This window comes from Micromonospora sp. DT15 (genome assembly GCF_049841475.1).
Classification (GTDB): Bacteria; Actinomycetota; Actinomycetes; order Mycobacteriales; family Micromonosporaceae; genus Micromonospora.
On record NZ_JBNCKJ010000013.1, the window covers coordinates 105042 to 162712 of the forward strand.

The following is a 57671-nucleotide window of genomic DNA, read 5'->3' on the forward strand; positions in this document are numbered from 1 at the left end:
GACAGCAGCGCCGCTGTGATCAGCCCTCCGAGGGCCAGCAGCCCGGCGACGAGGACCAGCGGGTCGGGCAGCCGCAGGCAGGCCAGGTCGACCCGCGCCAGCACCAGACCGACCGCCGCGACCGCGAGGAAGACCGGCAGCGCCGGGTCGTCACCCACGGCGACGGCAAGGCCGGCGAAGACGCCGGCCGCCACCACCGGGCCGACCCAGGGCCGCCGGACCGGCTGCGGCAGTGAAAACGCCGGTGGCCGGGCGTCCGCGGTGGCGAAGCACCGCGACACCAGGGGTACGACGAGGCCGACCAACGCGCCGAGCAGCGCGATCGACACCAGCGCGGCGGCCGACATGGGCCGGACGTTACTGGCGGTCGCGCACCGGTGTGTCCCCCGATCGTGATGCCGGCGTATCCCCTGATCCTGATGCCGGTGTGTCCCCCGATCGTGATCTCGTGCCCGCCCGACGCGGCCGTTCGGTGGTCACCACCACGGCGACCCCGGCGACGATGACGGCACCGCCGAGCAGCACCTGCGGGGTGATCGGCTCGGCCACCAGCAGCGCGCCGAGCGCCACCGCAACCGCCGGGTTCACGTAGGCGTACGTCGACACCAGCGAGATCGGCGCGTTGTGCAGCAGCCAGACGTACGCGGTGAAAGCCACCAGCGAGCCGGCCACCATGAGGTAGCCCAACGCCAACCAGGACCGGGTGCTCACCGCCGCCGGGTGGAAGTCGGCCAGTTCGCCCCGACCGGCGGCGAGGGCCACCAGCACCAGCGCGCCGGCCATCATCTCGTACACCGTGGCCACGAACGGGTCGGCGGGCATCCGGATCCGTCCGGACAGGAACGACCCGACCGACCAGGAGGTGGCCGCCGCCACCACTGTCAGCGCCCCGACCAGGGGCACCGCCGCCGAACTACCGCTCGGCAGCACCAGCAGGACGAGGCCGGCGAAGCCCACCGTGACTCCGGCGAACGTCCAGATCGGCGGCCGGTCCCCGGTGGCCGAGCGCAACAGCACGACCAGCAGCGGCACCGTGGCCACCAGCAGCGCGGCGATCCCGGACGGCAGCGCCACTCCCGGTGGCCCCGATTCGGCGAGCACCACCAGGCCGTTGCCGGCGGTGAGCAGGAGTACCCCGACCAAGGCGGCCGAGCCGAGTTGCCGTCGGTCCACCCGCAGTGCGCCGGGGCCTCGCCGCAGTCGCAGCACCACCGCCAGGACCAGGCCGGCCACGGCGAAGCGGAGCGCGGCCGACAGCAGCGGAGGCATCGTCTCCACTGTGATCCGGATGGCCAGATAGGTCGACCCCCAGAGCACGTAGACCACGATCAACGCGGTCCAGATCAGGGTCGGTGTGCTGTTGGCACGACGGCCGGCGAGGGCCGTGGCGCTCGGTGGAGGTGAGCTCATCAGTGGACCACGCTACGGTGACCCCGGAGCCCGCGTCGCGCTTTGGTGGCCGGCCTCTCACCACTTGTGCAGGAGGGCGGCATGACGAACTACGGACAACCGGGGAGCGGCCACCCGGGGCCGTGGCGTGGGCAAAGACCCGACGAGACGCCCGGTCGACCGCCGCAGCAGCCCTACCCGCCCGCGGCGGAGCCCTACCCGCCGGCGGTCCCGTCGTACCCGCCCGCACCGCAGGGACGACCCGCACCGTACGGCGGCCCACCCACCCCGCCCTACGGTGCGACGCCCGACGCGCCCTACGGTGCGGCATCCGACGCGCCCTACGGCGGCGGTACGGCCACGCCCTACGGCCACGAGCCCCGCCCGCCCTACGGCGGCCAGTACCAGCCGACCCCGACGTACGGCGGGCAGCCGTACCGGCCCGACGACCCGTACGGCGAGGATCCGGCACCGAGCCGGCGCGGTCGGGGGCCGCTGATCGCGGTACTGGCCGTCGTACTTCTGCTGGTGGTGGCCGCCGCCGGGGCGTTCTGGTTGCGCAGTGGGCCGAGCGACCCGCCGCCGGCAGCCGCGCCGAGCAACTCGGCCGTTGCCGGCGAGCCCAGCGCCGACGCGGTCGAGCCCGCGCCGAGCGCGGCCGCGCCGGAGTCGTCGGCCGATCCCCGGTTCGCGAAGGTCGGCCAGTGCGTCCGCAACGACGGCACCGCTGGTGGCAAGCCGAAGCTGCTGATCAGCGGCTGTACCGCGAAGTCGTACGAGGTGCTGAGCCGGATCGACGGCCCGACCAGCGGCGAGCGGGACGCCGAGGCCAAATGCGGCAAGGTCGAGGGCTACACCAACTGGTATTTCTTCGACAGTGAGCTGGACACTCTCGACTTCGTCCTCTGCCTCAAGCAACGCTGAGACCACCCACCCCCGGGGATGACATGACGACCTACGGACCTACGGGTTCCGACCAGCCGGACGATCCGTACCAGCGCCCGCCCAACGGGCCTGACAGCTCACCACCGGCCGATGAGACGGTGCCGCTGCGGAGCACGCCGCCGCCCGCGGACGACCCGACCCGGCAGCAGTGGGGTCCCCCGCCGGCCGGCGCGGAGCCACCGACGGCACCCATGTGGGCGCCGCCGCCCACCGATCCGGAGCCGCCGACCGCGCCGATGTGGGCGCCGCCGCCCACCTCGGGCCCGGGTTACCCACCGCCCGGCCCGTACCCGCCAGCGGGTCCGACACCGCCGGCCGGGCCGTACCCACCGGTCGGGCCGTACCCACCGGCGGGCCCGATGCCCGGTCAGCCGGCCGGGCCGGTACCGGGTCAGCCACCCGCGCCCTGGGGCCAGCAGCCTCCCGGCGGCTACGGGATGCCGCCCGTCGCGCCCGCGAAGAAAACCGGCCGCAACGTCGCTCTGATCATCACCGTGGTGGTGCTGCTCGTGCTCTGTCCGTGCCTCGGCCTGGCCGGATGGGCGGTCTGGAAGGTGGCCGACGCTGGCAGTGACGCGGCGCGTACCCCGTCGACGAGTGCGCCGGGCGTTCCACCCGCGCTGCCCAGCGACGCTCCGACGTCGGCCGCCCCGACTCCGGGCCCGGAGTTCGCCAGGGGTGACTGCGTGGTGAACGACGGCAGTGAGAGCGACGCGGAGCTCCGTAAGGTGCCCTGCGGCCCGAACACCTATCAGGTGCTGCTGCGGATTCCGGCGACCACCGACGGTGACCGGTGCGAGATGCTCGCGCCGCAGGCGACCGCGAACTATGTGCACGACAACTCGGTCGACCTGTTCGACTACGTGCTCTGTCTGAAGGAGCGCTAAAGCCTGTTGCCAAAACTAGGGCTGTCTAGCGTGGATGCTAGACAGCCCTAGTTTGTGGTCGACGGTCTCGACACGCCGGTAGCCCCATCTATCCATGTCTAGCCTCGCAGCTAGACGGCCCGATAATCTGCGATGCGTGGATCCGGTCCGCAACCCGTACGCGCCGGGCGCCGGTCAGCGTCCGCCCGAACTTGCCGGGCGGGGGCGAGAGCTGGACGTCTTCGACATCGTGCTCGAGCGCATCGCCCGTGGCCGACCCGAGCGCAGCCTCATGCTCACCGGGCTGCGGGGCGTCGGCAAGACGGTTCTGCTCAACACGCTCCGGTCGCAGGCGATCAACCGGCTCTGGGGCAGCGGCAAGATCGAGGCCCGACCGGACCAGTCGTTGCGCAGACCGGTCGCCGCCGCACTGCACATGGCCGTCCGGGAGCTGGCCCCCCGCCACCGCGCACCGGACCGCATCGACGCGTTCCTCGGCGTCCTCAAGGCGTTCGCCCAGCGGTCCAACCCGACCGGCCGGGCCGGCGCCGCCACCAAGCTGCGCGACCGGTGGCAGCCCGGCATCGACGTGCCGGCCGCCAGCGGTCGGGCCGACTCCGGCGACATCGAGATCGACCTGGTCGAACTGTTCAGTGACGCCGCCGCCGTAGCCAGCGACGTCGGCACCGGCATCGCCATCTTCATCGACGAGATGCAGGATCTCGGCCCGGAGGACGTGTCGGCGCTCTGCGCCGCCTGCCACGAGCTGTCCCAGCTCGGCGCGCCGCTGATCGTCGTCGGCGCCGGCCTTCCGCACCTGCCGGCGGTGCTCAGCGCCGCCAAGTCGTACTCCGAACGGTTGTTCCGTTATCAACGCATCGACCGGCTCGACCGGATCGCCGCCGACCGGGCGCTCTGCGCGCCCGCCGAGCGCGAGGAGGTCGAGTACGAGCAGAAGGCGCTCGACCTGCTCTACGAGAAGTCCGGCGGCTATCCCTACTTCGTCCAGGCGTACGGCAAGGCCACCTGGGACCACGCCCCACGCTCGCCGATCACCGCCGCCGACGTGCGGGTGGCCGCTCCCGAGGCGGAGGCCGAGCTGGCGGTCGGGTTCTTCGGTTCCCGGTTCGAACGGGCCACTCCCGCCGAACGCGAGTACATGCGGGCGATGGCCATGATGTCCGCGGTCGAGGGCGAGCCCGGCGAGGTGGTCCGCGACGACATGGACGCCGCGGTGCCCACCGCGGAGATCGCCCGTGCCCTCGGCCGCAAGCCGGCCAGTCTGTCTCCGGCCCGGGACGCGCTGATCAAGAAGGGGCTGATCTACTCCGGCGAGCGGGGCACTGTCGCCTTCACCGTCCCGCACTTCGGCCGGTACCTGCGGACGCAGCCGGCCTGAGGCCCGGTCAGACCTTCGACCAGGGGGCCGGGAAGAGCACCTCACCGCGAGGCGGAGGGCCCTCCTCGCTGGTGGACGGCGGCAGCACCAGCGCCTGCCAGGGCTCACCGAGGCCGGCCCACGGGCTGGTCAGGCCCAGTTCACTCGCCGGGCCGAACCCGAACCTGCGGTAGAAGACCGGGGCACCGAGGACGACGACGAGCCGCTCGCCCAACTCGGTGGAGGCATCCAGGGCAGCCTGAACGACCGCCGTGCCGTGCCCGACACGCTGTCGGTGCGGCGCGACCGCCACCGGGCCGAGGGCCAGGACTGGCATGTCCGAGCCTCGCTCCGGCCGCAGCCGCACCCGGGTGAGCAGCGCGTAGCCGACCACCTCACCGCCGTACTCGGCGACCATGGCCAACTCCGGCAACCAGGCGGTGGTGTCGCGCAGCTCCTCGACCAGGCTGACCTCCGGCGGCGTCGCCACGTCCGGGCGGGCGAAGGCGGCGGCCAGTACGCGGCGGACCGGGCCGGCGTCGGCCGGGTCCTCGGGGCGTAGCCGCAGCGTGGTCACCCGCGCGACGTTACCCGCCAGCGCCCGTCCATCCGTCACGGTCGCTTGACTCGGCGTGGCGCACGTGTACGAACACCAATCCGATCCTGCGGTTGACGGGGTAGCAAACGTCGCGAGGGGGTATGACTGATCCATGACGCCCGTACGTTCCCTCGCCCGCGCCATGCTGAGCGGCATCTTCGTGGTCAGCGGGTATCGCAACTTACGCGACCCCGGCCGGCTCGCGGTGGCCGCCAAACCGGTGACCGACAAGGTCGCGCCGATGCTGAAGAAGGCACACCCGAGCTTCCCCACCGAGACTGAGACGTTGATCCGGCTCAACGCGACTGTGCAGGTCGGTGCCGGTCTGATGCTGGCCACCGGCCGGTTCAGCCGACCCGCGGCGCTGGTTCTGGCCGGCACGCTGGTGCCGGTGACAGTCGCCGGGCATCCCTTCTGGAACAACGACGACCCGATCGCCAAGAACAACAACCAGATTCATGCCCTGAAGAACCTCGGGCTCCTCGGCGGTCTGCTCCTCGCCGCCGCGGACACCGGCGGCAAGCCGGGTCTGCGGTGGCGGACGGGCCATCGCATCGGTCACTCTCGACGTTCCATGCAACGCGCCGTCCGAACCGCCCGCCGCGAGGCCCGGATCGCCGTCCGCTCCGCGTCCACCGCACGTCGACTCCCCGGCTGACCTGCGTCGATCCGTCTCCGTCTCACCCCCACCCCTCGCTAAGGCCGCGAATTACCTGAACCACCCGGTAGGCGTTAACGCGGTGGAAATGTCAAAAACATGTGTGGGATCGGACACGGTCGCATAACGCGGGAGGCACTGACGTGAGGCGCCGTTCTAGGCTCCGTGCAGGACCTGGACGGGTAGGACGACCTTGGTACGGGGGTGGCCACGCCATGCCGACGGATGTCGGTAGACGGGCGGACCGCCTCGCCCCAATCCAACGTGTGACACGCGGGATCGATCGCGTGGCTCGCGGGATCGATCGCAGGAACGTCGTACGGGGGGCCATCGTGGCCGCCGTCGCCTATGCCGCATGGCTTGCCATCGGTGCCTTCGGGCGGCCGTACAACTTCTTCGACATGAAGATCTACCACGGTGCCGTGGTGTGGTGGGCGAGCGGTCACGAGCTCTATGAGTTCATCGCGCCCGAAACCACACTCGGGTTCACCTACCCGCCCTTCGCCGGGCTGGTCATGCTGCCGATGGCGCAGCTGCCGATCGGCGCGGCCGGCCTGGTCAACGCCGCCGCCAGCATCGCCGCCCTGGCGCTGGTGCTGGCCGGGCTACTCCGACCCATCGTGGACCGACTGGGATGGCCACTGTGGTTCACGGTGGCTCTGGCGGTGCCGCTCGCGGTCGCCATCGAGCCGGGTCGGGAGACGCTCGGGTACGGCCAGGTCAACATCCTGCTGTTCGCCTTGATCATGGCTGACCTGATCGGCCTTCGCTGGCGGTCCCGCCGGGGCACCCACTACGCCGCCACCGACGGGCCGCTGCTGCGCTTCATCTACGGCGGGGCCTGGGCAGGGGCCGGTATCGGCCTCGCCACGGCGGTCAAGCTCACCCCGGCGCTGTTCATCGCCTACCTGCTGATCACCCGTCAGTGGCGGGTGGCGGCCACCGCCATCGGCACGACGATCGGCGTGACGTTGGGGACCTTCGCGATCGTCGGGGACGAGTCGCGGACCTACTTCGGCAGCGTGCTGTGGCAGACCGAACGCGTCGGCGCGGCGGACATGACACCCAACCAGTCCCTCGCCGGCCTGCTTGCCCGGCTGTACGACTCGATCGAGACCCCGGGGCTGCTGTGGCTCGCCTTCTCGGTGCTGGTCCTGGCGCTGGGCCTGTCCCGGGCGGCCAGTTCCCGCGCCGACGGTGACGAGTTGACCGCCTTCACGTTGGTGGGTCTCACCGCGAACGTGATCAGCCCGATCTCCTGGACGCACCACCTGGTCTGGGTGATCCCGGCGATCATCGTGCTGGCCGACGCCGCAGTGCGTCGCCGTGAGGCGAGCCGGGGGATGCCGCAGCGCACCGGCCAGGGGCCGGTGTTCGGCGGTCTACCCGGTGTCAACGGGCTCCGCCCGCCGATCTGGTACCCGACGCTGACCGGGCTCCGCCACGGCTTCGCCGCGATCGGGCTCTACCTACTCTTCCTGATCTCCCCGATCTGGCCGTACGAACACCAACTGCCGGAGATGTCGCACTACCAGGACGGTCTGTTCGGGGCGCTGATGGAGAACTCGCTCGCGCTCGCGCTGATCGTCCTGATCGCCGCGCTGCCCTGGCGCCCCGGCGCGGAGCCGGCGTTCTACGGCGACCGGCTCGCCCGGGCCGTGGTGGTCAACGGCCGCCGCTGAGCGTCAGGGGCAGTTGACCCATTCCTCGGTGCCGTCGGTGAAGACCTGCCGCTTCCAGATCGGCAGTCGCGCCTTGACCTCGTCGACCAGCCGGGCGCAGGCCGCGAAGGCCGCCGCCCGGTGCGCGGTGCTCACCGCGGCGACGAGCGCGACGTCACCGATCGCCAGGGGGCCGACCCGGTGCGAGACCGCCACCGCGTAGACGTCGGGCTCTGCGGCGATTTCGGCGGCCACCTCGCGCAGCACCTGTGCGGCGCTCGGGTGGCCCTCGTACTCCAGGCTGGTGACCTGGCGTCCGTGGTCGTGGTCGCGGACCACGCCCTGGAACGAGACCACGGCGCCGGCCCGGCGGTCGGCGACCGCCGCCTCGTGCGTGGCGAGATCGAGCGGCTGGTCGGTGACCTCGCCGAAGGTGATCGCTGGTGCGGTCACGACGCACGCTCCCCGGGAAACAACGGCAGTGGCACGATCGGCACCCGGTCGCCCGGCTCACCGCGGGTGCCGGGTCGGATGACCGCGAACCCGTCCGCGCCGGCCAGGCCCCGCAGCATCGCCGAGCCGACGTGACGGACCGGGAACGCGACGCCGGCGGAGCGGTCCAGTCGGACCAACGCCAGGTGGGTGTGGTCACCGCGACCGGGCACCGCCTCGGCCAACGTGACCTGCGGCAGCACCGGCATCGATCGGCCCTGGAGGCCGGCGAGCAGCGGGGCGACCAACGACACCAGCGCGACGATGGCGGACTGCGGGTTGCCGGGCAGCCCGGCCACGAACCGGGCTCGCCCGTCGGGGCCGGTCAGCCGGGCCAGCAGCATCGGGAAGCCCGGGCGAACCGCCACCGTGTTGACGACGTAGTCGGCGCCGAGCGCCTCCAGGGTCGGGTGCAGGTGGTCGACCGGACCGTTCATCGTGCCGCCGGTGGTGCAGACCAGATCGGCGTGGCCAAGCGCCGAGCGTAGGGCCGCCACGTGCGCGGGCAGCGTGTCGGCCACCGGGCCGACCACGTCGGACGGGCGGACCTGGCAGCCGTAGCGCCGCAGCCAGGCCGGCACTGCGGGGCCCAGCGCGTCGCGGATGCGACCGGCCGCGGGCGGACCCGCCGTCAGCAGCTCGTCGCCGAAGACCAGCAGCGCGGCGCGCGGCACCCGCCGGACCCGCAGCGTGTCGTGCCCGCAGGCGGCGGCCAGGCCGATCACCGCCGGGTCGACCGGCGTGCCGACCGGCAACAACTCCTCATCGGCGTACGCCTCCTCGCCGGGCTTCCGCCATTCGGGCGTCTCCCGGGGAACGCCGCTGATCAGGCCGGTGGTGGATGCGGCGGACTCCTCGACGCGGAGCACGGCGGTGGCGCCCTCGGGCACCATCGCGCCGGTCGCGATCTCGACAGTGGTGTCGTCCTCGATGAGCGGCGCGGGGGTGTTGCCGGCCAGGACCCGGCCGACCACGCGCCACGGCCCACTGCCGCGCACCGCCCAGCCGTCCACGCTGGAGGTCGGGAACGCCGGCAGGTCGGTGCGGGTGGTCAACGGCTCGGCCAGTGTCGACCCGTCGGTGTCGGCAAGTGGTCGGGCGGCGGCGGGCAGCGCGGCGGCCAGACCGACCGCGTAGACCCGCGAACGGGCTTCTTCCCACCCGGCTGGCGGGGGTGCGGTGACCCGATCCGCGGTGGGTGCGGTTTCCGTGCTCACCGACCGAGCCTATCGGCCCGGACCGACACCCGCCCGGGCCTGGCGCGCACCGGTCAGTGCTCGCCGCGGAGCGGTCAGTGGTCCCGTCGTGCGGAGCGGTCAGTGGTCTCCGCCGCGGAGCTGGTCGACGGTGTGGCCGAGGATCGGCCCGAGAACGGCCAGGCCATCCCGGGCACCGCCGGTCGAGCCGGGCAGATTGACCACCAGCATCCGACCGATGACCCCGGCCAGGCCCCGGGACAGCACCGACGTCGGCACGCGGTCACGACTGTGCGCCCGGATCGCCTCGGCGACGCCAGGGATCTCGTAATCCAGGAGGCCCCGCGTCACGTCCGGGGTCCGATCCGTCGGGGTCACTCCGGTGCCGCCGCTGGTCAGCACCACGTCGACACCGTCGGCGCGGGCGGCCCGCAGAGCGTCGCCGACCGGCTCGCCGTCGGGCACCACCACCGGGTCGTCGACCTGGCAGCCCAGCTCACGCAACCCGGCGACGAGCAGCGGCCCGCTGGTGTCGGCGTAGACACCGGCCGCAGCCCGGTTGGAAGCGACGATCACCCGAGCCCGGATCACGGCCGGTCCTCCGGCCGAACCCACTCGCCGGTCTTGCCGCCCTCCTTGCGCAGCACCCGGACCGCCTCCACCGAGGCCGCCGGGTCGACCGCCTTGACCATGTCGACCAGGGCGAGACCGGCGACAGCAACCGCCGTCAGTGCCTCCATCTCCACCCCCGTCCGGTCCGCCGTGCGGGCGGTGGCCGTGATCTCCACGGTGTCGGCGGTCAGCCGCAGGTCGACGGTGACACCGTGCAGCGCGATCGGGTGGCAGAGCGGAATCAGGTCAGGGGTGCGCTTCGCTCCCATGATCCCGGCCAGCCGCCCGACGGCCAACGCGTCACCCTTGGGCAGCCCGTCGCGATGCAACAGGTCGATGACCTCGGGCGTGGTCCGCAGACGGCCGGCCGCGACGGCCAACCGACCCGTCACCGCCTTGGCGGAGACGTCGACCATGCGGGCCGCGCCGGCGCGATCGACGTGGCTGAGCTGCGCGGGTTCGGTCACGGTCGTGAGCCTATCGGTCTGGTCCGACGGCGGTCGGAAGGAGCGGCGTCACGCTGGCGACCGCACCGGGTGCTGACGGCGCAACGGCCCCGACGCCACTCCTCCCTCACCAGCCCGCCGCCGAGGTCGCTGGGGGGACCCGGCAGCGGGCGTGTGCCGACGACCCGGTTCTGCCCAGGGGCAGAACCTCCCCCGTTCGTCGATACGGCCGGTAAGTTACCGGGCCTGCCGATAAGAAATCGATAAGCGCCGCTCAGGCTGGTCAGCGCTCCGCGACCACTGCCGCCCCGGTCAACTCGGCGAGGCGACGTTCGGCTTCGAAGCGCTCCGGCACTTCCATCCGCCGGAAGATGGCCAACGCCCGCTCCCAGTGCCGCCGCGCCTCGGCCGGGTCGGTGCGGGCGAAGTGTTCGGCGAGCCCGGCCAACGCTCGACCCTGCTCGTGCGGATGCGCGATCCGAGTGGCCAGCCGCAACGCCTCCTGGTGCACCTCGAACGCCTCGCCGCGCCGCCCCTGCGCCAGCAGGGTGCGGCCGAGTTCGTTGAGCGCAGCCGCCTCGACGTGTCGCTCCCCCGAACTGATCGACAGCTTCCGAGCCAACTCGTGCTCCTGCTGGGCCTCCACCAGTCGACCCAGACCCCGATAGGCGATCCCGAGGTCGTTGCGCACCTCAGCCTCGGCGTATCGGTGGCCGGTGCGATCACGGAGGGCCAACGAGGCCAGGAGTATTCGGATCGCCTGCGGCAGATCGCCCATCCGGACCCGCACGGCGCCGATATGGCTGAGGGCGTTGAGTGTGTGGAAGACGTCGGAGTTCGTCCGGGCCCACGCCAGGTGCAGGCGATGCAGGCGCAACGCCTCCTCGTAGCGCCCCAGTGAGGTGAGTGCCATGCCGAGGTTCGGCAGCGCCATCGGCACCTTGGCTTTGCCGTATCCCTTGTAGTCACGCAGGTGCTCAAGACCGACCGTAACCGCTCCGGTCAGGTTGCCGCTCCAGTAGTAGACAGCAGCGAGATTGGCGCGGTACCGCGCGGTTCTGAGCACGTCCCGCGAGTCTTCGGAGAGGGCGACAGCGCGGGTCAGATGGTGCAGTGCTTCCCGGTTGTCGCCAGTCCGGATATATCCGGAAGCGAGGTAGTTGTTCATCAATGCCGTTGCACCGACGTCCCCGGATGCTTCCGCTGCGGTCAGCGCGTGCCGGTGGGTCGTGATGATGTCCTCGAAGTATCCGCGGATGTAACAGAATCGCCAGAGGGCACGGGCCAGCCGCCACGAGTGCTCGTGGAAGCCCTCATCGAGCGCTGCCCCCACCATCGTCACCAGGTCGGTCCGCTCCGCTTCCAACCAGTCAGTTGTGGGCTCCCCGATAGCGTCGACCAACTCAGGTCGCCCGAACGGGACATGTGTGACGCGAGATTCCAGGTCGTTGAGCTCCAGCGTCTTGGCGACCCTCAGCGCAACCGCCAGAGTGAAGTCGAACAGGTGAGCCAGCCCGGCCTTTCGGTCGCTCACAGAGTCGGTACGCGAACACAGCTCGATGGAGTAATGCCGCATGAGGTCGTGCAGTCGATATCGCGTCGAGTCCACGTCCTCCACCAGGTTCCTGTCGACGAGGTCGTCGAGCGCCGCGCGAGCATCCGCGATCGTCAGCCCGGTCAGCGCGGCGACTGCCGGCGTACTGAAGCGACTACCGGGATACAGGCCCAGGAATCGGAAGACACGCTTGGTCGAACTCGCAAGCGGCTCATAGGAAGCGGCGAAGGCCCCGGTGACAGTGTTCTCCTCCTGAGCCAGGTAGTGCAGCGCCGGAGCATCGCCAGCCATCTGCTCGGCAAGGTCCGCCAACCGCCAGCCGCGCCGGTGCGCCAGCCGCGCACCCGCCAGCCGGATCGCCAGTGGGAGATACCCGCACCGACGCACCACCTCGGCGGCCGCCTCCGACTCGGCCTCAACCCTGTCCCGACCGATGCTCAGGCTGAGGAGATCCACGCTCTCCCGTGGGTTCAGGAGCGGCAGCGTCTGCGAGGGCCCGACATCCAGGTGAGACAGACGACGCCGCGAGGTAACCAGCACGACGGTGGTCGGCTCGGCCGGAAGCAGGGGCATGATCTGCTCGCTGCTCGCCGCGTTGTCGAGCACCACCACTGACCGCCGGAGGGCCAGTTCCTGTCGCCACAACTCCACCCTGTCGTCGAACTCCACTGGTACACGACCAGCCGGAACGCCCAACTGTCGAAGCAGGGTGACCAGGGCACTCGCCGGCTCAACCCGGTTTTTCTCACCGTGCCCGCACAGGTCGATGAAGAGCGCGGCGTCCGGGTAGCGATCGGACAGCCGACGGGCGAGGTGCACGGCAAGAGTCGTCTTCCCGCTGCCCGCCATGCCGTCGATGATGTGCACGGCCGGCACCCGCGCCTCGACCCGCAAGGTCTCCGCCAGAAGCCGCGACACCACGTCCTCCCGGCCGACGAAGTCGGTGACAGCTCGGGGGAGGTGATCCACCAGGTCGGGCCGAGGCGCTGTCTCAGCGATCAGGGCACCGACTGTGGGAGTCGGGTTCGGGAAACGGCGGGCGCTCTGGCCGGCCGGACGGGACGCGGCGCGGCCTGGCGGTCGCGGGGGTGGCGCCGCCGAAACGATCGTGCGATGAAGAGCCTGAAGGTCGGAACCCGGGAGGACGCCGAGCTCGGCCATCAGCTTCGCCCGAACCTCGTCGTACGTGAGGAGCGCGCCCGCGTGGTCGCCACGCTCGTGCAGCGCCCGTCCGAGGAGGACGTACGCCGGTTCCCGGAGGGGATGACGGGCGATGGCGTCCCGTAACAGGGGGATCGCCAGGTCGCCGCGCCCCGCTCTGAGCTGCGCGTCGGCAAGGAGTTCCACGGCCAGCAGACGCTCCTCCTCGGCGGCCACCACGCGTGCGCCGAGCACCGGCCCGAGCGATATGCCGGCGAGCATCGCACCCCGCCAACGCGCCACGGCGGACCCCAACCGTTCCAGGGCGCTGTCGACGTGACCGGCTATCAGGGCTTCGCGGCCCGCGGCGCACTCCTTCTCGAAGCGGAACACGTCGATGGCTTCCGGCCCAACGGTGAGGCGGTAGCCGCTCTGCTGCCTGACGATGACACCCCGACCAGACTCGTGAGCCTCGAAGGTACGGCGCAGATTGGCGGCGTAGGTCCGGACGTTCGCCACGGCAGAGCGCGGCGGGCCGTCTGGCCACAACTCGTCGACCAGGTCGTCGAGGGTCACCAGTTGCCCCGGTTGGACCGCGAGCATCGCGAAGACAGCCTGCTGTTTAGGCGTACCCAGGTGCAGCTTGCGAGCCAGCAGTTGCACCGAGAGGCCACCCAGAAGTTGAATCTCCACCCGTCCCCCTGCTTCAGCGGGGTATTCAGCCGATCACGCAACGAAGCTTACGGGCACCCGGATGTAGACCTGACGCCAATCAAGCCGCCGATGCATACGCTCCTGCGGCCGCCCACTGCGACGCTGCCGATGAGTGCAATGCGAACATTGCAAGAACCATCTGCGCCCTCGGCGTTCTCGACCGCTGCCGCAACAGGGAAAGAAGGAGCGAAAGCCCTCAACTACTTGTTCGGCACGAGCCGTCGGCTCCAGAGACTGGAACTGACCAGGGCGGTGCCACCATCATCAATGTTCCACAGCGAAGGGGAGCCAGGCTGAAGCTGGCGAGCGGTTGACCGAATCGGCGGATGAGTTGCGGCATCCCGACGGCCACACTGAGGGCGCGGTCTAATCAGTCGCCGCGGCTCGCGACATTCCGCAACGGACCGGATGCAACAGGCAAGCATCCCAGCGCTCTCCGCACCGGAACGCAAACAGAATGTCACTTATCCGTACAGGATTAACTAATGTTGAGGATAACGACATTTATCGTCCCTAACTAGGGCTAACCCCATTTAAGCTCCATTCGTAGAGGGTCGGCGCCAACAGAGCCCGACACCGTACGAAGGAGAGGGTGGGTGAAATGCGCGGAAACGAGTGGGGCTGACATCGATGCGGGACTTCCGCAACGCCCGGCGATATGGTTACGAGTACGACAGGCGAGGTAATCCAGGAGTTGCGTGGCCTCTTCACAACGACGCGATGACGGGACCGATCGACGGCTACGGCTGATCGTCGGTCTCCTCGTCGTTGCGGCCACGATCGTTGCTCTCGCCTCCCTGAGAATGACCTTCCCCGCGGCTGAGGCTCCGACACCCGACGTAGCGACCCTGGTCACGCTGACCGCCATGATCGCCTTGGGTGCGTTCGTCAAGACCCGCGTACGTGTGCGGTCCACGGTGCACCTGATCAGTTGGAGCGAGGCGGCGATCGTCATCGCGGCTGCCATTGCCCCCGTTCCGTGGGTGGTCCTCTGCACCTGCATCGGCATCACCATCGCCTCGGCCCGTCTTCCACCCATCAAGCTGGCCTTCGGCGTCGGCAAGAACATCCTCGTCGCGGCCGGGGCCGGCACCGCCTTCGCGCTGCTCGGTTGGACCTGGCCCGCCATGCAGGCCCCACAGCTGGTCGGGATCCTGGCGGTCGCCTACCTTGTCGCTGCCCTCCTCGACGAACTGCTGGCGATCCCCGTGATCGCGCTCGCCTCCGGCACCAGAATTCCGACCCAGTTCCGCAGCAACCTGGATCTTCGCCTGGCCGGCTACGCGGTCCGGTTCGTGGTGGCGGCCCTGACCCTGCTCACCCTCCAGATGGACCCTCGGCTCCTGCTCGCCGTGCCACCCCTGGTCCTGAGCCTGCACCTGGCCTACTCCGCGCGCATCCGAGGCCGCACCGAGCAGCAGGCGTGGCAGCGGCTTGCCCGCACCACCGACGCGCTCAACGTGGTCGACCTCGACGACGTCCTCACCACCGCCGTCACCCAGGCCGCCGAGCTGTTCTCCGCCGACGAGGTCGAGATCGAGCTGAGCGACGGCAGCCGCACCGTACGCGGCGGCACCGGCGGCATCACCTTCGACGGCCCTCCCGGCACGCCCACCGACGTGGACGGCACGGTCGTCCCGGCACCGCTGGAGGGCCATGACCGGACAGTCGACGTCGGCATGCTTCGACTGCGTTTCCGCGGCCCGGTGCAGCTCTCCGAACGGGAGCAGTACACCCTGCGCACCTTCGCCTCCGCTCTCTGCACCGCCGTCCGCAACGCCCAGGCGTACGCCGAACTGGCCCGGGTAGCCGACGAGCACGCGTACGCGGCCTCGCACGACGCGCTGACCGGCCTGGCCAACCGCCGGCACCTCCTCGACGAGGGCACCGAACAGTTGAGCACCCGCCATGCCGAAGGGGTGACCGCGCTGGTGCTGATCGACCTCAACCATTTCAAGGAGGTCAACGACACGCTCGGGCACGCCGCCGGCGATCAGGTGCTGGTGCAGGTGGCCGACCGGCTACAAGGTGCGGCCCAGTCGAGCGACCTGGTGGCCCGCCTCGGCGGCGACGAGTTCGCCGTACTCATGCGTGGTCTGCCGGCCCCGGCGGTCGCCGCGCACCGGGCCGAGACGCTGCTCGCCGCCCTGCACGAGCCGTTCGAGTTGGACGGCATGCGCATCAGCGTCGAAGCCAGCGGCGGCATCTCCGCCGCCCCGTCCAATGGCGGCATGGCCGAGTTGCTGCGCCGCGCCGACGTGGCCATGTACCAGGCGAAGCGAGCCGGGCAGCGGATCTCCACGTACGCCCCGACCCGCGACACCGCCGACCTCGGGCGCCTCACCCTCGGCGGTGACCTGCCGCGCGCGGTCGCCGACCACGAATTCGTCGTCAACTTCCAACCGATCGTCGACCTGGGCACCGGTGAGGTGACCAGCGCCGAGGCCCTGGCCCGCTGGCACCACCCCACCCACGGCCTGATCGACCCACTGCGGTTCCTGGAGGCGGTGGAACGGTCCGGCCTGCTACCTGCCTTCGCCGAAGCGATCCTCGACCAGGCGCTGATCGCGGCGGTGAGTTGGCACGACGCCGGCTTCGACGTACCGGTCGCGGTCAACGTGTCCCCGCGCAGCCTTCTCGACGCGCGGTTCCCCGGCTCGGTGCTGGCTCGCCTCCGCGCCCACGACCTACCACCGGACCGGCTGGTCCTGGAGTTGACCGAGACGCTGACCCTCAGCCAACTCGACGTGGTCGACCGGGTGCTCAGCCGACTACGCGACGAGGGCGTCCGGTTGGCGTTGGACGACTTCGGCACCGGCTACTCCTCACTCTCGCTGCTCTCCCGAATCCCGGTTCACGAGCTGAAGATCGACCGGAGTTTCGTGACGACGATGGAGAGTTCGGCGGAGGCCGCGGCCGTCATCCGCTCCACCCTCGACCTGGGTCGCAGCCTCGACCTGGACGTGGTGGCCGAGGGGGTGGAGAGCGAGCCGCAGCGTCGGGCTCTCTGGGAGTTGGGCTGCGTCGCCGGCCAGGGGCATCTGTTCGCCCGGCCGATGCCGTCCGGCACCCTGCTCGCGGCGATGCAGCGCGGCTCGGGCGGCCGACCGGGCACCCTCGCCGCGCCGCTGCACGACACCGGGGCGGTGATCCGGTTGAGCCAGAACCGCCGCCAGGCCGGCCGCTCCAGGCCCGACCGCCTGCCACACCTGCCCGCCTGAGCAGGCATCGGCCCGCTGCGTGGGCAGCCCGGTCTGCCAGACTGTCGCGCGTGATCGTCGACGACCCGACCGCCCACCGCAGTCGCTGGCACTGGCGCACCCTCGACAACGCCGCCGGCGGGCTCGCCCTCGACCTGGGCCTCTACGCCGTGTCCGCCACCTTCGCGGCGATCACCGCTGTCACGTCCACCCTGCTGCCGCACCGCGCCTGGGGCGCGGTCGCCGCCGTCGGCTACCTGCTCGCGACGCTGACGGTGATCGCCCAACTTCTGCTGCGTCGACGCTCTCCAACCTCCCGGCTGACCGGTCTGCCGGCCCGCTGGGCGGTCACCGGTCTCGCCTGGGCCGCCACCACACTGCTGCCCCTGGCCTGGCAGAGCATCGACCGGGCCGGTGGGCGCACCGACCGGGCCCAGGAGGAGGTGCTGGTCGTGGAGCAGGCCGGCAGCCGCCTCCTGGAACACGGCACGCCGTACCTCGGACCGGACGCCATCGCCGCCCTGCCACCGGGCGAGCAACTGATGGGCTACACCCCGTACCAGCCCGGCATGGCGATGTTCGGCCTGCCCAGGGCGCTGCTCGACACCTGGTGGACCGACTCCCGGGTCTGGTTCGCGGTGGGCACCGCGCTGGCGCTCGCCCTGGCCGTGGCCGCCCTGCGCCGAACACCGGCCACCACGGGCGAGGCCACCCCCGGCCAGGCCACCACCAGCGAGGCCACCAACGCCGCGACCCGCCGACGGGACGCCGCCCTGCTGCGCGGTGTGCAGGCCGCCACCGTACTGCCGATCTGTGCCCTCACCCTCGCCACCGGCGGTGACGACCTACCCGTACTCGCGCTCTGCCTGCTGGCCCTCGCGTTCGCCGCCGCCGACCGGCCCGGCCGGGCCGGCGTCGCGGTCGGACTCGCCGGCGCGCTGAAGTTGTTCGCCTGGCCGGTCGCCCTGGTCCTGATCGTCTGGGGTCTGACCCGACGCGCCGGCACCCGGGTCGCCGTCGGCGCGATCGGGCTGCCCGTCGCCGCACTACTGCCGGCGCTGCTGGTGGACCGCGACGCCCTCACCGAGAACGTGCTGCGCTTCCCCCTCGGCCACGGGCTGGTCACCAGCCCCGCGCAGTCCCCGTTCCCCGGCTACCTGATCGCCAACGCGCTACCCGCGGGCCGGCTGATCGCCGCCGGGCTGCTGGTCGCCGCCGGACTGGCCATCGCCGTCCGGCTCGCCCGCCGCCCGCCCCGCACCGCCGTCGCCACCGCGCTGATCTGCGGGTACGGGCTGCTCGCCGCCATCGCCCTGATGCCGACCACCCGCTTCGGCTACCTGCTGTACCCGTTGGCCCTGCTGGCCTGGGCCCCCGCCCTGCACCGCCCGGTCGACACACCGACCGCCACAGTTGCCGACGAACCCTCCGGTCGGAGCACTTCGGCCTAACTTCCGGGCGGAACGGCGCGTCAGGGCGTAGACCTGAAGGCATGACCACGTACCGCGACCGGGCCGACGCCGGCCGGGTGCTCTCCGAACGGCTCACCGCGCTCATCGGCGAACCGGACGTCGTCGTCCTCGGCCTCGTCCGAGGCGGCCTGCCGGTCGCCCGGGTCGTCGCCGAACGGCTCGGCGCACCACTCGACGTGCTTGTCGTCCGCAAGCTCGGCGTGCCGTGGGCCCGGGAGGTCGCCTTCGGCGCACTCGGGCCGGGCGGTGTCCAGGTGCTCAACGACCCGGTGGCCAGCCGACTCAGCAACGACGACATCGCCGAGGTCCGTCACCGGGAGCAGGCCGAACTGGAGCGCCGGGAACGGCTCTACCGGGGCGACCGCCCACAGGTGGACCTCACCGGGCGGACCGCGGTGATCGTCGACGACGGCCTCGCCACCGGGGCGACCGCCCGCGTCGCCGTCGAGGTCGTCCGCCAACTCGGGGCACACCGCGTCGTGGTCGCGGTCCCGGTCGGCGCGCAGGAGGCGTACGAACTGCTCTCCGCCGAGGCCGACCAGGTCGTCTGCGCCCAACGCCCAGCAGACTTCGGGGCGGTCAGCGCCTACTACGACGACTTCCACGAGGTGACCGACGAAGAAGTCACCGAGGCGCTCACAGCAACTGCATAGGTACACCAGGTACCGTCGGGCGATGAATAGCCTTACCTGTCCCAAGTGTCGCGGAGAAATGCGCCAGTACGAACGCAGTAGCGTCGTCATCGACCAGTGCGGGGAGTGCCGAGGCATCTTCCTGGACCGCGGCGAGTTGGAGAAGCTGTTCGAGGCGGAGGCCAACTGGAGCCGCCAACAGACCGGAGGCGCGCCGGGGCAGCCCGCGCAACAGCCGGCCGGCTACCCACCCCCGCCGCCCCCGCCGCACCAGCCCGGTTACGGCGCCGTCCCGCCGCCCCCGCCGCCCGCCCACGGCTACCCGCCGCAGCCGGCCTACGGCCACCAGCAGCAGCACCACGGCTACCACGGCCACTACCGGCAGAAGAAGCGCAAGGGCTTCCTCGACGAGATGTTCGGCTGACCCCAGGCCGACCTTCCGCCCGGGTCGATCACGCGTCGACCCGGGCACACCGCCCGCGCCATTGATCGTTGGCGCGCGCCACGCTTCGTGCGAGGCTCAATCGCATGACCGCGATCCGAGCGGACGAGGCGCTGGCCCAGGCGTACGACGGCATCACAGCGGTGGTCGGTCGCCTCGACGACTCCGGCCTGCAACAGGCCACCCGCTGCCGGGGCTGGCTCATCGCCGACCTGCTTCTGCACGTGCTCGGCGACGCCCAGCGGGCACTCATCACCCTGGCCAGCCCCGTCGACGGCCCCGCGGATGTCGACGACGTGAGCTACTGGCGCGACTTTCCCGGCGGCAACGACGACGAGGCTGCCCGCCATGCCTGGTGGGTCCGCCGCTCGGCTGCCGCCTTCGACCGTCCGACCAGGATCGTCGAACTCTGGCGGGACACCGCCCCGGCCGCGGTCCGCGCCGCCGCGTCAGCCGACCCTGACGGGTACGTGACCACCCAGGGACACGTGCTGCGCGTACCGGACTTCCTCGCCACCCTGACCACCGAGGCCGCCGTCCACCACCTGGACCTGACGCTGGAACTGCCCGACGCTCCGCCGCCCGGCCCACTGGCCGTACAGGTCGCGGTAGCGACAATGGACGGCCTGCTCAGCGACGACACCGTTCGACCCGCCGCGTGGGACGACAACGACTTTCTGCTGAAGGCCACCGGGCGCGTACCGCTGACCGACCGGGACCGGCTGGAGCTGGGTGAGTCGGCGGGCTGGTTCCCACTGCTCGGCTGACCGACGACAGGCTGCCGCGTCGGTCAGCCGATGGCCATGTCGACGAAGCGGGACAGGTGCAGCTGAGCCGCGACGGTCACCGTATCGGTGGGACCATTTCGATGCTTGGCAACAATGAAATCCGCCTCCCCGGCCCGCGGCGACTCCTTGTCGTAGTAGTCGTCGCGGTGCAAGAGGATGACGACGTCAGCATCCTGCTCAATTGAGCCTGATTCACGCAGATCGGATAGCTGGGGTCGCTTGTCGGTGCGTTGCTCCGGGCCACGGTTCAGCTGACTGACCGCGATCACCGGGCACTCGACCTCCTTGGCCAACAGCTTCAGGCCACGGGACAGGTCGGCGACCTCCTGCTGGCGGCTCTCGGTGCGCTTCGGTGAGGTCATCAGCTGGAGGTAGTCGACCACGATCATCTTGAGGTCGTGCCGCTGCTTGAGCCGCCGAGCCTTGGCCCGGATCTCCATCAGGTTCATGCTCGGCGTGTCGTCGACGAAGAGTGGGGCCTCGCTGATCTCGCCCATGCATCGGGCCAGCTTGGTCCAGTCGTCGTCGGAGAGCTGGCCGCTGCGCAACACGTGCAGCGGCACCCGCGCCTCGGCGGAGAGCAGCCGCATGACGATCTCGACCTTGCTCATTTCCAGCGAGAAGATGGCCGCGGCCTGGTTGGCGCGAATAGCAGCATTTCGGGCAAAGTCCATGCTGGCCGTGCTGTTGTGGGTAGGGATCATCGCCCGGCTGGCCAGGTACAGATGTTCGTCGTTGTCGACGGTCACGCACCGCACCGGAACGCTGGGAACCGGCCGGACGTCGACGATGAACCGCGAGGCAGTTCGAACATCCGAGGCGGTGCGGCGGCGTTCGGCGTGTGCATCCTGCTTCCGCCTGAGCCGGAAGATGACATCCGGGGTGGAGAAGTTCAGCGTGTACGCGATCGACGACTCGGGGGTGCGACCGCGCACCGGCTTCGCGTTGACAGTGCAGCGGTAGCCGAGGCTGACGATGAGTTCGCGTACGTCATCAGCCAGCCGCTTCGAGGTCGACGTGTACTGGAGGTTGCCGGAGGGGGCAACGGTCCCGTCGGTGTCCATCAGCCCAGCGAGCAATGCCCTGCGCTGAGCCTCCGAGGCGCGCAGATAGACGCCCGGGATGTGCTTGTTCCCCGCTACCCCGACCTGACGCAACAGCCCCAGGAAGGAACCGTTCCGGTGACGGCAGTCGGCACACTTCCTCGTCGCCGGATTCTCACGCAACGCCCTGGTGGAAACGCCACAGTCCACGCAGACACCGTTCCCCGGAGCAGCGGACGTGGGCCGCAGCAGAATGGTGTAGACCATCGGCCCGCTGGGCCGCACGACGAAGCCGTCCGCCTCGACGTGCGTGACCATCTCCGGATCTGCCGTGGTGAAGCGGCTGGCGTCGCTGTGCCCGTCACCGAGCCACGTTCCCAAGGTGTAGGGCGGCACCAGCAGCTCACGGTCCGGGAGTTGGATGGGAGCGCAATTCCGTACGGCATGGTTGAGCCGCCGCTGGGCGGTCTCGGTACGCAGCGTGGCCGCGATCTCGGCAGTGGTGACGACGCCGTCGTGGTCAGCCCGGCTACCGGTATTGACCTCCCGCTCGGCTCGTTGAAGAAGCGTGCTCAGAAGCGGACCGGCTGGATAGCCCGGTGCAGTCCAGTTCCGTGGCTTGCCGCTGCGGACGATGGGACGGCTGACCCGACCGACCGACCCGACCTCACGGGCGACGGTGTGCAGGACATGCCGAAACTCCGGCCCAACCTGCTCAATCGTGTCGAAGAGCGTGATCGGCTGGTTTCCCAGGGGGCTCAGCCGCTCGTGTGCCGCACGCACATTGGCCAGCGACGATTCGGGCCAGTGCCGCCTCTGCCGCGCCGATTCCTGCCGCCGGATCGCCCGCGTGGTCGTCTTCCACAGGTGCTCCGCGTCCGCCACGATGACGGTGCCGTCGGAGAACTCGACCTCGTAGCAGGGACGGTCGTGCATCACGTCGAAGGCGTGCGTGACAGTGGTCGGTGAGCCGTCCGCAGCCAGTAGCTGATCGCCCGCCTTGACCTCGCCCATCGTGGTCCAGCCGTCCGGGGTCGGCAGCGGGGTGTCGAGCGCGAGCGCCTTGCCAAGACCCGGCCTGCCCGCAACGATGATCAACTGTCCGGCGTGCAGGCCGTTGAGCAGCCGGTCCAGGTCGCTGAAGCCGGTCGGCACGCCGGTCATCATGCCGCCGGTCGCGCCCACCGCCTCGATCTCGTCCAGCGTCGGCTGCAACATGTCGGCCAGGATCGCGAAGTCCTCGCTGACCCGCCGTTCGGTGACGTCGTACACGGCCTGCTGGGCGAGGTCGACGACGTCGTCCACGTCCCGGCTGCCGCCGCTGGCGGTGCCGTAGCCGAGCTGCACGATCTTCGTGCCGGCCTCGACCAGTCGGCGTAGCACCGCCCGCTCGCTGACGATGCGGGCGTAGTACGCGGCGTTGGCGGCGGTGGGCACGCTGGCGATGAGTGTGTGCAGGTACGGCGCGCCACCGATGCGTACCAGATCCCCGGAGTCGGCGAGCGCCGCCGCGACCGTGATCGAGTCGGCCGGCTCACCACGGCCGTAGATGTCGAGGATGATGTCGAAGATGGTGGCGTGCACCGGCCGGTAGAAGTCGTTGGTCTTGAGGATCTCGACGACGTCGGCGATGGCGTCCTTGGAGAGCAGCATGCCGCCGAGGACGCACTGCTCGGCCGCGACGTCCTGGGGCGGGGTCTTGTCGAACTGGCCATCCCGCTGTGCGGGTGGCTGGCCTCCGCCGGAGCGTGGCTCTGCCCGCATGTCGTCGGTGACCGACACGGGTCCCCCCTCCACTGCGCCGGATCCAACCCCAGCTCTACTGCTGGGGTGCGACACTTCTCCTCCGACCGGGCCGGTCGATCGGGGGCCATCGCCGGCGGTCGAGGGCCAACCATACGGACCCCGAGGTCAGAGACTCAACAACGCCGGTGGACGAGCCTCGGGACAACCTGTGGATCCCGGTGGACAGCATGTGCGCAGCGTGTGCACAGCCTGTGGATAACCATTGGGGAATTCTCGGCCATAAGTCGTTGACCTGCGAAGACATACTCCCCAGCCTGTGGAGGAGAATATTTCGGTCGGGCCTGTGACACGATCGTCCCGTACTATCTCCAGCGAACGGCTACACCTGGACAGCGGATTCCGCTTTCGGTTCAGAAGGGTCACACTCCGGCCGTGAATTACCGGGACTGGGGACGCGGCGATGGCAGCCCGCGCGAGCGCCAGCCAACCGCCTCGTGGAGTGAGCGCGCGGCGTCTGTTCCGGTTGATCCGTACGACGAGGACGGGCGCTACCGCACCTCCAGCCGTCGACGTGCGTTGGAACGCGGCCAGGACGAGCCTGTCGACGCCTACCTGCCCCGGTGGGCGCTGGAGTCAGGGGTCCGGCACGCGGACGGCGCTGGTCGGCACGCGGCACCGGACGACGACGAGGACGAGCCCGAGCGGCCGATCTCCGGGGCGGGCCGACGGTCCGCCGAGTCGTCGGGTGGTCGGCGGCGGGGCAGCGAGCCGCGTCGACGGGAGCAGACAGCGATCGGCCCGGCGCCAGACTCGGACCACACCCGGGAGTGGACGCTCGACCGTCCGCAGGACCAGGGTTATTCCGGCCGCCGACGGGCCGACGCCGGCGAGGACGAGCCAATCTCTGGTGCTGTCTCGGAACGGCGTCCCCGCCGCGCGCCGGTTGGCCGTCCGCAGGTGATCTGGTCGGGCGGGGAGCCGGAGTCCCCCCCGAGCGAGCAGGTCCCGGACCAGGAGCCGAGCCGTCCCACCCGGCGTAGCCGTCGTGCGGCGGAGGAGTCCTGGTCCCGTCCGGCGGCCGACCCGTGGGTCCGCAGTTCGGAGCAGGTGGCAGAGCCGGATCCGTCGTACCCGCCTGCTGTGGACCCGTGGGACGCCTCGGGCGTGCACGCGTGGCCGCCGGCGGCCGGCGCGGACAGCGGGGACCTGAGCGGGCAGTGGTCGGCGGTGGAAAGTGTCGGCGGCTGGGAGCGGTCGGACCGCACCGGCCAGTGGGAGCGGTCCGCGATCGAGGACGACCAGTGGGACCGTACGCTGGCGCCGCGCTCCGATCGCCCGGCAGCCGCCGAGGGGTGGCCGAGCCGGGAGGACGGCTTCTGGTCCGGCACCCGGTTGGCTGATGACGACCCGCGTTGGATGGAACCGACCACGTCGGCGCCCCGGTCGCCCGTGGTGGGATACACCGCCCCACGGCCGCGCAGCGCGCCTGCGCCTGCGCCGCGTCCGGGCGCGCCCCGACGTAGGGCGGACCGGCCGGCGGTGGGCACGGCGTCGGTACGTCGGCGGGTCGAGTCGGCGGCCACGGGTGCCTGGGCGCGGCGCTTGGAGGACGACCTGCTCGACCCGGATCCGGGTGGGTCCGTCCGGCCTCTGCTGTATACGGCGGCCTGTTACCTGGTGCCGGCGATGCTGATCTTCGTTTGGCTGTTGACGTTGGACAGCCAGGCGCCGGCTGGTTGTGTGACCGACATCAGCGGGGGCGGGTGTGAGTCCGCCCGGTCCCGCGCGCTGGAGTCACTCCTGGCCGGTTCGCCGCGCTTCGGTCTGGCCCTGGTGAGCAGCCTGGTGGTGGCGGCGCTGCTGCGGCGGGTGGGTACGACCTGGCGCTCGGCGACCATCGCGGTGGCCGCCGCGGTGGTGGGCGGCGGCCTCTCCACGGTGTTGATCAGCGCGGTGACGGGCCAGCCCATCGGGTGACCCGTCGGCGGGTCGGGGCACGCCCGGCCGTGGCCCGGGTTGCCGGGTTGGATGACGTACGCACGAGAGCCCGCACCGATCGCTCGGTGCGGGCTCTCGTGGTGGTGTTGCGGACGTCAGCCCTGAACGACGTTCAGGTTGAACGACGCGGTCACCTCGGGGTGCAGCTTGATCTTCACCGGGTAGGTGCCGGTCGACTTGATGTGACCGGGCACCTCCAGCCGACGCCGGTCGAGGACCGGGCCGCTGGCCGTCTTGACGGCGTCGACGATCTCGGCCGGGGTGACCGAGCCGAAGAGCCGTCCGCCGTCGCCGGCGCGGACCTTCAGGTTGACCTTGAGACCCTCGAGCTGAGCCTTGACCTCGTTGGCGTGGTCGAGGTCGCGGATCTCGCGAGCCCCACGGGCCCGCTTGATAACCGTGACCTGCTTTTCCGCGCCCTTGGTCCAGGCGATCGCGAAGCCCTGCGGCAGCAGGTAGTTACGGCCGTAGCCGTTCTTGACCTCGACGATGTCGCCCGGGGCACCGAGGCCGGACACTTCCTGAGTCAGGATGATCTTCATATCGGTGCCTCCTCTCAGCGGGTGGTGGCCGTGTACGGCAGGAGCGCCATCTCACGGGCGTTCTTGACCGCGCGGGCGATCTGCCTCTGCTGCTGCGAGGTCACGCCGGTCACCCGACGAGCGCGGATCTTGCCGCGATCGGAGATGAACTTGCGCAGCAGCGCGGTGTCCTTGTAATCGATGTAGGCGATCCCGTCCTTGTCGAGCGGGTTCACCTTCTTCTTCGGCTTGCGCAGTGCCGCAGCCTTGGCCGTTGCACGTGCTCCTGGTTTGCGATCGCGAGCGCTAGGCGCCATTAGAACGGTGGCTCCTCGTCAAAATTGGCGCCCGAACCGGCACGCGCGGGAGAGGGAGCGGCCGAAGCCCAGGGGTCGTCGAAGTTGCCTCCGCCGCCACCCTGGTTGCCACCACCACCGCCGCCACCGAAGCCGCCGCCACCGCCGCCGGAGCGGGACATCTTCTGCACCTTGGCCGTGGCGTAGCGCAGCGACGGGCCGATCTCGTCGACCTCAAGCTCGATGACTGTGCGCTTCTCACCCTCGCGGGTCTCGTACGACCGCTGACGCAGCCGGCCCGACACGATCACCCGGGCGCCACGCTGCAGCGACTCGGCGACGTGCTCGGCGGCCTGCCGCCACACGGTGCATGCGAGGAACAGCGGCTCGCCGTCCTTCCATTCGTTCGACGCCTTGTCCATGAAACGGGGCGTCGAAGCGACTCGGAACTTGGCGACCGCAGCCCCGGAGGGGGTGAACCGCAACTCGGGGTCATCGGTCAGATTGCCGATGACCGTGATGGTGGTGTCTCCTGCCATGACCATCTCCTCGCGCACTCAGCGTCTCGTCGTACAGGCTCTCAGAGCCCTCCGACAGAGTCGCGGAGGCTGATCCGGACGAACCGGGGGTTGGAAGGCTTAGCGCATTTCCGGTCGGATGACCTTGGTGCGCAGCACGGACTCGTTGAGCCGGAGCTGACGGTCCAGCTCGGCCACCGCAGCAGGCGTGGCCTGCAGGTCGATGACGGCGTAGATGCCCTCGGCCTTTTTGTTGATCTCGTACGCGAGGCGCCGGCGGCCCCACACGTCGGTCTTCTCAACCGAGCCACCCGCGGTCCGAATCACGTTCAGGTACGTGTCGAGCGACGGTGCGACGGTGCGCTCCTCGAGGCTGGAGTCGAGGATGACCATCAGTTCGTAGTGACGCAAGACGTGCTCACCTCCTGTGGGCTAAGCGGCCACGGTCCTTCCGTGGCAGGAGGTCTTGTGTCGCTGCCCGCACGCGCCGAGGGAACCCGGCCGGACGCGGACAACCTGACCAGGATACCCGGTCCCAACGATCATGCCCGGGGTGGTCGGGACCGGGCCCGGACGAGCCGACGGGGGCCCACCGTCCGACCGTCAACCGGTCGGTGGTGGACCCCCGTCTACGAGGCCGCGGGGCGTCTGGTCCGCATTCCTTGGGTGGGACCTGGGGAGGAACGACCACACCGATGAGGTTGGACCGAAGACGCCCCGCGGAGCTTTATCGTGTTGTTATCTGACGATACAACAGCACTCGTACCTTGTAGGGGGGAAAAGCACAATTTTCCGAGATTCGCCGTCGCTCGGTACCCGTTGTGCGATGGGTCGCCCCCGCTGCGCCGGGCCGCGCCGCGGGGGTGACCTCGCTGTCGGCCGTCGACCGCCGGTCGCCGTGTGCGACGCTCGCGCCGCTGGCGGCACCGGGACGCTGGTCGCCGGTTCACACCCATCAACGAGCGTCGGTCCCTCCGGTGACGCGACACCGCCCCGGCCGTCGCCTCGCCGGTCGGGGGCGCGACGTAGGCTCGCTCGCATGCGTATCGGAGCCCACGTCGACTCGACCGACCCGCTGGCGGAGGCGGCCGCCCGGTCCGCCGAGACCGTGCAGTTCTTCCTCGCCGACCCACAGGGTTGGAAGGCGCCCAAGCCTCGCGAAGATGCCGATCGGCTGCGCGCCGCCGAGGTCGACCTCTACGTGCACGCGCCGTACGTCATCAACGTGGCCACACTCAACAACCGCATCCGGATCCCGAGCCGCAAGCTGCTGCTCGGGCACGCCAACGCCGCCACCGCCATCGGCGCCAAGGGCCTGATCGTCCACGGTGGGCACGTCAACGCCGGCGACGACCTGGCCGTGGGCTTCGACAACTGGCGCAAGACCTTCGCGTACGCGGCGGACTCCGGCGGTTTCGGCGTACCGGTCCTGATCGAGAACACCGCCGGCGGCGACAACGCCTGCGCCCGACGGCTGGACGCGCTCGCCCGACTCTGGGACGCCATCGGTGACTACGAGGTCGGCTTCTGCCTGGACACCTGCCACGCGTACGCGGGCGGCGAGGAGCTGCTCGGCCTGGTCGACCGGGTCAAGGCGATCACCGGGCGGATCGACCTGGTGCACGCCAACAACTCCAAGGGCGCGTTCAACTCCGGCCAGGACCGGCACGACAACCTGGGCGGCGGGACGATCGACCCGGAGCTGGTGGTTGCGGTGATCAGGGCGGCCGGCGCGCCGGTGGTCGTCGAGACACCGGGCGGCGTGACCGGCCAGGCCGCCGACATCGACTTTCTGCGTGAGCAGCTCGGAGCGGAGAGCCCGGCGGCATGACGAGCGGACAGCCCGGGACCGGCAACGCGCGGCCCACCCCCACCGGCGCGGCCGGCGAGAGTCAACAGGCCACCACTGCCGCGGCCGGCACCCCCACTCAGCCGGCTCGCACCTCCGACAAGGCCCCCGCCGGGACCACCGCGGGCCAGTCCCCACCTGTCGGCGGCGACACGACCGCAGCCACCCCGAACGGCGACGCCGGGGCAGTCCGAGCGACGAGTGGTGCCGCCAGCAAGGACGCGGCCCGGCACGGCGACAAGCAGGGCAACGCGGCCAAGAAGGACGACGCGGCCAAGAAAGGCGACACGACCAAGGACAGCACACCGGCTAAGGACAGCGACCTGGCCAAGGACGCGAAGGCGGACGGCGCCGACGCTACGGACAAGGTCGACAGCGAGGCGAAGCCGGTCGGCCCGGAGCGTTGGGAGGCGTTCGCCTCCGCACCGGAGCCACGGCCCTCCATCTTCAGTCGGGCGGGCCGGGCGGTCGGGCGGTTCCTGATCCACGAGTGGACCCTGGCCGCCCTCGGCGCGTTGGCACTGGCCGTGTTGATGACCTGGCCGACGCTGCGCTATCCGCGCTACACCCTTCCGCAGGACTACTGGGACCCGAGCCTGCAAGCCTGGCAGATGGCCTGGTCCGGGCACATCCTGCTGGCCGAGCCGGCGCGGCTGTGGCAGTCCAACACGTTCTTCCCCGAGCTGTGGAGCTTCGCGTTCTCCGACACGCTGCTCGGGTACGCCCCGGCCGGGATGCTCGGCAGCGGTCCCGAGGACGCCGTGCTGCGCTACAACATCATGTTCGTGCTGGCGCACGCGCTCGCCACGCTCGGGGCGTACGCGCTGGCTCGACAGCTCGGGGCCGGCCGGATCGGCGCGGCCGTCGCGGGCGTGAGCTACACCTACGCGCCGTGGCTGCTGGCCCAGGCCGGGCACCTGCACGTGCTCTCCAACGGGGGCATTCCGCTGGCGCTGGCGATGCTGGCGCGCGGGCACGGGTGGTCGCTGCGACACGGTTACCGGCCGGAGCGCCGGCACGACGGTTGGGTCTACGCGGGTTGGCTGGTGGCGGCCTGGCAACTCAGCCTCGGCTTCGGCATCGGGCTGCCGTTCGCGTACTTCCTGGCCGGTGCGGTGCTGGTCACTGCCGTCCTCTTCATCGTGCGGCGGCTGCGCACCGGGCAGGCCGTTCCGTTCGGTCGCCGGTTGTTCGCCGCCGACGTGCTCGGCGGGGTGTTGTTCGCCGGCGTCGGTCTGCTGATGGCCTTCCCGTTCTTCAAGGTGACCGAGCTGCACCCGTACGCCGAGCGCACCATCGGCGACATCAGCCTCTTCTCGCCACCGGCGTCGGGCTTCGTGACAGCGCCCGGGGAGTCGCGGATCTGGGGTGGGCTGCACGAGGGTGCCCGGGCAGCGCTGCCGTGGCACCCGGAGATGACCCTGCTGCCGGGCTTCGTGCTCTACGCGCTCGCCGCGGGCGGGTTGTTCTTCTCGGTCTGGCGGTTGCGGCACCGACTGCTGCTGCTCGCCGGGGTGCTGCTGACGATGGTCTTCGCCATGGGCACCCGTTTCTTCGACGGCACCTTCACCTACGTTCCCCTCTTCGAGCACCTGCCGGGCTGGAGCGCGTTGCGTACCCCCGGGCGGTTGATGCTCTGGACCACGTTGTTGCTCGGCCTGCTCGCGGCGGGCGCGGTCACCGCGCTCACCGACCGGGTCCGCGAGTTGACCGCGCAGCGGATTCCGTCGTGGCCGGGGCCGTGGCTGCGGATGGCCACCCTGCTGCCGTTGCTGCTGGTCACCGTCGAGGGCCTGAACACCACCCCACACCCGGTGGTGCCGACCCAACCGGCGGCGATGCGTTCGGCGGAGGGGCCGATGCTGGTGCTGCCCAGCAATCAGAGCCTGGACCAGCACGTGATGCTCTGGTCGACCAGTGGGTTCCCCGACGTGGTCAACGGCGGGAGCGGCTTCACACCGCGCCAGCTCGACGATGTCCGTCGGGTGAGCCAGTCGTTCCCGGACCAGACGAGCATCGACTACCTGCGCACGCTCGGCGTCCGCACTGTGGTGCTGCTGCGCGGCCAGGTGGCTGGCACGCCGTGGGAAATCACCATCGACGCACCGGTCGAGTCGCTCGGCATCAGCCGACAGGAGGTCGGGGAGGCCGTCGTCTACCGCCTCTAAAGCTCTAGGGCGGGTTTTCGGGGGAGCCCGCCCGGCTCCGGGCGGTCAGGCTTGATCCCTGCGCCGGGCGGGCTCCCCCGAAAACCCTGACGTGGTGCCGGCCGCGGTCGGCTTGAGGGTCAGGTCGCGTGCACCGGTACGGGTGCTTGTTCGCTTCTCGTGGGGCGGCGCCAGCGGTCTATCCAGGGGGCGTCCGGGGCGCCGTCGAGGACCCCGCCGTCCGGGTCGTCCGGGTAGGTGGCCCGCACCGCGTCCTGCTCAGGGTGCAGGATCTCCCTGACGACGAACACGCAGAGCACCACCACAGTGGCCAGTCGCAACGTCGAGGCCAGCACGAACACCCCCTCCGGGAAGACGGGCTTGCTGGTTGCCGCACCGAGCAGTTCTCCGTAGAAGGCGACGAAGTAGCAGACCTCGGCGATCTGCCAGGCCAGGAACGCGCCCCACTTCGGCCGGGCGAGCACCACCAGCGGGAGCAGCCAGAGCACGAACTGCTGCGACCAGACCTTGCTGAAGATCAGGAACGCGGCGACCACCAGGAAGGCGAGCTGACCCAGCCGGGGTCGGCGCGGTGCCCGCAGCGCCAGCACGGCGATGCCGAGGCAGGCCAGCCCGAACAGCGCGTACGAGACGGTGTTGAGGGTCGGGATGTTGGCGTTGAGCCACTCGAACGGGCCGAGGCTGCCGGGGTCGTTACCGACCTTTCCGTCCAGGTAGCGCCCGATGTACCAGAGCGTGCCCCAGTCGATCGGCCGGGTGGTGTTCAGCTCGAAGAACCGGTCCCAGTTCTCCGGGTACGCCCGCGCGGCCGGCAGGTTAACCAGGACCACCGCCGCGACAGCCGTCCCGATGGCGATGAGCGCGGCCCGAACCCGGTCGGCCCGTAGCGCCAGGATGAGGATCGGCCCGAGCAGGAACAGCGGCCAGAGCTTCGCCGCGCCGGCCAGACCGAGCAGCACGCCGGCCACCGCCGGTCGTTTTCGGGCCCAGGCGAGCAGGCCGAAGGCTGCCAGCCCGATGGCGAGCAGGTCCCAGTTGACGGTGGCGGTGAGCACCAGAGCCGGGGCGAGTGCGAACATCGCCGCGTCCCAGGGTCGTCGTCGGCGCAACGACAGAATCACCGCCACCGTGGCCACCGCGAGCGCGCCCAGCACCAGCGCGTTGAGGTTGTAGAACCACTGGCCCTGGTTGATGCTCGGATCGCCGTCGCCGATGGCGTGCACCGGCAGGCCCAGCGCCCCCATGAAGTAGCCGGTCAGCACCGGGTACTCGACCGGGTGGTCGCGGTAGGGCACCTTGCCCTCGTTGAGCCCTTCGGCGTAGTAGAGGGCGAGGACGTCGGTGTAGCAGAACCGGGTGTACTGGACGTTGTTCTGCCAGGCGCCGTTCTGGCAGGGCGATTTCTGCACCCAGTGCAGCGCGAGCGTGAGGCACACCAGCGCCAGCACGATCCGCGCGGCCGTCCAGAAGCGATGCTCCCGACCGGCCGGCCGGTTCAGCGTTGTCGCGTGGTCGCCGAGCGGCCCGCCGATGACGCTGGAGATGCCGCGGACGAACCCGTCGGAGCGGGACGGGTGATCAGTGGTTCCGGCGTCGTCGATGCCGGGCGTCGACTGGGTGCTCATGAAGAGGCATCCTGCCGTACGACAGGGGTGCCCGTCCCGTCCCGGCGTGGAGTTCCGGGTACGAAAACGCCGCCGCCGGCCGGGACGTGTCGTCCGGCCGGCGGCGGCATCGTGTGTTGGTGCGGGTCACTCCCGGTTGGGTGGCAGGCTGGGCAACAGCCCGCCGCCGCCACCACCTGTGCCGCCGCCGCCCGGATTACCGCCGGGGTTGCCACCGGGGTTGCCACCGGGATTACCGCCTGGATTGCCCCCAGGGTTGCCGCCGCCGCCTGGGTTGTTGCCTCCGGGGTTGCAGAGGATGTCGATCAGCGGGTTACAGGGTTGTCCCTGGCCGGGCTGACCCCCCGGGTTCGGCGGGGGCGGCGGGGGCGGCGGCGCTTCACCGTTCCCGGAATCCGGATCACCGACGTTCGCCGCCGGCGGGAAGTCAACCTTGGGCTTGCCCTTCAGCGCCTCGTTCATGAACCTCTCCCAGATGTCACCCGGGAGGTTGCCACCGCTGACCTTGGTGCGGCCGTCCTTGAGGATGAGTGGCTTCCGTGCCCCCACGTTGCCCACCCAGACCGCAGTCGCCAACTGCGGCGTGTAGCCGATCATCCACGCGTCGCCGTTGTCCCTGCTGTCGTCCTTGAGTTCCCAGGTGCCGGTCTTGGAGGCGGCCTTGCGGCCGTCGTCGAGCCGGTGGTTGACAGCGGCCGGGTAGTCCTTCAGCACCGACGTCACATCGTCCACCACGCTCTTCTCGATTCTCCGCTTCGAGTCGAGCTTCTCGCTGTAGACCTTGTCCCACTTACCGGTGTTCGGGTTCTGCTTCTCCACCGAGTAGAGGAAGTGCGCCTTGTTGTAGACGCCCCCGTTGGCGAAGGTCGCAACACCGTTGGCGTGGTCCAGCACCGTGATCGGATACTGGCCGTAGCCGACGACGTTGAAGAACGGCTCCGGCGTGATTTTCTTCGCGTCGGTCTTCGTCAGGTCGTAGGCCTTGGCCGGGTTGGTGTCAGTGCGCCACATGGTGGTGACGCCGGCCTGCTTGGCCATGTCGATGACCTTGTCGGCACCGATCTCCTCGGTGACGTAGTAGAACGGCACGTTCAGGGACTTGAGCGTGGATACCCGCAGCGTGCAGGAGTTGCCGCAGGAGGGGTTGTCGGTGCCGGCGTTGCTGACCTTGAAGGTGCCCTCCGGCTTGAAGGCCTTGCCCTTCCAGCGAGACTCGAGCGCCTTCTTTTCCTTGAGCGCGGCCGCCAAGGTGTAGATCTTGAAGCTTGATCCGGGCGAGTGACCGCCGCTGATCGCCCCGGTGGAGTCGGTGTTCTTGCCGGCGTAGTCGGTGCCGGTGCCGTTGTCACCGCCGTAGTACGCGACGACCCGACCGTTTGTGGGATCGATCGACACCACCGCGGCCATGATGTTGGAGGGCTGACCGGCCAACTCGGAGCCCTTGGACTTGCGCTGGGCGGTCTCGACCGCCGCCGCCTGCATCTTCGTGTCCATTGTGGTGCGGATCCGGTAACCGCCGGACATCAGCGCCTGGGAGCACGACGGCTTGGCATCTGTCACCTCCGTGTCCTTCTCGACACAGATACCCCTGTCCCGCATTTCCTGCCGGACGTAGTTGATGACGTTGCCGTACGGGGTGTCGACGCCGAAGTCGACGCCGATGCCGCCCTTCTTCGGGGACTTGATGGCCTTCAGCGGGTACTCGGCAGGACGCGGCTCCATGCCGGGCACACCCAGCCAGCCCTCCTTGACCATGCCGTCGATCACGTAGTTCCAGCGATCCTGTGCGGCGGTCGGGTTGATGGCCGGGTCGTACCCCTGGTGGGTGGAGCTGGGTTCCGGCTGCTTGATCAGAGCCGCGAGGACGGCACCCTCGGCCGGGTTGAGCTTGCTCACCGACTTGCCGAAGTAGGTCTGCGCTGCGGCCTCGATGCCGTAGGCGCCCCGGCCGAAGTAGATCACGTTGAGGTAGTGCTGCATGATCTGCGGCTTCGTGTACTCGTCGTTGAGCTTGGAGGCGAAGATCGCCTCCTTCACCTTCCGGGCGTACGTGTCGTCCTTCAGGTTGTCGTAGGCGTTGCGCGCGTACTGCTGGGTGATGGTGGAGGCACCTTGCTTGTCGCCGCCGGAGAGGTTGTTCCAGCCGGCCCGGGCGATGCCCTTGTAGTCCACACCCGAGTGCCGGTAGAAGTTCCGGTCCTCGGCCGCGGCCACCGCCTTCTGCACGAAGTCCGGAATCTGGTCGATGGTGACCAGGGTCCGGTTCTGATCGCCCACCTTCGCGATGATCGTCTTGTTGTCGAAGGCGTACAGGGTGGTCGCCTGCGGCGGAGTGATCTCGTCCGGAAGCACCACGTTCGTCGAGTAGTAGGTGAACCCGACCACGCCGATGCCAGCGAGCATGACGAAGACGGCGAACCCGGCGATCAGCAGGTTCATCCGCTTGCGCTTCTTCGCCCGCGCCGCGGCGCCCGAGTCGCCCGGACCACGGCCGCCCCGACCGGGACCACCAGGGCCGCCCGGCCCACCGGGACCCCCAGGGCCGCCCGGCCCACCGGAGACCGGTGAGACGCTCGCGCGCGCGACCGCCGCACGACCACCGACCGACGCGGATCCGACGCTGGCCCGGCCCGCCGAGGCGGTGCCGACCGAGGCCGCACCGACGGAGGCGGCACCGACCGCAGCCCTACCTGCGGGCGCGCCCGGCGCCGGGGAGACGGGCACCGAGGCCCGACCGGCGCCGGCGCGGCCAGCTGCCGCACCAGGTGCCGGCGACACCGGCACCGAAGCCCGACCGGCCCGGCCGGTCGCTGCCGAACCCACCGGCGCGGACCCGGCGGCCGCGCTGCCACGCGGCGGCACCGAGGCGGAGCCACCGACCGTGGCGCGGCCACCGGCAGCCCGGGGCGTCACCGAGGCGCGGCCCGGGGTTGCCGCGCCGGAGTCACCGCCGGGCCGGCGGTACGCGTCGTCCGCGCCCGGTCCGGGGTCACCGTCCGGACCCGAGTACTGGGCCCGCCCGCGCGCAGAACTGGGATCACCGTACGAGTTCATTCCTCACACCCTGCCGGTCGCGGTGGGGCGCGGCTGCGCCGCCACCGGGTTGCCGTGAGTTGCTTCACCCGGGACGCCGGCACGGGGGTGCCGACCGACCGGGGTCATTGCCGTATCAATCGGGCCAATCGGGCGAACAAGCGGTCGGCCGTCCCGGGTTTCGTCTGCCACTCCGGGGCCGGTCCAACCAGCTGATGTCACCGTTGCGCCTCTCGCCTCCGCCGACCGGCGCCTTCGGCGCCCGCCGCGTCCTGCTCGCTCGTGCCGTCGCTGTCGCCGGTCAGACCGTCCCGGCCGAGCAGGTACTGCTCGACGAGATGGTTCCAGTCACAACCGAGGCACACCTCCACGACGAAGACCTGGAACTCACGCAGCGTCATCGCCAGCACGGGCAACTCGGCAAGTGTCCGAGCCTGGCCGGCGGACTGCTTGAGTTCGTCACCGTAAATGTAGTGGACCAGCGTCAGGTTTTCGCTGCGGCAGATCGGGCAGCGCCGGTCCGTCGGCTCTCCGTGGAACCGAGCGGCGTTCTTCAGGTACGGCGACGCGTCGCAGACGTCATACGTGCCGACCCGGCCGGCCAGGAGCTCACGCAGCACTGCTCGCTTCTGAAGCGAGTAGTCGACGACCTGGCGCTGCGTACGCATGCGGAGAAGGGTACGCGGTCCGAACCGAGCAGGCGACCACGCTCACAATCCGTGACGACGACATCTCGGAACGGGGGTTTGCCCTGGCCCACGCGACCCGCTAACGTGCGATGTATCGGTCCGATACATCGCGGCGGTTACCACTCCACGCCGGAGGGTAAAGAGAGGGTGGCCAGTGCTTGAGTTCGCCATCCTCGGCCTCCTGCAGGAGTCTCCGATGCACGGCTATGAGCTGCGCAAGGAGTTGACCGCCAAACTCGGCGCGATCCGGGCGGCGATCAGCTACGGCTCGCTCTATCCCACGCTACGCAGGCTTCAGGCGGCGGGATGGATCACCGAAGCTGCTGAGACACCCGCCACTGCCGAGGAGGTTCCCGCGCTGACCAGCCGACGAGGTCGGGTGGTCTACAAAATCACCGCGGAAGGCAAGGAACGCTTCGCCCAGCTGATCGCACAGGCCGGACCCGAGACGTACGACGACACGGGCTTCGGAGTGCACTTCGCGTTCTTCGCCCGGACCGACCAGGCGACCCGACTGCGCATTCTGGAGGGTCGCCGCCGCAAGATCGAGGAGCGTCGCGAAGGGCTTCGTGACGTGCTGGGCCGGGCAGCCGAGCGCCTCGACGCTTACACGCTGGAACTGCAGCGCCACGGCCTTGATGCCTGTGAGCGCGAGGTCCGCTGGCTGGAGGAGCTCATCGCCAACGAGCGCTCCGGCCGAGCCCCGACGGTCCCGAACATAGGGACAGCCGGCGGCCGACGAGAAGACAACAGCCCGCCTCCGCCTGGAGAGACCAGGAATGAGCGGCCGTGACAGAAAAGAAGGAGGCAGACGCTATGGGCTCCGTCCGCGTCGCCATCGTCGGTGTGGGTAACTGCGCCTCGTCCCTGGTTCAGGGCGTCGAGTACTACCGGAACGCCAACCCGAACGACCGCGTCCCGGGTCTCATGCACGTCGCCTTCGGCGATTATCACGTCAACGCCGTGGAGTTCGTAGCGGCATTCGACGTGGACGCCAAGAAGGTGGGCATGGACCTCGCGGAGGCGATCGTCGCCAGCGAGAACAACACCATCAAGCTCTGCGACGTGCCGCCGACCGGCGTCAGCGTGCAGCGCGGTCCGACCTTCGACGGTCTGGGCCAGTACTACCGCGAGATCGTCGAGGAGTCGGACGCCACCCCCGTCGACGTGGCGCAGGCGCTGCGCGACGCGCAGGTCGACGTCGTCGTCTGCTACCTGCCGGTCGGCTCCGAGCAGGCCGCCAAGTTCTACGCCCAGGCCGCGATCGACGCCGGCTGCGCGTTCGTCAACGCCCTGCCGGTCTTCATCGCCTCCGACCCCGAGTGGGCCAAGAAGTTCGAGGACGCGGGCCTGCCGATCGTCGGTGACGACATCAAGAGCCAGGTCGGCGCCACCATCGTGCACCGTGCCCTCGCGAAGCTCTTCGAGGACCGCGGCGTCGAGCTGCTGCGCACGTACCAGCTCAACTTCGGCGGCAACATGGACTTCATGAACATGCTGGAGCGCAAGCGCCTGGTCTCGAAGAAGATCTCGAAGACCCAGTCGGTCACCTCGCAGATCCCGCACGAGATGAGCAAGAGCGACGTGCACATCGGCCCGTCGGACCACGTGCCGTGGCTGGACGACCGCAAGTGGGCGTACATCCGCCTGGAGGGCCGCTCGTTCGGTGACACCCCCCTCAACGCCGAGCTCAAGCTCGAGGTGTGGGACTCTCCGAACTCCGCCGGCGTCATCATCGACGCGGTCCGGGCCGCGAAGATCGCCCTGGACCGGAAGATCGGCGGCCCGATCCTGTCGGCCTCGTCGTACTTCATGAAGTCCCCGCCGGTGCAGTACGCCGACCACGACGCCCACCAGGCCGTCGAGGAGTTCATCGCCGGTGAGGTCACGCGCTGACGCGCTGAATCACCAAGCACGTGGAAGGGCCGGGTCCGCGCGGACCCGGCCCTTCCACGTGGGTCGGCTTCCCCGGGGTACGACCGCTGTCCCGTGACCTCTGCCACCACTTTCGGGGCCACGGGGAGCGGGAAAGCTATCGATAATCGATTCATGATCTCCCGCACCAGCTCCGCACTGACTGGCCCGCACCCGGCCCGACCTCCTCGGCCGCGCATCGTCGCGCTGGCCTGCCTACTGCTTGCCCTGGCCGCCGTCGCGCAACTGGCCGCACTTCCGCTCCGCTACTGGCACCAGGACTTCTTCCACACGGCCGCCAGCTCCTTCGAGCCCACGGACGGGGTGGCCTTCGCCGCCCTGGGCAGCACCGCCGATCTGGCTGCCGACCTGCTGACGGCGGTGCTGGCGATCGGACTCCTCACGCTGGCCGCAGCCAACGCCGTGGGCGTGAACCGCGCACGGATCGCCTCCTGGGCCTCGGCACCAGTCCTCGCCTGCTGCGCCGCCGTCGGGGCGGCCCGGTCGCCGCGACCGCTCTATTCCATCTACTCCGCCGAGAACATGGACCGGATCACCGAGATGGCACGGGATGACATGCCGGGTTGGTTGGAGCCCCTGCTGCTCACCCTGGGCTTGGGCGTGCCGGTGGCGATACTCGTCGCGCTGGTCCTGCTGGCCCTGCCACCGGCCAACGCCTTCTTCCAGCCGCGGACCCCGATCGACCCGCCGTGGCCCGCCCGGACCGCACCCGTTGGCGGACCGGAAGGGTCGCCCAGCGCCGGGTGACGCCACCGCCGACGCCGGACGGCTCAGGACCAGGCGCGTCGCAGCGCCACCCCGGCCTCCAGCTCCAACAAGTTGACCTTGCGAGGCAGGCCTCCGCCGAAGCCGACCAGCTTGCCGCCCGCGCCGACGATCCGGTGACACGGCACGATCACCGGGACCGGGTTGCGGTTGCAGGCCACTCCCACCGCCCGTGCCGCCCCCGCATCGCCGACCAGCCGCGCCACCGCGCCGTACGTCAGCGTCTCCCCGTAGGGGATCCGGGTCATCTCCCGCCACACGGCTCGCTCGAAGTCGGAGCCCCGGGGCATCGACACCGGGACGGTGAACGCGGTCAGCTCCCCGGCGAAGTACGCCCGCAGTTCGGTCACGGCCTGCTGGGACAACGCGTCGCCGGGCTCGTCGACCGCTGCCTCGACCCGGCCGAAGGCGGCGCCGCAGACGCTCGTGCCGTCGGTGGCCACGGAGAACTCACCGATCGGTGAGTCGAGCACCGCCCAGCGCATCCGCCTATTCTCCCCGACGCGGACCATCTCGCCGGCCCGGCCTCCGGCGTCGGGTCGAGCGCCACTCCCGACCCGCAGCGGTAGATCATCTTCACGTCCTGTCAGGCCGTTCGGCGTTGCGCGGCGTCGATACCGTCAAGGTCGTGGCAACGGGGACGCTCATCTTTCTGATCATCGGCGGGGCGGGCATCGGCGTGCTCGCGCTCGCGCTGCTCGGCACCGAGCTGCTCCACTTCGGGCACGCCGACGTGGACGGGCCGATCTCGGTCGAGACGGTCGCCGGCTTCGCCGGGGCTTTCGGGTTCGGCGCGGCCATCGTCAACGAACTGCTCGGTGCCCGTACACCTGGCATGGTCGTCGGGGCGGTGGCCGGCGGCGTGCTCGCAGCCGTGCCCACCGGCTGGTTGGCGTCCCGGCTGAGTCGGGCGGCGCGGAACATGCGCACCGACCCCACCCCCACCCGCGACGACCTGGTCGGCGCGCTCGGCCTGGTCGTCACCCCGGTGCCAGCCAACGGGTACGGCGAGGTCCGCATTCGCCTCGCCGGCCAACCGGTCAAGCTCAGCGCCCGCGCGGACCAGCCGATCCCGATCGGCGCCCAGATCTTCGTCGTGCAGGCGCTCAGCGAGACCAGCGTGCACGTAGAGACCTACTGATCTCCCCCTCACAGACGGGACTATTTATATGGCCCTACTCATCGCCATCGGTGGCGCGGTCCTCCTCGTGCTCATCCTGGTGTTCTTCGTGCTCTCCCGGATCAAGGTGGCCGGCCCGAACGAGGCGTTCATCGTCACCGGTCGCAAGGGCCGCACCACGCACACCGCCGACGGCGGGCGGTCCACCGACACCTCCGGTCAGAAGGTCGTGCTGGGCGCCTCGGTGTTCGTGCTGCCGGTGGTGCAGAAGCTCCAGTCGCTCGACCTGTCCAGCCGGCGGATCGACGTCGGCATCCGGGGCGCGGTGAGCAAGCAGGGCATCCGCGCCGACCTGCACGGCGTGGCGATCGTCAAGGTCGGCGGGACCGAGGACGCGATCCGGGCCGCCGCCCAGCGGTTCCTGCACCAGCAGGACGAGATCGACAACTTCACCCGGGAGGTGCTGGCCGGCGCGCTGCGTTCGATCGTCGGGCGGCTCACCGTCGAGGAGGTCATCCGGGACCGGGCGGCGTTCGCCAGCGCCGTGGCCGAGGAGGCCGAACACTCGATGACCAACCAGGGTCTGGTGTTGGACACCTTCCAGCTCCAGGACATCCTCGCCGAGGGCTCCTACCTGCAGGACCTAGGTCGGCCTGAGGCCGCCCGGGTGCTCAAGGACGCGGCGATCGCCGAGGCGCGGGCCCGGCAGCAGGCCGAGCAGGAGCGCCTGCTCGCCGAGGAGGCCATCGCCGAGGCGAACCGGAACCTGGCCCTCAAGCAGGCCGGCATCCAGGCCGAGATCGACGCGGCTAAGGCGAAGTCCGCGGCGGCCGGACCGCTCGCCCAGGCCGAGCGGGACCAGGCGATCCTTTCCGAGCAGCAGAAGGTGGCCGAGCGCAACGCCGAACTCAAGCAGCGCCAACTCGACACCGAGGTTCGCAAGCCGGCCGACGCGGCCCGGTACAAGGTGGAGCAGGAGGCCGAGGCGTCCCGCAACGCGGCGGTGCTGCACGCCGACGCGCAGCGCCAGTCCGTGATCGCCGCAGCGCAGGCCTCCGCCGAGCAGGCCCGCCTCACCGGTGAGGGTGAGCGGGCCCGACGGGCCGCGCTCGCCGAGGCCAACGCCATCGAGGGTGCCAAGGAGGGTGAGGCCGAGCAGCGGCGACGCTCCGCCATCGCCGAGGCGGTGGAGCGGGAGGGCCAGGCCGAGGCCGCGGCCATCCTCGCCAAGGGTGAGGCAGAGGCCGACGCGATGGCGCGCAAGGCCGAGGCGTTCGCCGCGTACGGAGAGGCGGCCGTGCTCGACCTGCTGGTCAAGGTGCTGCCGCAGGTCGTCGAGGCGGCCAGCGCGCCGATCGGGGCGATCGACAAGATGACCGTGATTTCCACCGACGGCGCGTCGTCGCTCACCAGGTCGGTGGCCGGCAACGTGGCCCAGGGCCTCCAGCTCGGCAGCGATCTCACCGGGATCGACCTGCCCGGACTGCTGGCACGGCTCGGTGCTGGACGGAGCGACGCCACCGCGCCGGTCACCGGGGGCGGCACTGTGGACGGCAGCACCGTCTCGCGCTGAACGCGCACAACCGGCGAGAGTCAGGGCTCTGGCTGGCACGGATCACCGACCAACGGCCGGCGCCCGCCGGCACCGCCTCCCGAGGGAGGGGTGCCGGCGGGCGCCGGTGGTGATTCCGTGGTTGGTTCAGGCGAGGTTCATGACGAAGCGCTCGCCCGCCGAAAGGCCGAAGTCCGGGCTCCAGAAGTCGAAGTCCTTGTTCGGGATCAGCTGGCTGGTGCCGGCGCTGCCGGCACTGACCGCCTGCCCGTCGACGTTCGCGTAGATCCAGCCCGACCCGTCCGTGGCCCCGACACCCCGGTGCCAGAAGGTGAAGGCCTCCCAGGCATTGATTCCGGCGGCCGAGGCAACCATCGGCTTCGATCCGGCGGAGGTCGCCGAGACGAACTTGCCGTTGGCCAGCGAACGCAGGCCGAAGTAGCCGTAGTAGTCCAGGTCGTACAGCTCGAACTTCTCCCAGGTGCTGACCTTCGTGGCCACCGGGATCAGCGGCTTGCTTCCGGCACCGTCAGCGGAGACGAACTTGCCGCTGGCGGAGGACTTGAAGCTGACGAGCAGGTTCGTCTCGAGGTCGAACTTCTCCCAGGTGCTCGCGTTCGTCGCGCTGGCAATCAGCGGACCACCGTTGCTGGGGGCACTGACGTACTTGTTGTTGACAGTGGCCCTCAGGCTCACGGTGCCGTCGGTCTGGTGAACAAGCTGGAACCTCTCCCAGGTGCTCACCGACGCGGCAGCGGCGATCAGTGGCTTGCTGCCGGCACCGTTGGCGCTGACGTACTTACCGTTGACGTTCGCCCGCAGTGCGACCAGGCCGCTGCCGAGGTCGACGATGTCGAGCTTCTCCCAGCCGCCCAGCACCGGGCCGACAGCGGCCAGAGGCTTGCTGCCCGCACCGTCAGCCGAGACGAAATAGCCGTTGGAACGCGCCAGCAGACCGTGCGCGGTGCGCGCGGGAGACAGGGCCGCCGCGACGTTGAGCAGACGGTCCACTCCGCCCTGCGGGTTCAACACAGCGCCAGCGAGCCCCCGGGTCACGATCGTGTTGCGCACCTGGTTCGGTGACCACGTCGGGTTCGACTGAAGCAGCAGCGCAGCGGCGCCGGCCACGTGCGGCGAGGCCATCGAGGTCCCGCTGAAGGCCACCGACCCGTTGGTGGTTCCGCTCGCCGCGGAGACGATGTCCACGCCCGGAGCCCAGACGTCGACACACGGACCGTAGTTCGAATCGAAGTACTCGGTCGAGGCGCGACGGTCGAACCTGTCGGTGGCGCCGACAGTGATCGCCGCCGACACCCCGGCCGGGGTGTACGAGCAGGCATCGTCCGCTTCGTTGCCGGCGGCCACCGCGTAGGTGAGACCGGTGGCGATGGAGTTGCTGACCGCCATGGAGATCGCCGGGTAGTCCGGGTTCTCCGGCCCGCCGAGGCTCATGTTGACCACGGCAGGCTTCTGCGCGTTGGCGGTCACCCAGTCGATCCCGGCCACGACTTCCTCGGTGGTGCCAGCACCATCGCAGTCGAGGACCCGGACGGCGACCAGGCTCACGTCCTTGGCCACGCCGTACTTCGTGCCGCCGACGGTGCCCGCCACGTGCGTGCCGTGACCGTGGCAGTCCTGCGCCACATTGTCCCGCTCGATCGCGTCGTAACCGTTGGAGGCGCGGCCACCGAAGTCGCTGTGACTGATGTCGATGCCAGTGTCGACGATGTACGCCTTCACCCCGGCACCGGTGTTGGGGTAGGTGTAACTGCCATTCGGCTTGGGCGAAACCTGATCGATCCGGTCCAGGCCCCAGGAGGGAGGCGAGCTCTGCGTTCCGCTCGCGTGGACGCGAACCACCGGCTCCACGGATGCGACATCCGGGTCGGCGGCCAGCCGGCCTGCCTGCTTCGCGGTCATCGCGGCGGAGTAGCCGTTGACGGCGCTGCTGTACAGCCGGCGGACGCTGCCGCCGTTCTCCTTGGCCAGAGCCGAAGCGGCAGCCTTGATCTTGGCGGGCGTGGTCTTCTTGTCCTTGAGGACCACAATGTAGCGATTCGGAACGACCTCGGCGGCCTTGGCTTTGGCCAACCGGCCGTCCGCCTTGGGGGCGGTCAACTTGCTGGCGGGCTTCGGCGCCAGCGGAGCGGTCGGTTCGGCCATGGCGGCCCCACCGGTCGCAGCGGTGACGATGATGGTTGCGGAGGCGAGAGCAACGCTCGCCACCGCCGAGCGGCGTATTACGCCACGGCGTTTCACTAGGTGATCTCCCCGTTTGATCGTCGCCCGTCCAGTCCGGACGGCGGACGGGCGGTGGGGTCGGCGGCGGTGTCGATGCACCGGTAGCCGACGGACGCCCAGTCATCATGGACGACGATGAAAGCGCTACACCTCAGCCATTCGGTCGATCCGCTCGCGTTTCGTCGTCGACCGGACAGCTGCGCGTCGCCGTCGGCCACGTCCTGAAGTGACGGTTCCCGCCACCTCACCGCGGATCGCGCTACCTGAGCAGCATCGAAGTGGAGCGCGTCAGTCGAGGATGCCCTCGGCGCGGGCCCAGCGCAGCAGCTCCGCCTCGGCGGCGTCGCGGTCCAGCGGACCCTGCTCGAGACGTTGCTCCTTGAGGTGCTTCCAGGCCCGCCCGACCACCGGCCCCGGCGGTACGCCGAGCAGCTCCATGATCGCGTTGCCGTCCAGGTCGGGTCGAACCCGCGCCAGGTCCTCCTCGGCCGCGATCCGCGCGATCCGATCCTCCAGCGCGTCGTAATCCGCCGCGAGCTGGGCGGCCTTGCGCCGGTTGCGGGTCGTGCAGTCGGAGCGGGTCAGCTTGTGCAGTCGGGGCAGCAGATCACCAGCGTCGGCAACGTAGCGGCGCACCGCCGAGTCGGTCCACTCGCCCCGCCCGTACCCGTAGAAGCGCAGGTGCAGCGCGACCAGCGCGGTCACCTGCGCGGTGACGTCCTTGGGATAGCGCATCGCCTTCATCCGGGCCTTGGTCAGCCGGGCGCCGACCACCTCATGGTGGTGGAAGCTGACCCGGCCGTCGGGCCCGACCGCCTTCGTCGCCGGCTTGCCCACGTCGTGCAGGAGGGCGGCCATCCGCAGGATGAAGTCGCAGCCCTCCTCCTCGTAGGAGACCGCGTTCTCGACGACCGTCAACGTGTGCTCGTAGACGTCCTTGTGCTGGGCGTGCTCGTCGATCTCCAGCTTCAGCCCAGTCAGCTCCGGCAGGAACCGCTCGGCCAGCCCGGTGTCGACCAGCAGCCGCAGCCCGGTGATCGGGTCCGCGCCGCAGAGCAGCTTGGTGAACTCGTCGCGGATCCGCTCGGCGGTGATCCGGTCCAGGTCGGCGGCCATCTCGGTCATCGCCAGGTGCACGTCCGGGTGCACGGCGAAACGCAGCTGGGCGGCGAACCGGGCGGCCCGCAGCATCCGCAGCGGGTCGTCGCCGAACGACTCACCAGGCGTGCTCGGGGTACGGATCACCTTCGCCGAGAGATCCTCCAGCCCACCGTGCGGGTCGGTGAACCGGTGGTCCGGCAGGCTGACCGCCATCGCGTTGATCGTGAAGTCGCGCCGCTTCAGGTCCTCGTCGAGGCTGGTGCCGTACACGACCACCGGGTTGCGGCTGACCTGGTCGTACGACTCCGCGCGGAAGGTGGTGATCTCCAGTCGGAGGCCGTCTCGCTGGGCGCCGATGGTGCCGAACTCCCGACCGGTCTCCCAGATCGACTCAGCCCAGCCCTTGATGATCCGCAGGGTCTCGTCGGGGTGCGCGTCGGTGCAGAAGTCGAGGTCGTCCCCGAGTCGACCGAGCAGGGCATCCCGTACCGAACCACCCACCAGGTGCAACTCGTGACCGGCGCGGACGAAGCGGCGGCCCAACTCGTCGGCGACCGGGGACACCCGGAGCAGTTCGGCGACGGCGTTGCGCTGCGCGGCGGTGAGTTCGCGGCGGTCGGCGGCGTGAGGAGCGGAGGCGTCGGACATGGGATCGCCAGCTTATCGGGCCGGGGTGTGATCCGATCCGCCGGGCGCGGGTAACGGGTGGGGGTTGACTATGGTCTGTGGCGTGCGGGTCGGTGTCCGACTCGACGTACCCCTGGGAGGCTGGAGATGAGCGGCGGGCTCTACCGCAGCGCCAACGCCGCGAATGACGGCGATCCCGGTGTCCGTCCCGGGGATGGCGCCACCTTCATCTCCGCCGAGCCGCTGAACCAGCCGGCCATGGAGTCGACCGCGCCGCCGCAGGAGCAGGTGGGCGAGGCCAGCGCGGCGGCCAACAGCGCGGTGATGGCGATCGGCAGCCTGGTCAGCCGGGGTACCGGCTTCCTGCGCACGTTGGCGTTGACCGCCGCGCTGGGTGGGGCGCTGGTGGGTGACGCGTACACCACGGCGCAGATCCTCCCGGGGATGGTCTACGAGTTCCTACTCGGCGGCATCCTGACCAGCGTGCTGATCCCGGTGTTGGTCCGTCGGCGCAGGGTCGACACCGACGGCGGGCAGGCGTATGCCCAGCGGTTGCTGACCCTCGCGGTGCTGACCCTTGCCGGCGCGGCGCTCCTCGCGGTGCTGTCGGCGGGACTGTTGACCAAGCTCTACGCCGGTGACGACACCGGGGAAGGCTTCCGGAGTCTGGTCAAGGCTCTGTCGTACCTGATGCTGCCGATGATCTTCTTCACCGGTCTCAGTGCGCTGATCAGCGCGGTGCTCAACACCCGGGGACACTTCGCCGCACCGATGTGGGCGCCGATCCTCAACAACATCGTGGTGATCGCCACCGCCGGGTTGTACATCGCGATCTTCGGCGCGGAGATCGTCAAGCCGGAGGAGATGACTCCCGGACGGATCCTGCTGATCGGTGGCGGCACCCTGCTCGGCGTCGCGATTCAGGCCGCCGGGCTGCTGCCGGCGTTGCGCAAGGTGGGCTTCCGGTGGAAGTTCCGGTTCGATTTCCGCACCCTCGGCCTACGGGAGCTGGGGCGTCTCGGCGGCTGGATGTTCTGCTACGTCGCGGTGAGCCAGGTCGGCCTGATCGTGCTGTTCAACCTGCTGAACCGGGCAGGCAAGGAGAACGCCGCCGGCCCTCTGATCTACAACAACGTGTTCCTGCTGCTGATGATGGCGCACGGCATCATCGCCGTATCGATCATCACCGCGCTGATGCCCCGGATGAGCGCGGCCGCCGCCGACGGCCGGTACTCCGACGTCGCCGCCGATCTGTCCCGGGGTACTCGCACCGTCTCGGCGGTGCTCGCCCCGATCGCGGTCTGCTACGCGGTACTGGCGACTCCGCTGGCCGTGACGTTGTTCCGCTACGGCGCGTTCACCGACGAGAACGCGGCGGACACCTCGCTGGTGCTGCTCCTGGCGGCACTGGCGTTGGTGCCCTTCGCGATCAGCCAGCTCTTCACCTTCGCCTTCTACGCCCTGCCGGACACCCGCACCCCGGCGCTGATCAACATTCCGGTGGTCGCCCTGCGGATCGGCGTTCAGGTGGTGCTCTACGTGGCCTTCGCCGCCCACTTCGCCGCGGCCGGGATGATGATCGGCAACGCTGTGTCCTATCTGGCGGCCGCCTTCGCCTCCGCGTGGCTGCTGCGGCCCCGAGTGGGCCGGATCGGAATGGGTGCCATCCTGCGCACGCTCGGCCGAGTCGCGGTCGCCGCGCTGGGCGCCGCCCTGGTCGGCCTCCTCGTGGTGAGTCTTCTGCCCGGCGGCGACCGGCCGAGTTGGATTCAGGCCGTTGTGCAGCTCGTGGTTGGCGGCGTGGTGATCGGCGGGACCTATCTGGGTCTGGCCATGCTGCTGCGGATCGGGGAGATCACCGAGGTGGTCGGTATGGTTCGCCGCCGCCTCGGTCGCTGAAAGTCCGCATCCGATTACAACAAGTTGGCACTCATACGGAATGTGACTACGGATCACCAGGCTGGGGATGCGCCTGTGGATAACTCCGCGATTCGCCGGTCAACCGCCGCTTCGGCCTGTGGATAACCAACCGTACGGCTGAGGGTGGCGACCCGATCGGTGGGAACGTACGGGGCGACGCGAGCGCCACGCCAGCCCAGCCCCGGCGTCGGTCACTTGCGGTGAAGCCGTAGATTAGCTAGTACATGTGCCAGCAACGTGGCTGACAACGGTCGTAACCGGACGAGTTCTTCGACAGCCAGAACCCCGCCAGGTACGGCGGGAAGATGACATGTCGGAGAGACGGGCAACCCGGGTAAGGTCGCTCTCGACGGGTACGGCAGGGGCCGACGCTGGGCGTCGACACCGGTCGGCCGGTTCCTTCAACGGCAGAGCGGGAAGCCACATGCCCAGCAGTTCGGGTTCATCGATCGACACGATCACCGAGGGAGGACGGGTGACCCAGGTCGGCGAGGGTCAGGAGGCAGACGAAAGCGCTCCTCCGGTCATGACCTTCGGTGCTCCCACGGCCGGTGAAGTCCTCGCCGAGCGGTACGAACTGGTTGAGCACATCAACAACGACAGCGCGGGTCGGCTGGTCTGGCGCGGGGTCGATGTCATCCTGCGCCGTCCCGTTGCCGTCGTGCTGCGTTACCCGGGTGGCGACTCCGCCACCGAGATGCTTCAGGCCGCCGTCGCGGCCAGCCGGGTCATCCACCCCAACCTGGTCGGCGTCTACGACGCGATCGACGAGGCCGACCGGGCGTACGTGGTGCGCGAGTGGGTCGACGGGCAGTCCCTGCGGGACCTGGCGACCGACGGCCCCCTGGACCCGGCTCGGGCCACCGCGATCGGCAACGCCGTCGCGAGCGCGCTCGCCGCGGTGCACGCCACCGGCATGGTGCACGGCAACGTCCACCCCGGCACCGTCATGATCAGCGATGAGGGTCGGGTGGTCCTGGCCGACGCCCGCACCGATGGCGCCGACAGCCAGGAGAACGACATCCGGGCGGTCGGCGGGGTCCTCTACTTTGCGCTGACCGGCTCCTGGCCGCACACCGAGGCACCACTGCATGGTGCCACCGCCGGCCACGGCCGCGCCGCCATCCCGGACGCTGTTCGGGACGCCGGGGGTGCCATCGCCGCACCGCGCCAGGTCCGGGCGGGCGTTCCGGCGTACCTGGACGACCTGACCATGGACCTGCTCGACGCCGAAATCGCGCCGCCGTCCTCCGACGTGCTCGCCGCGGAGCTGGCGCGACTGGACGTGCCGGCCGAGGATGAGCACTACCTCGACAACAGCGGGCCGCTGCGGTTCGCCGCCGAGACCGGGGAAGAGCCGTCGCCGCTGGCCGCGGCCGGGGGTCGCAAGGTCGCCGTCGGCATCGCTGGTCTGCTGGCCGTCGCCCTGGTCGGTCTGCTGATCGGGATCATCGCGTTGGGCGGCGACGACGAGGACCCGCAGTCCAACCCGATCGCCGCGCCGACCTCCAGTGCCCCGGCCGGCGACGCCACCCCGGCGGCCGCGGCGACGCGCAAGCTGACAGTGAAGAGCGTCCGGATCATCGACCCGGACAGCAAGGACCGCAGCGAGGTCAAGGACGCCGAGAAGGTCATCGACGGTGACGAGGACAAGGGCTGGGAGACGGAGACGTACGTCAACAAGCCCAACTTCGGCAACCTGAAGAAGGGCATGGGCGTCTGGATCGACCTCGGCGAGCCGCACACCGTCAAGTCGGTGCAGGCAGTGTTGTCGGCCACCAACGCGTCCGCTCAACTGCTCGCCGGCACGACGACCTGGCCGTCCAGCTCCAGCGGTGACAAGCAGTTGGTCGCGAGCTACAAGACCGCCATCGGCCAGCCGTTCGAGGACCACGACGGCACCACAATGACCTTCAACGGCTTCGACGCCGACAAGAAATACCAGTACCTGCTGTTCTGGATCACCGAATTGGCTCCGGTCGAGGGTGGGTTCAAGCTGGGGGTGCAGGAGATTACGGTCCAAGGGTCGTGAGCCGCGCGCCACGATCCGGGCATCGCACGCACTGGACGTGGTGATGGACGGGCGCGCGGCCGCGAGTGACCTGGAGCTGCTGCGCGCGCACGTCGCCGGAGACCGGGACGCCTTCGCCGAATTGTTCCGCCGGCACCGGGACCGGCTGTGGGCGGTGGCCCTGCGGACGCTCGGCGACCGCGAGGAGGCAGCCGACGCTCTCCAGGACGCCCTGCTGTCGGCGCATCGAGCGGCGGCCCGGTTCCGTGGTGACTCAGCCGTCACCACCTGGCTGCACCGGATCGTGGTCAACGCCTGCCTGGACCGGATCCGACGCCGGCAGGCGCACCCCACAGTGCCACTGCCGGACGGCAACCGGGCCGACGGCGGATCGGGCACCGGCGGGCTCGAACCGGCGGCGCCGGCAGCGGACCACGACACCGCCCTCGTGGTCCGCGAGGCGCTCGCCGCACTGCCCCTTGAGCAACGCGCCGCGCTGGTTCTCGTCGACGTCCAGGGTTATCCGGTCGCCGAGGTGGCACGCATACTCGGCGTCGCCGAGGGGACGGTGAAGAGCCGGTGTGCCCGGGGCCGGGCCCGGCTGGCCGTGCTGCTCGGGCATCTCCGCCCCGCCGTCGTGGCGACGCCTTCGCACCGACCGGACCCCACCGGCCCGAGCACAAGCGTGCCCGGCGTCACGCCGGGGAACCCAGGCCCGGTGGAGGGCGTCGGATCGGGGTCAGGTCGATACCGGCGGGACGCCAACCAGGAGGACACGTGACGACCGAGGGGTTCCGGGAGGTCGACGCCGACCTCCTCGCTGACTACCTCGGCGGGGCGTTGAACGGCACCCCGCAGCAGGACGAGGTCGCCCTGCTGGTCTCCACCGACCCGTCCTGGGCCGAAGCGTACGGGCTGTTGGCCCCCGCCGTAGCCGAGGTGCGGACGGATCTGAGCCGCTGGGCCGAGCCGTCCCCGGAGATGCCTACGGAGATCACCGACCGCCTCCTGGCCGCGCTCGCCGCCGCGGAGCCGACTCACGAAGCCTCGACCGGGAAGACCGACACAACCACGCCGTTCGTCGTACCGGCGCAGGGTGGAGTCGGTCGCCGACCGTCCGCTCCAACGCCCGCCGGGCGCTGGGCGTCCACCGGTCCGGGCCGCCGACGGCGCGGCTGGGCCCGCCGTGGCGCACCCGTGGCCGCCGCCGCGATCGCCGTCGTCGCCGTCGCGCTGGGCCTCAACCAGCTCTCGATGCGGGCGTCGGACGACTCCGGCGGCACCGCCATGAACCGGCCGGCCAGCGCGCCGGAGGGCGTCGCGGGGGCTGGGGCGGCCCGCACCACCGGCCCGGCACTGCGCAGTGGTACGAACTACACCCCGCAGACCCTCGGGGACGCCCACGGCCCGGATGCTCCGGCTGCCAGCCGGGCGACCGGCGACACCCCGGGCGTGCAGCCGCACGTGGATGCCGAGGGCGGACGCCGTCCGTCTCCCGACGGGTCGGACCAGCTCGCCCGGCTCACCGACGAGGCTGCGCTGACCAGCTGCCTGGCCAGCGTCGCGGCGGAACACGGATCGGCCCCCCTGGTGGTCGAGGTGATCGATTACGCGCGGTTCCAGGGCGATCAGGCACTGGTCATCCACTTCACCGACGCGAACGGGGCCCGGTGGGCCTGGGTGAGCGGCCCGGAGTGCGGCGTGCCCGGGTCCGGCTCGGACAGCCGGTATTCGGCGCGGGTAGGGTGAATCCACGGTCGATGGCACGATGACCCCCCACGTGACCTGACCCACCGGATGCCCGGCTCGGGAATCCCCGGTTCGTACGATGACGTTCTGGAAGTCAGCTGCCGGCCCCACCCAGGCGTCGGCGACTCGGATCAGCATCGGTGCTCGCGCCGACGCCGAACACACACAACTCGGGAGACGGCAGTGGACGAGGTCCGCAACCTGATCATCATCGGCTCCGGGCCGGCCGGCTACACAGCGGCGGTCTACGCCGCACGTGCCAACCTGAAGCCGCTGATCATTGAGGGCGTGCAGTCCGGTGGCGCGCTGATGACCACGACCGAGGTGGAGAACTTCCCCGGCTTCGCCGACGGCATCCTCGGCCCCGAGCTGATGGACAACATGCGCAAGCAGGCCGAGCGGTTCGGCGCCGAGTTCCTCACCGACGACGTGACCCGGGTCGAGCTGGTGGACACCGGCGACGCCGGCTCCGGCGCGGTGAGCACCGTCTGGGTTGGCGAGACCGCCTACCGGGCGCGATCCATCATTCTCTCCACCGGTTCGGCCTGGCGGCCGCTGGGAGTGCCCGGTGAGCAGGAATTCCTGGGCCACGGCGTCTCCGCGTGTGCCACCTGTGACGGCTTCTTCTTCCGCAACCAGCAGATCGTGGTTGTTGGCGGCGGCGACTCGGCGATGGAGGAGGCCACCTTCCTCACCCGCTTCGCGGAGTCGGTGACCATCATCCACCGCCGCGACTCGTTCCGGGCCAGCAAGATCATGGCCGACCGGGCGCTGAGCAACGAGAAGATCAAGGTCGAGTGGAACAGCACCGTCGAGGAGATCCTCGGCGAGGACGGCAAGGTCACCGGCGTACGCGTCCGTAACGTGCACACCGGCGAGACCAAGGTGATGGACGTGACTGGTGTCTTCGTCGCCATCGGTCACGACCCTCGCAGCGAACTGTTCCAGGGCCAGGTCGAGCTGGACGACGAGGGCTACGTGAAGGTCCACGCCCCGAGCACCCGTACCAACGTGCCAGGTGTCTTCGCCGCAGGCGACGTGGTCGACCACACCTACCGTCAGGCGATCACCGCAGCCGGCACCGGTTGTGCCGCAGCGCTCGACGCCGAGCGGTTCATCGCGACGCTCAGCTGAAACAAGGAACACATCCCGGAGGAGGGGCATAGTGGGAACAACCAAGGCGGTCACCGACAAGAGCTTCGTCGCTGACGTGCTGCAGGCCGACAAGCCGGTGCTTGTGGACTTCTGGGCGGAGTGGTGCGGGCCGTGCCGCAAGGTGTCGCCACTGCTCGAGGAGATCGCCCGGGAGATGGGTGACCAGGTCACCATCGTCAAGCTCAACATCGACGAGAACCCGGAGACCGCCCGGGCCTACCGGGTGATGTCGGTGCCGACCCTCACCGTCTTCAAGAACGGTCAGCCGGTGCAGTCGATCGCTGGCGCCAAGCCGAAGGGCGAGCTGGTCCGACTCATCGAATCGGCCCTCTGAGCAGCAGAAACATCAACCGAACCCCGTACCCGTCGTCGGGTGCGGGGTTCGGTGTCTTCCCGGCCGTACCGTCGACGTATTTCTCGGCCCCAGCCACCTCGCCGCCTGAGAGCGCATAGCCTCAAGCCTGGGCCGCCCGGCCAGCGAGTGTCGTGCAGAGGGGGTCGTGCGTGCGTCCGATCCGACCCGGTGACCGGGGACCCGCGGTCACGGAGATCCGTACCATCCTGACCGGCCTCGACCTGCTGGCCGCCGCCGACCCGCACACCGACGAGTTCGACCTCGACACCGAGCGGGCGGTCCGCGCGTTCCAGCAGTCGCGGGGGCTCAGCGTGGACGGCCGGGTCGGCGCGGAAACCTGGCGCGCCCTGGATGCCGCCCGTTGGCGGCTCGGCGCCCGCACCCTCTACCACGCGGTTCCCGAACCGCTCACCGGCGAGGACGTCCGGTCGCTCCAGGAGCGACTGCTGGAGATGGGGTACGACACGGGCCGCGCGGACGCCATCTACGGTGTCCGGACGTCGCGGGCGCTGGCCCAGTTCCAGCGTGAGGTCGGGCTCACCCCCGACGGCTCCTGCGGCCCGCACACGATGAACGCGCTTCGCCGGATCGGCCGCAAGGTGGTCGGTGGCCGACCGCAGTGGCTCCGCGAATCCGACGCGATCCGCCAGTCCGGGCCGGCGCTGGTCGGCAAGACTGTCGTCATCGACCCGGGGCACGGGGGCACCGACCCCGGGATGGTGGTGCCCGACGGCTCACTGCGCTGGACCGAGGCGGACCTGGTGCACGACCTGGCCAGCCGATTGGAGGGACGCCTCGCCGCCTCTGGAGTGCGGGTGCAGCTCACCCGAGGCCCGTCGCCCGACAGCTGCCTGCCGGACACCGACCGGGCCCTGCTCGCCAACTCGCTCGGCGCCGACGTGTTCATCTCGTTGCACCTGGACGGGCACGCCAACCCGGATGCGGAGGGCGTGGCGACCTACCACTACGGCACCGACAACGGGGTGACGTCGGCGACGGGTGAGCGCCTGGCCGGGCTCGTGCAGCGGGAGATCGTCGCCCGCACCGGGCTGCGGGACTGCCGCACCCACGCCAAGACGTGGGAGTTGCTGCGACTGACGCGGATGCCCGCCGTCCGGGTCGAGGTCGGCTATCTCACCTCTCCGACGGACCGCGCCCACCTCGTCGACCCCCGGTTCCGGGACCGGGTGGTGGAGGCGATCGTGGCCGCTGTGCAGCGGATGTACTACCCGATCGAACGAGACGTCCCCACCGGATCGCTCGACGTCAGCGAACTGCGTGCCGTGGTGACCGCCGGCACCGTGGTGGACTGATCAGCCGGACGTCAGCCGTTGGTGGAGCGGGTGGCCGGGGCGGGACGGACCGGGCGGAGCAGGGTTTCGGGGCTCATCGACCCGAGCAACTTCTCCAGCGCGTACTCGACGTCGGACTTCCAGCTCAACGCCGTACGCAGCTCAAGACGCAACCGGGGGAAGCGCGGATGCGGACGTACGGTCTTGAAGCCCACGGAGAGGAAGAAGTCGACCGGGGCCACGCAACCGCCGGCAGGGTCGTCCGCGTCGCCGAACTTGGCGTCGCCGAAAGCCTCGATCGCCTTGATCCCACGCTTGGTGAGATCCCGGGCGACACCCTGCACCAGCATCCGGCCCAGCCCGCCGCCCGAGAACGCGGCGACCACGTTGGCGGTCATCAACAGTGCCGCGTCCGCGGAGACCGGTGAGGTCGGGAACGCCATCGAACGGGGCACGTAGGCAGGCGGGGCGTACATCACGAAGCCGGCCGGCATGCCGTCCACGTACGCGAGCTTGCCGCAGGAGCCCCACTCCAGCAGCGTCTGGGAGACCCACGCCTCCTTCTCCAGGCCCGGATCGCCAGCGGCGCAGGCGCGCTCAGCGGAGACCGGATCGAGCTCCCAGTAGACGCACTGCCGGCACGGGCGCGGGAGGTCTTCCAACGTGTCGAGGGTCAGGCTGACCAGACGTCGCGACATATGGCGCATCCCCACAATAGGCTCGGTGGTGAGACCGGCATGGAACGACAGCGCCGCCTTCCTGCCCCCGACGAGCGATCGTACGCCGCCGATCGACCATACGGGAGGGGACGCGCGAATGCCCACCGCGACGGGGGACGCCGAGGACGGTCCGCGATGTGGTCGATCTGCTGCGGTACGGCGGCAGCACGACCCAGGCGGACTAGGATCGACAATCGGTGTGCCCGCCGCCATGGTCAGCGGTGTGCGGGGTACCCGGGGCGGGAGCCACTCGAGCAGCGATCGAGGTGAGGTCATGACCGGCACGACACTCGACGACTACACCGACCGGTACGCCCGGCGGGTACGCGGGATGACCGCCTCCGAGATCCGAGCACTGTTCGCGGTGGCCAGTCGTCCGGAGGTCGTCTCGCTCGCCGGTGGCGCACCGTACATCGCGGCCCTTCCGCTGGACGCGGTCGGCGAGATGCTCGGCCGGCTCGGTTCCGAACACGGCGTGACCACCCTTCAGTACGGCATCGGTCAGGGCACCCTCGAACTGCGCGAGCGGATCTGCGAGGTGATGTCGCTCTCCGGGATCGACGCCGCGTGCGGGGCCTCCCCGGAGGACGTCGTCGTCACCGTGGGCGGGCAGCAGGCACTGGACCTGGTGGCCCGGCTCTTCCTCGACCCGGGTGACGTGGTGCTCGCCGAGGGGCCGACGTACGTCGGTGCGCTCGGCGTGTTTCAGGCCGCCCAGGCGCAGGTTGTCCACGTACCGATGGATGCGGACGGGCTGATCCCGGAGGCGCTGGAGACGGCCATCGCCGACCTGGCCCGTGCGGGCCAGCGGGTCAAGTTCCTCTACACGATCCCCACCTACCAGAACCCGACCGGCGTGACGCTCAGCGAGGAGCGCCGGGAACGGGTGCTCGACATCTGCGAGCGCGCCGGTCTGCTCGTCGTCGAGGACGACCCGTACGGCCAACTGGGGTTCGAGGGTGAGGCCCCGGCCCCCCTGCGGGCCCGCCGCCGCGACGGCGTCTTCTACCTCAGCACCTTCTCCAAGACCTTCGCCCCCGGGCTGCGGGTCGGCTGGATCCTGGCGCCGCACGCGGTCCGCGACAAACTGGTCATCGCCAGCGAGGCGCAGATCCTCTGCCCCAGCGGTTTCGCCCAGGCCGCGGTGGCCACCTACCTGAGCACGATGCCCTGGCGGCAGCAGCTCAAGGTCTACCGCGAGGTCTACCGGGAACGCCGCGACGCCCTGCTCGACGCGATGGCCGACCTGATGCCCGAGGGCACCAGCTGGACCACCCCGGCCGGCGGTCTCTTCGTGTGGGCCAGCCTGCCCGACGGGCTCGACTCGAAGGCCATGATGCCGCGAGCGGTCGCCGCCCGGGTCGCCTACGTGCCCGGCACCGGCTTCTACGCCGACGGCACCGGCACCGACGCCATGCGGCTCAACTTCAGCTTCCCGCCGCCGGAGCGGATCCGTGAGGGCGTCCGCCGGCTGGCCGGGGTGATGGAGCAGGAGATCGCGATGCGCCGGGTCTTCGGTGCCGTGGGTGGTGCCGCCGGGCGACGCGGCCGGGCCGGCTCCGACGTGCCCGGGCCCGACTTGGCATGATGCCGGCATGGCTACGACCGCCGAGCACCTCCTCGTGACCGATTCCGCCATCTCGGCCGACCTGCGCGTCGTGGTGCTCGCCGGTGGGCTCTCCTACGAACGGGACGTGTCGCTGCGCTCCGGTCGCCGTGTGCTCGACGCGCTGCGCGCCGTCGGGGTGGAGGCCGAGCTGCGGGACGCGGACGTGGCGCTGCTGCCGGCGCTCGCAGCCGACCCGCCGGACGCGGTGGTGATCGCACTGCACGGCGCGACCGGCGAGGACGGCTCACTGCGCGGGGTGCTGGATCTGTGCGACGTCCCGTACGTCGGCTGCGACGCTCGGGCCTCCCGGGTCGCCTGGGACAAGCCCTCGGCCAAGGCGGTGCTCCGCGAGGCCGGCATCCCCACCCCCGACTGGGTGGCTCTCCCGCACGATCGTTTCTCCGAGCTCGGCGCGGTCGCCGTCCTGGACCGGATCGTCGACCGTCTGGGCGTACCTCTCATGGTGAAGCCGGCACAGGGCGGGTCCGGGCTGGGCGGGGCGGTGGTCCGGGACGCCGCCGCACTGCCCGCCGCGATGGTCGGCTGCTTTGCGTACTACTCCACTGCGCTCGTGGAGCGATACGTGCCGGGGATGGACGTGGCAGTCTCCGTCGTCGACCTGGGCGACGGCCCGCGGGCGCTGCCCCCGGTGGAGATCGTGCCGCGTAACGGCGTGTACGACTACGCCGCCCGCTACACCGCGGGGCGGACCACCTGGCACGCCCCCGCCCGGCTGGACCCGGAGGTGGCTGCCACTGTCGCTGACGTGGCCCTCGCCGCGCACACCGCGCTCGGTCTACGGGACCTCTCCCGCGTCGACGTGATCGTGGACGCGGACGGCCAGCCGCACGTGCTGGAGGTCAACGTCTCCCCGGGGATGACGGAGACGTCACTGCTTCCGCTCGCCGTGCAGGCGGCCGGGCTGGACTTCGGCCGACTCCTCGGCGCCCTGGTCGCCCGAGCCGCTGCCCGCCTCACCAGGCACTGACCTACCCGCCAACCACTTCGGCGGAGCGGACCACCCGCGGGCCGACCATGAGGTTGGCCCTGTCCTGCCGGGTCAACCTCATGGTCGGTTCCAGATCAGTGAGTCGCGCGTACGTCGGGAATGCCGCTGCCGTCGGTGCGCGCGGCCTCGCCCGGAGTGCCAGTGCCCCTCTCAGGGGCGTTCCTGCTGACGGCCTCTCCGGAGGCTTCTCCGTTGGACGGGTCGGACGCTGCCGGGTTGGCGGATCCAGCCTCGTCGGCGCTTCCGCTCGCCCGGCCGACGTGCGGCCCGCCGGAGGGCTTCTCCGCCGAGCCGACGCCGTGAGGTCTGTCGGCGGGCATCTCCGCCTGGCCGGCGCGGAGTCCGTCGGTGGCCGTCGTGGCGGCGCTGCCGGATGCCGCTGTGGTGGACTCCCGGGCGCCTGCGGCCGGGACGCCGGGCAGGTCGGTGGCGGATGCCGTCCGAGCGGGTTCAGCCGCCGGACGGTTGACCGTGCCCGACTGGGCGGGCTCAGCCGAAGGCCGGTCGGTGACGGTGGTCGTCGCCGAGCCGGCGCCGGCGCCGGGGTCCGCTACCGGTTCGGCCCGGGGGCCGCTGTCGGCGTCGGTCGGATCAGGAGTGGAGTCGAGGGGCGGTTCCGGGATCTCCTCTGCCGCCTCGATGACCGAGACGGCCTCCGTCCCGGCTGCTGCCGCTGAGGCAGCCTCCGCTGCGGCAGCGGCGTCCGCGGCGGCGGACTGGGCCAGCAGACTGGACGGCGCCTGCCACTGGATGCGGGGCGGCTCGGCAAGCGGGCGGCCACCGAACTCGGCGAGCCAGGCCGCGACGAGCGCCAGATTTTCCCGCCACTGCGCCTCGGAGA

The 57671-nt window shown here is 70.4% G+C and carries 47 protein-coding genes and 2 pseudogenes (2 of these 49 cut by a window edge); 28 read left to right on the top strand and 21 right to left on the bottom strand.

Translation table 11 applies throughout. From position 1 onward, the window contains the following. Together ACLQ3F_RS26220 and ACLQ3F_RS26225 are read right to left on the bottom strand one after the other, a co-directional pair. A protein-coding gene (locus ACLQ3F_RS26220; RefSeq protein WP_425852017.1) for a prepilin peptidase crosses the window boundary here: on the bottom strand, positions 1–347 show its 5' portion. The gene continues 307 nt to the left of window position 1, outside the view; only the first 347 of its 654 coding nucleotides appear in the window; it begins with the start codon at positions 345–347; its stop codon lies beyond the left edge, outside the window. 10 nt (positions 348–357) lie between these two features. Continuing rightward, positions 358–1410, bottom strand: a complete 1053-nt coding sequence (locus ACLQ3F_RS26225; protein WP_425852019.1) for an EamA family transporter — start codon at positions 1408–1410, stop codon at positions 358–360. Between the two features lie 417 nt (positions 1411–1827). Between ACLQ3F_RS26225 and ACLQ3F_RS26230 the strand changes: the two are divergent. The 3 genes and pseudogenes from ACLQ3F_RS26230 to ACLQ3F_RS26240 form a co-directional block, all read left to right on the top strand. Beyond that, positions 1828–2313, top strand: a pseudogene (locus tag ACLQ3F_RS26230) (LppU/SCO3897 family protein); the annotation flags it as partial. A gap of 458 nt (positions 2314–2771) precedes the next feature. Next, positions 2772–3221 carry an LppU/SCO3897 family protein gene (locus tag ACLQ3F_RS26235; protein WP_425852124.1) on the top strand — a complete coding sequence of 150 codons (450 nt, stop codon included), beginning with the start codon at positions 2772–2774 and terminating at the stop codon, positions 3219–3221. Positions 3222–3357: 136 nt separating this feature from the next. Further along, entirely contained in the window at positions 3358–4599 is a 1242-nt protein-coding gene (locus ACLQ3F_RS26240) for an ATP-binding protein (protein WP_355583794.1), read from the top strand. Positions 4600–4606: 7 nt separating this feature from the next. Here ACLQ3F_RS26240 and ACLQ3F_RS26245 read toward each other — a convergent pair whose 3' ends face one another. After that, a complete protein-coding gene (locus ACLQ3F_RS26245; protein WP_357201808.1) occupies positions 4607–5155 on the bottom strand; it encodes a GNAT family N-acetyltransferase in 549 nt (182 codons plus the stop codon). Positions 5156–5288: 133 nt separating this feature from the next. Here ACLQ3F_RS26245 and ACLQ3F_RS26250 point away from each other — a divergent pair, with 133 nt between their 5' ends. After that, a complete protein-coding gene (locus ACLQ3F_RS26250; protein ID WP_425852021.1) occupies positions 5289–5834 on the top strand; it encodes a DoxX family protein in 546 nt (181 codons plus the stop codon). 215 nt (positions 5835–6049) lie between these two features. Beyond that, a complete protein-coding gene (locus ACLQ3F_RS26255) occupies positions 6050–7516 on the top strand; it encodes a glycosyltransferase 87 family protein (protein WP_425852023.1) in 1467 nt (488 codons plus the stop codon). A gap of 3 nt (positions 7517–7519) precedes the next feature. Here the strand turns inward: ACLQ3F_RS26255 and ACLQ3F_RS26260 are convergent, their stop codons facing one another. The 5 genes from ACLQ3F_RS26260 to ACLQ3F_RS26280 form a co-directional block, all read right to left on the bottom strand. Next, the gene (locus tag ACLQ3F_RS26260; protein ID WP_130405760.1) at positions 7520–7948 is read right to left on the bottom strand and encodes a molybdenum cofactor biosynthesis protein MoaE; all 429 of its coding nucleotides are present in this window, start codon (positions 7946–7948) and stop codon (positions 7520–7522) included. Beyond that, a complete protein-coding gene (locus ACLQ3F_RS26265; protein WP_425852024.1) occupies positions 7945–9204 on the bottom strand; it encodes a molybdopterin molybdotransferase MoeA in 1260 nt (419 codons plus the stop codon). Before ACLQ3F_RS26265 ends, ACLQ3F_RS26260 begins: the two co-directional genes overlap by 4 nt. Before the next feature lie 99 nt (positions 9205–9303). Continuing rightward, entirely contained in the window at positions 9304–9774 is a 471-nt protein-coding gene (locus ACLQ3F_RS26270) for a MogA/MoaB family molybdenum cofactor biosynthesis protein (protein ID WP_393218764.1), read from the bottom strand. After that, positions 9771–10262 (bottom strand): cyclic pyranopterin monophosphate synthase MoaC, encoded by a 492-nt coding sequence (gene moaC, locus ACLQ3F_RS26275; RefSeq protein WP_088987073.1) that lies wholly within the window; start codon positions 10260–10262, stop codon positions 9771–9773. Before moaC ends, ACLQ3F_RS26270 begins: the two co-directional genes overlap by 4 nt. Before the next feature lie 262 nt (positions 10263–10524). Further along, positions 10525–13629, bottom strand: a complete 3105-nt coding sequence (locus ACLQ3F_RS26280; RefSeq protein WP_425852026.1) for an AfsR/SARP family transcriptional regulator — start codon at positions 13627–13629, stop codon at positions 10525–10527. 719 nt (positions 13630–14348) lie between these two features. On the opposite strand from ACLQ3F_RS26280, the gene ACLQ3F_RS26285 reads away from it, so the two are divergent. The 5 genes from ACLQ3F_RS26285 (at position 14349) to ACLQ3F_RS26305 (ending at position 20163) form a co-directional block, all read left to right on the top strand. Beyond that, positions 14349–16871 (top strand): putative bifunctional diguanylate cyclase/phosphodiesterase, encoded by a 2523-nt coding sequence (locus ACLQ3F_RS26285; protein WP_425852027.1) that lies wholly within the window; start codon positions 14349–14351, stop codon positions 16869–16871. A 50-nt stretch (positions 16872–16921) separates the two neighbouring features. Then, positions 16922–18301 (top strand): glycosyltransferase 87 family protein, encoded by a 1380-nt coding sequence (locus ACLQ3F_RS26290; RefSeq protein ID WP_425852029.1) that lies wholly within the window; start codon positions 16922–16924, stop codon positions 18299–18301. A gap of 41 nt (positions 18302–18342) precedes the next feature. After that, positions 18343–18975 carry a phosphoribosyltransferase gene (locus ACLQ3F_RS26295; RefSeq protein WP_357227162.1) on the top strand — a complete coding sequence of 211 codons (633 nt, stop codon included), beginning with the start codon at positions 18343–18345 and terminating at the stop codon, positions 18973–18975. A gap of 22 nt (positions 18976–18997) precedes the next feature. Further along, on the top strand, positions 18998–19378 hold the full coding sequence (locus tag ACLQ3F_RS26300; RefSeq protein WP_425852030.1) for a zf-TFIIB domain-containing protein: 381 nt from the start codon (positions 18998–19000) through the stop codon (positions 19376–19378). Between the two features lie 104 nt (positions 19379–19482). Then, entirely contained in the window at positions 19483–20163 is a 681-nt protein-coding gene (locus ACLQ3F_RS26305) for a maleylpyruvate isomerase N-terminal domain-containing protein (protein WP_425852032.1), read from the top strand. A 23-nt stretch (positions 20164–20186) separates the two neighbouring features. Here the strand turns inward: ACLQ3F_RS26305 and dnaB are convergent, their stop codons facing one another. After that, positions 20187–23009, bottom strand: a complete 2823-nt coding sequence (gene dnaB, locus ACLQ3F_RS26310) for a replicative DNA helicase (RefSeq protein ID WP_425852034.1) — start codon at positions 23007–23009, stop codon at positions 20187–20189. A gap of 396 nt (positions 23010–23405) precedes the next feature. Between dnaB and ACLQ3F_RS26315 the strand changes: the two genes are divergently transcribed. Next, complete coding sequence (locus ACLQ3F_RS26315) at positions 23406–24950, top strand: hypothetical protein (RefSeq protein WP_357201845.1); 1545 nt, start codon at positions 23406–23408, stop codon at positions 24948–24950. A gap of 116 nt (positions 24951–25066) precedes the next feature. On the opposite strand, the gene rplI is transcribed toward ACLQ3F_RS26315, so the two are convergent. The 4 genes from rplI to rpsF form a co-directional block, all read right to left on the bottom strand. Next, positions 25067–25513 (bottom strand): 50S ribosomal protein L9, encoded by a 447-nt coding sequence (rplI, locus tag ACLQ3F_RS26320; protein WP_145778354.1) that lies wholly within the window; start codon positions 25511–25513, stop codon positions 25067–25069. Between the two features lie 14 nt (positions 25514–25527). After that, positions 25528–25809, bottom strand: coding sequence for a 30S ribosomal protein S18 (gene rpsR, locus ACLQ3F_RS26325; RefSeq protein WP_051723758.1), 282 nt, complete (start codon positions 25807–25809; stop codon positions 25528–25530). Next, positions 25809–26345: a single-stranded DNA-binding protein gene (locus ACLQ3F_RS26330; RefSeq protein ID WP_181518404.1), complete on the bottom strand. Its 537-nt coding sequence runs from the start codon at positions 26343–26345 to the stop codon at positions 25809–25811. The genes rpsR and ACLQ3F_RS26330 overlap by 1 nt, the downstream gene beginning before the upstream one ends. Positions 26346–26426: 81 nt before the next feature. Then, positions 26427–26717, bottom strand: coding sequence for a 30S ribosomal protein S6 (gene rpsF, locus ACLQ3F_RS26335; RefSeq protein WP_036391391.1), 291 nt, complete (start codon positions 26715–26717; stop codon positions 26427–26429). Between the two features lie 628 nt (positions 26718–27345). Here rpsF and ACLQ3F_RS26340 point away from each other — a divergent pair. Together ACLQ3F_RS26340 and ACLQ3F_RS26345 are read left to right on the top strand one after the other, a co-directional pair. After that, entirely contained in the window at positions 27346–28137 is a 792-nt protein-coding gene (locus ACLQ3F_RS26340) for a deoxyribonuclease IV (RefSeq protein ID WP_357201849.1), read from the top strand. Then, positions 28134–30323: a hypothetical protein gene (locus ACLQ3F_RS26345; RefSeq protein ID WP_425852036.1), complete on the top strand. Its 2190-nt coding sequence runs from the start codon at positions 28134–28136 to the stop codon at positions 30321–30323. Before ACLQ3F_RS26340 ends, ACLQ3F_RS26345 begins: the two co-directional genes overlap by 4 nt. A gap of 119 nt (positions 30324–30442) precedes the next feature. On the opposite strand, the gene ACLQ3F_RS26350 is transcribed toward ACLQ3F_RS26345, so the two are convergent. Continuing rightward, positions 30443–31948, bottom strand: a complete 1506-nt coding sequence (locus tag ACLQ3F_RS26350; RefSeq protein WP_425852038.1) for a glycosyltransferase family 87 protein — start codon at positions 31946–31948, stop codon at positions 30443–30445. A 126-nt stretch (positions 31949–32074) separates the two neighbouring features. Next, a complete protein-coding gene (locus ACLQ3F_RS26355) occupies positions 32075–34387 on the bottom strand; it encodes a transglycosylase domain-containing protein (protein ID WP_425852039.1) in 2313 nt (770 codons plus the stop codon). Between ACLQ3F_RS26355 and ACLQ3F_RS26360 the strand changes: the two genes are divergently transcribed. Further along, positions 34350–35060, top strand: a complete 711-nt coding sequence (locus tag ACLQ3F_RS26360; protein WP_425852041.1) for a hypothetical protein — start codon at positions 34350–34352, stop codon at positions 35058–35060. The two genes, ACLQ3F_RS26355 and ACLQ3F_RS26360, sit on opposite strands and share 38 nt — an antisense overlap. 139 nt (positions 35061–35199) lie before the next feature. Here the strand turns inward: ACLQ3F_RS26360 and ACLQ3F_RS26365 are convergent, their stop codons facing one another. Further along, a complete protein-coding gene (locus ACLQ3F_RS26365; RefSeq protein WP_355004535.1) occupies positions 35200–35649 on the bottom strand; it encodes a DUF5318 domain-containing protein in 450 nt (149 codons plus the stop codon). Between the two features lie 175 nt (positions 35650–35824). Between ACLQ3F_RS26365 and ACLQ3F_RS26370 the strand changes: the two genes are divergently transcribed. The 3 genes from ACLQ3F_RS26370 to ACLQ3F_RS26380 all read left to right on the top strand — a co-directional run bounded on the left by ACLQ3F_RS26370 (position 35825) and on the right by ACLQ3F_RS26380 (position 38352). Further along, the gene (locus ACLQ3F_RS26370; protein WP_030331823.1) at positions 35825–36463 is read left to right on the top strand and encodes a PadR family transcriptional regulator; all 639 of its coding nucleotides are present in this window, start codon (positions 35825–35827) and stop codon (positions 36461–36463) included. 23 nt (positions 36464–36486) lie between these two features. Continuing rightward, positions 36487–37566, top strand: a complete 1080-nt coding sequence (locus tag ACLQ3F_RS26375; RefSeq protein WP_091396616.1) for an inositol-3-phosphate synthase — start codon at positions 36487–36489, stop codon at positions 37564–37566. Positions 37567–37719: 153 nt separating this feature from the next. Next, positions 37720–38352, top strand: coding sequence for a hypothetical protein (locus ACLQ3F_RS26380; RefSeq protein WP_425852043.1), 633 nt, complete (start codon positions 37720–37722; stop codon positions 38350–38352). A 23-nt stretch (positions 38353–38375) separates the two neighbouring features. Here the strand turns inward: ACLQ3F_RS26380 and ACLQ3F_RS26385 are convergent, their stop codons facing one another. Then, positions 38376–38855: a methylated-DNA--[protein]-cysteine S-methyltransferase gene (locus ACLQ3F_RS26385; protein WP_425852044.1), complete on the bottom strand. Its 480-nt coding sequence runs from the start codon at positions 38853–38855 to the stop codon at positions 38376–38378. A 98-nt stretch (positions 38856–38953) separates the two neighbouring features. On the opposite strand from ACLQ3F_RS26385, the gene ACLQ3F_RS26390 reads away from it, so the two are divergent. Further along, complete coding sequence (locus tag ACLQ3F_RS26390; RefSeq protein ID WP_357208251.1) at positions 38954–39511, top strand: hypothetical protein; 558 nt, start codon at positions 38954–38956, stop codon at positions 39509–39511. A 28-nt stretch (positions 39512–39539) separates the two neighbouring features. Then, a complete protein-coding gene (locus tag ACLQ3F_RS26395) occupies positions 39540–41063 on the top strand; it encodes a flotillin family protein (protein WP_357208249.1) in 1524 nt (507 codons plus the stop codon). A 126-nt stretch (positions 41064–41189) separates the two neighbouring features. On the opposite strand, the gene ACLQ3F_RS26400 is transcribed toward ACLQ3F_RS26395, so the two are convergent. Continuing rightward, positions 41190–43268 (bottom strand): S8 family serine peptidase, encoded by a 2079-nt coding sequence (locus tag ACLQ3F_RS26400; protein WP_425852046.1) that lies wholly within the window; start codon positions 43266–43268, stop codon positions 41190–41192. 303 nt (positions 43269–43571) lie between these two features. Next, on the bottom strand, positions 43572–45032 hold the full coding sequence (locus ACLQ3F_RS26405; protein WP_425852047.1) for a CCA tRNA nucleotidyltransferase: 1461 nt from the start codon (positions 45030–45032) through the stop codon (positions 43572–43574). A gap of 126 nt (positions 45033–45158) precedes the next feature. Between ACLQ3F_RS26405 and murJ the strand changes: the two genes are divergently transcribed. The 7 genes from murJ (at position 45159) to ACLQ3F_RS26440 (ending at position 53514) form a co-directional block, all read left to right on the top strand. After that, positions 45159–46910: a murein biosynthesis integral membrane protein MurJ gene (gene murJ, locus ACLQ3F_RS26410; RefSeq protein WP_355004542.1), complete on the top strand. Its 1752-nt coding sequence runs from the start codon at positions 45159–45161 to the stop codon at positions 46908–46910. Between the two features lie 445 nt (positions 46911–47355). Next, on the top strand, positions 47356–48963 hold the full coding sequence (locus ACLQ3F_RS26415) for a protein kinase family protein (protein ID WP_425852049.1): 1608 nt from the start codon (positions 47356–47358) through the stop codon (positions 48961–48963). A gap of 43 nt (positions 48964–49006) precedes the next feature. Beyond that, a complete protein-coding gene (gene sigM / locus ACLQ3F_RS26420) occupies positions 49007–49723 on the top strand; it encodes an RNA polymerase sigma factor SigM (RefSeq protein ID WP_357205160.1) in 717 nt (238 codons plus the stop codon). Continuing rightward, positions 49720–50691 carry a hypothetical protein gene (locus ACLQ3F_RS26425; RefSeq protein WP_425852051.1) on the top strand — a complete coding sequence of 324 codons (972 nt, stop codon included), beginning with the start codon at positions 49720–49722 and terminating at the stop codon, positions 50689–50691. The genes sigM and ACLQ3F_RS26425 overlap by 4 nt, the downstream gene beginning before the upstream one ends. Positions 50692–50874: 183 nt before the next feature. After that, positions 50875–51825: a thioredoxin-disulfide reductase gene (trxB, locus tag ACLQ3F_RS26430; RefSeq protein WP_091396582.1), complete on the top strand. Its 951-nt coding sequence runs from the start codon at positions 50875–50877 to the stop codon at positions 51823–51825. Between the two features lie 31 nt (positions 51826–51856). After that, the gene (gene trxA / locus ACLQ3F_RS26435; RefSeq protein WP_030331849.1) at positions 51857–52180 is read left to right on the top strand and encodes a thioredoxin; all 324 of its coding nucleotides are present in this window, start codon (positions 51857–51859) and stop codon (positions 52178–52180) included. Between the two features lie 170 nt (positions 52181–52350). Next, positions 52351–53514 (top strand): N-acetylmuramoyl-L-alanine amidase, encoded by a 1164-nt coding sequence (locus tag ACLQ3F_RS26440; protein ID WP_357205154.1) that lies wholly within the window; start codon positions 52351–52353, stop codon positions 53512–53514. 11 nt (positions 53515–53525) lie between these two features. On the opposite strand, the gene ACLQ3F_RS26445 is transcribed toward ACLQ3F_RS26440, so the two are convergent. After that, entirely contained in the window at positions 53526–54191 is a 666-nt protein-coding gene (locus tag ACLQ3F_RS26445) for a GNAT family N-acetyltransferase (protein WP_355004547.1), read from the bottom strand. Between the two features lie 295 nt (positions 54192–54486). On the opposite strand from ACLQ3F_RS26445, the gene ACLQ3F_RS26450 reads away from it, so the two are divergent. Both ACLQ3F_RS26450 and ACLQ3F_RS26455 read left to right on the top strand, forming a co-directional pair. Continuing rightward, positions 54487–55800 carry a PLP-dependent aminotransferase family protein gene (locus ACLQ3F_RS26450; RefSeq protein WP_091396573.1) on the top strand — a complete coding sequence of 438 codons (1314 nt, stop codon included), beginning with the start codon at positions 54487–54489 and terminating at the stop codon, positions 55798–55800. A gap of 7 nt (positions 55801–55807) precedes the next feature. Next, entirely contained in the window at positions 55808–56809 is a 1002-nt protein-coding gene (locus ACLQ3F_RS26455; RefSeq protein ID WP_425852053.1) for a D-alanine--D-alanine ligase family protein, read from the top strand. Between the two features lie 748 nt (positions 56810–57557). Here ACLQ3F_RS26455 and ACLQ3F_RS26460 read toward each other — a convergent pair. Beyond that, positions 57558–57671: pseudogene (locus tag ACLQ3F_RS26460) on the bottom strand (hypothetical protein) (its annotated part continues 253 nt past the right edge of the window); the annotation flags it as partial.

Excerpts from the sequence above, each read along its gene's own strand:
- ACLQ3F_RS26305 (WP_425852032.1), top strand. The coding sequence starts at position 19,483 with ATGACCGCGATCCGAGCGGACGAGGCGCTGGCCCAGGCGTACGACGGC.
- ACLQ3F_RS26340 (WP_357201849.1), top strand. The coding sequence starts at position 27,346 with ATGCGTATCGGAGCCCACGTCGACTCGACCGACCCGCTGGCGGAGGCG.
- ACLQ3F_RS26455 (WP_425852053.1), top strand. The coding sequence starts at position 55,808 with ATGGCTACGACCGCCGAGCACCTCCTCGTGACCGATTCCGCCATCTCG.
- ACLQ3F_RS26255 (WP_425852023.1), top strand. The coding sequence starts at position 6,050 with ATGCCGACGGATGTCGGTAGACGGGCGGACCGCCTCGCCCCAATCCAA.
- ACLQ3F_RS26415 (WP_425852049.1), top strand. The coding sequence starts at position 47,356 with ATGCCCAGCAGTTCGGGTTCATCGATCGACACGATCACCGAGGGAGGA.
- ACLQ3F_RS26445 (WP_355004547.1), bottom strand. The coding sequence starts at position 54,191 with ATGTCGCGACGTCTGGTCAGCCTGACCCTCGACACGTTGGAAGACCTC.
- rplI (WP_145778354.1), bottom strand. The coding sequence starts at position 25,513 with ATGAAGATCATCCTGACTCAGGAAGTGTCCGGCCTCGGTGCCCCGGGC.
- ACLQ3F_RS26450 (WP_091396573.1), top strand. The coding sequence starts at position 54,487 with ATGACCGGCACGACACTCGACGACTACACCGACCGGTACGCCCGGCGG.
- murJ (WP_355004542.1), top strand. The coding sequence starts at position 45,159 with ATGAGCGGCGGGCTCTACCGCAGCGCCAACGCCGCGAATGACGGCGAT.
- ACLQ3F_RS26345 (WP_425852036.1), top strand. The coding sequence starts at position 28,134 with ATGACGAGCGGACAGCCCGGGACCGGCAACGCGCGGCCCACCCCCACC.
- ACLQ3F_RS26365 (WP_355004535.1), bottom strand. The coding sequence starts at position 35,649 with ATGCGTACGCAGCGCCAGGTCGTCGACTACTCGCTTCAGAAGCGAGCA.
- ACLQ3F_RS26225 (WP_425852019.1), bottom strand. The coding sequence starts at position 1,410 with ATGAGCTCACCTCCACCGAGCGCCACGGCCCTCGCCGGCCGTCGTGCC.
- ACLQ3F_RS26300 (WP_425852030.1), top strand. The coding sequence starts at position 18,998 with ATGAATAGCCTTACCTGTCCCAAGTGTCGCGGAGAAATGCGCCAGTAC.
- ACLQ3F_RS26250 (WP_425852021.1), top strand. The coding sequence starts at position 5,289 with ATGACGCCCGTACGTTCCCTCGCCCGCGCCATGCTGAGCGGCATCTTC.
- ACLQ3F_RS26395 (WP_357208249.1), top strand. The coding sequence starts at position 39,540 with ATGGCCCTACTCATCGCCATCGGTGGCGCGGTCCTCCTCGTGCTCATC.
- ACLQ3F_RS26375 (WP_091396616.1), top strand. The coding sequence starts at position 36,487 with ATGGGCTCCGTCCGCGTCGCCATCGTCGGTGTGGGTAACTGCGCCTCG.
- sigM (WP_357205160.1), top strand. The coding sequence starts at position 49,007 with ATGGACGGGCGCGCGGCCGCGAGTGACCTGGAGCTGCTGCGCGCGCAC.
- ACLQ3F_RS26385 (WP_425852044.1), bottom strand. The coding sequence starts at position 38,855 with ATGCGCTGGGCGGTGCTCGACTCACCGATCGGTGAGTTCTCCGTGGCC.
- ACLQ3F_RS26355 (WP_425852039.1), bottom strand. The coding sequence starts at position 34,387 with ATGAACCTGCTGATCGCCGGGTTCGCCGTCTTCGTCATGCTCGCTGGC.
- ACLQ3F_RS26235 (WP_425852124.1), top strand. The coding sequence starts at position 2,772 with ATGCCGCCCGTCGCGCCCGCGAAGAAAACCGGCCGCAACGTCGCTCTG.
- ACLQ3F_RS26360 (WP_425852041.1), top strand. The coding sequence starts at position 34,350 with ATGACGAAGACGGCGAACCCGGCGATCAGCAGGTTCATCCGCTTGCGC.
- ACLQ3F_RS26350 (WP_425852038.1), bottom strand. The coding sequence starts at position 31,948 with ATGAGCACCCAGTCGACGCCCGGCATCGACGACGCCGGAACCACTGAT.
- ACLQ3F_RS26295 (WP_357227162.1), top strand. The coding sequence starts at position 18,343 with ATGACCACGTACCGCGACCGGGCCGACGCCGGCCGGGTGCTCTCCGAA.
- ACLQ3F_RS26380 (WP_425852043.1), top strand. The coding sequence starts at position 37,720 with ATGATCTCCCGCACCAGCTCCGCACTGACTGGCCCGCACCCGGCCCGA.
- ACLQ3F_RS26405 (WP_425852047.1), bottom strand. The coding sequence starts at position 45,032 with ATGTCCGACGCCTCCGCTCCTCACGCCGCCGACCGCCGCGAACTCACC.
- rpsR (WP_051723758.1), bottom strand. The coding sequence starts at position 25,809 with ATGGCGCCTAGCGCTCGCGATCGCAAACCAGGAGCACGTGCAACGGCC.